Annotated in this window: 42 protein-coding genes, 2 tRNA genes and 1 pseudogene; 19 read left to right on the plus strand and 26 right to left on the minus strand. The window is 37.5% G+C overall.

Annotated features, from left to right (window positions below; genetic code table 11):
• The 9 genes from I6U49_RS14605 to I6U49_RS14645 form a co-directional block, all read right to left on the minus strand.
• On the minus strand, positions 1-1,337 hold a 1,337-nt coding region (locus I6U49_RS14605), incomplete at its 3' end, for a PKD domain-containing protein (protein ID WP_198629388.1).
• On the minus strand, positions 1,327-1,875 hold the full coding sequence (locus I6U49_RS14610) for a hypothetical protein (RefSeq protein WP_198629389.1): 549 nt from the start codon (positions 1,873-1,875) through the stop codon (positions 1,327-1,329). The genes I6U49_RS14605 and I6U49_RS14610, both read right to left, overlap by 11 nt.
• 231 nt (positions 1,876-2,106) lie before the next feature.
• Positions 2,107-3,267 (minus strand): helix-turn-helix transcriptional regulator, encoded by a 1,161-nt coding sequence (locus I6U49_RS14615; RefSeq protein ID WP_198629390.1) that lies wholly within the window; start codon positions 3,265-3,267, stop codon positions 2,107-2,109.
• Between the two features lie 493 nt (positions 3,268-3,760).
• Positions 3,761-3,834 (minus strand) — tRNA-Arg (locus I6U49_RS14620).
• Positions 3,835-3,922: 88 nt separating this feature from the next.
• Positions 3,923-4,192 carry an ATP-dependent Clp protease adaptor ClpS gene (locus I6U49_RS14625; protein WP_193711515.1) on the minus strand — a complete coding sequence of 90 codons (270 nt, stop codon included), beginning with the start codon at positions 4,190-4,192 and terminating at the stop codon, positions 3,923-3,925.
• Positions 4,193-4,239: 47 nt separating this feature from the next.
• Positions 4,240-5,073, minus strand: coding sequence for a 50S ribosomal protein L11 methyltransferase (gene prmA, locus I6U49_RS14630; RefSeq protein WP_198629391.1), 834 nt, complete (start codon positions 5,071-5,073; stop codon positions 4,240-4,242).
• A gap of 2 nt (positions 5,074-5,075) precedes the next feature.
• Positions 5,076-5,828, minus strand: coding sequence for a triose-phosphate isomerase (tpiA, locus tag I6U49_RS14635; RefSeq protein ID WP_198629392.1), 753 nt, complete (start codon positions 5,826-5,828; stop codon positions 5,076-5,078).
• A gap of 137 nt (positions 5,829-5,965) precedes the next feature.
• Positions 5,966-7,060, minus strand: coding sequence for a BT_3928 family protein (locus I6U49_RS14640; RefSeq protein WP_198629393.1), 1,095 nt, complete (start codon positions 7,058-7,060; stop codon positions 5,966-5,968).
• 47 nt (positions 7,061-7,107) lie between these two features.
• Positions 7,108-7,653, minus strand: a complete 546-nt coding sequence (locus tag I6U49_RS14645; RefSeq protein ID WP_198629394.1) for a DUF1599 domain-containing protein — start codon at positions 7,651-7,653, stop codon at positions 7,108-7,110.
• A gap of 117 nt (positions 7,654-7,770) precedes the next feature.
• On the opposite strand from I6U49_RS14645, the gene folP reads away from it, so the two are divergent.
• Together folP and cdaA are read left to right on the plus strand one after the other, a co-directional pair.
• Positions 7,771-8,595, plus strand: coding sequence for a dihydropteroate synthase (gene folP, locus I6U49_RS14650; protein WP_198629395.1), 825 nt, complete (start codon positions 7,771-7,773; stop codon positions 8,593-8,595).
• Positions 8,596-8,632: 37 nt separating this feature from the next.
• Positions 8,633-9,406 carry a diadenylate cyclase CdaA gene (cdaA, locus tag I6U49_RS14655; RefSeq protein ID WP_193711521.1) on the plus strand — a complete coding sequence of 258 codons (774 nt, stop codon included), beginning with the start codon at positions 8,633-8,635 and terminating at the stop codon, positions 9,404-9,406.
• 124 nt (positions 9,407-9,530) lie between these two features.
• On the opposite strand, the gene I6U49_RS14660 is transcribed toward cdaA, so the two are convergent.
• Together I6U49_RS14660 and truA are read right to left on the minus strand one after the other, a co-directional pair.
• A complete protein-coding gene (locus I6U49_RS14660) occupies positions 9,531-11,297 on the minus strand; it encodes an ABC transporter ATP-binding protein (protein WP_198629396.1) in 1,767 nt (588 codons plus the stop codon).
• Entirely contained in the window at positions 11,298-12,041 is a 744-nt protein-coding gene (gene truA / locus I6U49_RS14665; protein WP_198629397.1) for a tRNA pseudouridine(38-40) synthase TruA, read from the minus strand.
• A gap of 211 nt (positions 12,042-12,252) precedes the next feature.
• Here truA and I6U49_RS14670 point away from each other — a divergent pair, with 211 nt between their 5' ends.
• Positions 12,253-12,747: a metallophosphoesterase family protein gene (locus tag I6U49_RS14670; RefSeq protein ID WP_198629398.1), complete on the plus strand. Its 495-nt coding sequence runs from the start codon at positions 12,253-12,255 to the stop codon at positions 12,745-12,747.
• Positions 12,748-13,081: 334 nt separating this feature from the next.
• On the opposite strand, the gene I6U49_RS14675 is transcribed toward I6U49_RS14670, so the two are convergent.
• The gene (locus I6U49_RS14675; RefSeq protein WP_198629399.1) at positions 13,082-13,492 is read right to left on the minus strand and encodes a DUF4293 domain-containing protein; all 411 of its coding nucleotides are present in this window, start codon (positions 13,490-13,492) and stop codon (positions 13,082-13,084) included.
• Between the two features lie 197 nt (positions 13,493-13,689).
• Here I6U49_RS14675 and rho point away from each other — a divergent pair, with 197 nt between their 5' ends.
• The gene (gene rho, locus I6U49_RS14680) at positions 13,690-15,357 is read left to right on the plus strand and encodes a transcription termination factor Rho (RefSeq protein WP_198629400.1); all 1,668 of its coding nucleotides are present in this window, start codon (positions 13,690-13,692) and stop codon (positions 15,355-15,357) included.
• Between the two features lie 69 nt (positions 15,358-15,426).
• Here rho and I6U49_RS17125 read toward each other — a convergent pair whose 3' ends face one another.
• The 4 genes from I6U49_RS17125 to I6U49_RS14700 form a co-directional block, all read right to left on the minus strand.
• The gene (locus tag I6U49_RS17125; protein WP_262894979.1) at positions 15,427-15,561 is read right to left on the minus strand and encodes a hypothetical protein; all 135 of its coding nucleotides are present in this window, start codon (positions 15,559-15,561) and stop codon (positions 15,427-15,429) included.
• A gap of 172 nt (positions 15,562-15,733) precedes the next feature.
• The gene (locus tag I6U49_RS17130) at positions 15,734-15,877 is read right to left on the minus strand and encodes a beta/alpha barrel domain-containing protein (protein WP_198629401.1); all 144 of its coding nucleotides are present in this window, start codon (positions 15,875-15,877) and stop codon (positions 15,734-15,736) included.
• A 5-nt stretch (positions 15,878-15,882) separates the two neighbouring features.
• Positions 15,883-16,338 (minus strand): thiamine phosphate synthase, encoded by a 456-nt coding sequence (locus I6U49_RS14695; protein WP_198629402.1) that lies wholly within the window; start codon positions 16,336-16,338, stop codon positions 15,883-15,885.
• Positions 16,309-16,381, minus strand: a tRNA-Gly gene (locus tag I6U49_RS14700). The genes I6U49_RS14695 and I6U49_RS14700 overlap by 30 nt, the downstream gene beginning before the upstream one ends.
• Positions 16,382-16,590: 209 nt before the next feature.
• On the opposite strand from I6U49_RS14700, the gene I6U49_RS14705 reads away from it, so the two are divergent.
• From I6U49_RS14705 to I6U49_RS14715, 3 genes are read left to right on the plus strand one after another with little or no spacing between them, the layout of a single operon-like run.
• Complete coding sequence (locus tag I6U49_RS14705; protein WP_193711530.1) at positions 16,591-17,142, plus strand: ClpP family protease; 552 nt, start codon at positions 16,591-16,593, stop codon at positions 17,140-17,142.
• 3 nt (positions 17,143-17,145) lie between these two features.
• Positions 17,146-17,427 carry a GNAT family N-acetyltransferase gene (locus I6U49_RS14710; protein WP_193711531.1) on the plus strand — a complete coding sequence of 94 codons (282 nt, stop codon included), beginning with the start codon at positions 17,146-17,148 and terminating at the stop codon, positions 17,425-17,427.
• Positions 17,428-17,454: 27 nt separating this feature from the next.
• Entirely contained in the window at positions 17,455-19,092 is a 1,638-nt protein-coding gene (locus I6U49_RS14715) for a L,D-transpeptidase family protein (protein ID WP_198629403.1), read from the plus strand.
• Here the strand turns inward: I6U49_RS14715 and I6U49_RS14720 are convergent.
• The gene (locus tag I6U49_RS14720; RefSeq protein ID WP_198629404.1) at positions 19,089-19,835 is read right to left on the minus strand and encodes a murein L,D-transpeptidase catalytic domain family protein; all 747 of its coding nucleotides are present in this window, start codon (positions 19,833-19,835) and stop codon (positions 19,089-19,091) included. The genes I6U49_RS14715 and I6U49_RS14720 overlap by 4 nt on opposite strands.
• Positions 19,836-20,208: 373 nt before the next feature.
• Here I6U49_RS14720 and gpmI point away from each other — a divergent pair, with 373 nt between their 5' ends.
• The 6 genes from gpmI to I6U49_RS14750 are packed head-to-tail and all read left to right on the plus strand — an operon-like array spanning position 20,209 to position 24,895.
• Positions 20,209-21,726, plus strand: coding sequence for a 2,3-bisphosphoglycerate-independent phosphoglycerate mutase (gene gpmI, locus I6U49_RS14725; protein WP_198629405.1), 1,518 nt, complete (start codon positions 20,209-20,211; stop codon positions 21,724-21,726).
• A gap of 11 nt (positions 21,727-21,737) precedes the next feature.
• Positions 21,738-22,271, plus strand: a complete 534-nt coding sequence (locus tag I6U49_RS14730; RefSeq protein ID WP_198629406.1) for a thioredoxin family protein — start codon at positions 21,738-21,740, stop codon at positions 22,269-22,271.
• 47 nt (positions 22,272-22,318) lie between these two features.
• Positions 22,319-22,726: a BT0820 family HAD-type phosphatase gene (locus I6U49_RS14735; protein WP_198629407.1), complete on the plus strand. Its 408-nt coding sequence runs from the start codon at positions 22,319-22,321 to the stop codon at positions 22,724-22,726.
• A gap of 9 nt (positions 22,727-22,735) precedes the next feature.
• Complete coding sequence (gene map / locus I6U49_RS14740) at positions 22,736-23,560, plus strand: type I methionyl aminopeptidase (RefSeq protein WP_198629408.1); 825 nt, start codon at positions 22,736-22,738, stop codon at positions 23,558-23,560.
• Entirely contained in the window at positions 23,544-24,107 is a 564-nt protein-coding gene (locus I6U49_RS14745; protein WP_193711537.1) for an HNH endonuclease, read from the plus strand. Before map ends, I6U49_RS14745 begins: the two co-directional genes overlap by 17 nt.
• Positions 24,108-24,127: 20 nt before the next feature.
• Positions 24,128-24,895, plus strand: a complete 768-nt coding sequence (locus I6U49_RS14750) for a class I SAM-dependent methyltransferase (protein WP_198629409.1) — start codon at positions 24,128-24,130, stop codon at positions 24,893-24,895.
• Here I6U49_RS14750 and I6U49_RS14755 read toward each other — a convergent pair.
• From I6U49_RS14755 to I6U49_RS14790, 8 genes are all read right to left on the minus strand, one after another.
• Positions 24,892-25,905, minus strand: a complete 1,014-nt coding sequence (locus I6U49_RS14755) for an FAD:protein FMN transferase (protein WP_198629410.1) — start codon at positions 25,903-25,905, stop codon at positions 24,892-24,894. The genes I6U49_RS14750 and I6U49_RS14755 overlap by 4 nt on opposite strands.
• A 64-nt stretch (positions 25,906-25,969) precedes the next feature.
• A complete protein-coding gene (locus tag I6U49_RS14760) occupies positions 25,970-26,326 on the minus strand; it encodes a Na(+)-translocating NADH-quinone reductase subunit F (RefSeq protein WP_193711540.1) in 357 nt (118 codons plus the stop codon).
• Positions 26,327-26,374: 48 nt separating this feature from the next.
• Positions 26,375-27,661 carry an NADH:ubiquinone reductase (Na(+)-transporting) subunit F gene (gene nqrF / locus I6U49_RS14765; RefSeq protein ID WP_193711541.1) on the minus strand — a complete coding sequence of 429 codons (1,287 nt, stop codon included), beginning with the start codon at positions 27,659-27,661 and terminating at the stop codon, positions 26,375-26,377.
• 16 nt (positions 27,662-27,677) lie between these two features.
• Entirely contained in the window at positions 27,678-28,292 is a 615-nt protein-coding gene (gene nqrE / locus I6U49_RS14770; RefSeq protein WP_193711542.1) for an NADH:ubiquinone reductase (Na(+)-transporting) subunit E, read from the minus strand.
• A 29-nt stretch (positions 28,293-28,321) separates the two neighbouring features.
• Positions 28,322-29,068 carry an NADH:ubiquinone reductase (Na(+)-transporting) subunit D gene (locus I6U49_RS14775; RefSeq protein ID WP_193711543.1) on the minus strand — a complete coding sequence of 249 codons (747 nt, stop codon included), beginning with the start codon at positions 29,066-29,068 and terminating at the stop codon, positions 28,322-28,324.
• A 2-nt stretch (positions 29,069-29,070) separates the two neighbouring features.
• Positions 29,071-29,814, minus strand: a complete 744-nt coding sequence (locus tag I6U49_RS14780) for a Na(+)-translocating NADH-quinone reductase subunit C (RefSeq protein WP_198629411.1) — start codon at positions 29,812-29,814, stop codon at positions 29,071-29,073.
• Between the two features lie 2 nt (positions 29,815-29,816).
• Entirely contained in the window at positions 29,817-30,998 is a 1,182-nt protein-coding gene (locus tag I6U49_RS14785) for an NADH:ubiquinone reductase (Na(+)-transporting) subunit B (RefSeq protein WP_198629412.1), read from the minus strand.
• 14 nt (positions 30,999-31,012) lie between these two features.
• Complete coding sequence (locus I6U49_RS14790; RefSeq protein ID WP_198629413.1) at positions 31,013-32,356, minus strand: Na(+)-translocating NADH-quinone reductase subunit A; 1,344 nt, start codon at positions 32,354-32,356, stop codon at positions 31,013-31,015.
• A 169-nt stretch (positions 32,357-32,525) separates the two neighbouring features.
• On the opposite strand from I6U49_RS14790, the gene I6U49_RS14795 reads away from it, so the two are divergent.
• From I6U49_RS14795 to apaG, 3 genes are read left to right on the plus strand one after another with little or no spacing between them, the layout of a single operon-like run.
• Complete coding sequence (locus I6U49_RS14795; protein ID WP_198629414.1) at positions 32,526-33,779, plus strand: type IX secretion system plug protein; 1,254 nt, start codon at positions 32,526-32,528, stop codon at positions 33,777-33,779.
• A gap of 30 nt (positions 33,780-33,809) precedes the next feature.
• On the plus strand, positions 33,810-34,892 hold the full coding sequence (locus tag I6U49_RS14800; protein ID WP_198629415.1) for a DUF3667 domain-containing protein: 1,083 nt from the start codon (positions 33,810-33,812) through the stop codon (positions 34,890-34,892).
• 2 nt (positions 34,893-34,894) lie between these two features.
• On the plus strand, positions 34,895-35,281 hold the full coding sequence (gene apaG / locus I6U49_RS14805) for a Co2+/Mg2+ efflux protein ApaG (RefSeq protein WP_193711549.1): 387 nt from the start codon (positions 34,895-34,897) through the stop codon (positions 35,279-35,281).
• Here apaG and I6U49_RS14810 read toward each other — a convergent pair.
• The gene (locus I6U49_RS14810; protein WP_198629416.1) at positions 35,278-35,994 is read right to left on the minus strand and encodes an NRDE family protein; all 717 of its coding nucleotides are present in this window, start codon (positions 35,992-35,994) and stop codon (positions 35,278-35,280) included. The genes apaG and I6U49_RS14810 overlap by 4 nt on opposite strands.
• A gap of 139 nt (positions 35,995-36,133) precedes the next feature.
• Here I6U49_RS14810 and pruA point away from each other — a divergent pair, with 139 nt between their 5' ends.
• The 3 genes and pseudogenes from pruA to I6U49_RS14825 all read left to right on the plus strand — a co-directional run.
• A complete protein-coding gene (pruA, locus tag I6U49_RS14815) occupies positions 36,134-37,777 on the plus strand; it encodes an L-glutamate gamma-semialdehyde dehydrogenase (protein ID WP_193711551.1) in 1,644 nt (547 codons plus the stop codon).
• A 320-nt stretch (positions 37,778-38,097) separates the two neighbouring features.
• Entirely contained in the window at positions 38,098-47,826 is a 9,729-nt protein-coding gene (locus I6U49_RS14820) for a T9SS type A sorting domain-containing protein (protein ID WP_198629417.1), read from the plus strand.
• A 150-nt stretch (positions 47,827-47,976) separates the two neighbouring features.
• Positions 47,977-49,364 (plus strand): annotated as a pseudogene (locus I6U49_RS14825) (SprB repeat-containing protein); the annotation flags it as partial.

Below are 49,364 nucleotides of genomic sequence, written 5' to 3' on the forward strand. Positions count from 1 at the left end.
GCTACAGGGGCAACATTATCTTCTACCGTTACCTTTGCCGTGGCTGTGGTTTCATTTTGGTTGTTGTCCACAACGGTCAGGGTCACTGTATTAGGTCCAACATTTTTACAAGTAAATTCGGTGGTATCCAAGCTTAGGCTAGCAATACCACAGGCATCATTAGAGCCATTGTCAATATCTGCAGGAGCGATAGTAGCTGTACCATTGGCATCAAGTCGTACCGTAAAGTCCTTGGCTAATGCTACAGGGGCAACATTATCTATAACTTTTACTAAAATAGGGCAAACAGTTGTCCTGTTTCCTTTTTCATCTTCCAATTCAAACTCTACTGTATGATTTCCTGCACTTAAAGTAGTTCCCGCTGCGGGAATTTGGGTAATACTTACAGTGCTACAATCATCACTTGCAACTATCTGCCCAGATAAATCGGGTAATTGAGTTGTACAGGAACCATTGTCTGTATATAAATCATACGTGGTTGTATTACAGGTTGCTGTGGGTGGTGTATTATCTACATAAACAGTATATTGTTTAGTTTCTGTGCTAGTTGAGCTATCACTAAAAGTTGCTGTTAAAGTCACAGTATAGTTTGTTTCACCTGATATAGAAACAAAAGTATTTGCTGCGTCCTGAGTGTTTGCAGTATTACCATCTCCAAAATCCCAGGACCAATCTGTCACAGTAACAGGACGTACGGCACTAATTGAAACATCATCAAGCCCCCAGTTATCAAACGTAGTACCTGAATTGGAAGGTTGATACCATCTAAAAATAGTATTTTCTGTTTGTGCGGCCGCCGGTATAGCTATTGAATTCCAGTACCAATTGTACCATGCAAAACTTCCCGTGTTAGTAGTATCCCAGTCTCCATAAATATCAGTCCAAGAATTCCCTCCGTCTGTACTGTACTGAAGATAAACTTCCTCATTGGCAGCATCCGGTTGTTCACATCCACTTCCTTCATCATTACCGTATCGAATATAAAACTCAATATCCCCACCTAAACTTACATCTACTGAATTGGTTTGAACAAAACGAATTCCCTGAGCGTTAGTATCGGTAGCCCAAAAATAGGCAGAATTATCAGGAGAATTTTGTCCGGGGCATGTTGAAGCATCTACAGCAAAAGGAGAGGATGACCATCCTGTTGGAAGTACCCCACCATTAAATGTAAAAGATGTAGCTGTAGTTGTACTGCTAGCTGTTCCATAAAAGTCTACGCTCGTATTATCACAATCTCCGCTAGGTTTGGAAGTTGTAAAATCTACTGTTTGAGCATTTAAAGAAAAAGAGAAAAGAGCGAAAGCAAAATTTATAAAGAGTAATTTATATTTCATAGCTTTTAATTTTAGAGATCATAAAAGGGCGTTTTTGAGGTTTCGCATTATTCTTACGGTCATTAACAAATATTCTAAGTCTAGAATCATTCGAATTACAACTTCCATTTATTTCCTCATTAGGCTGTAAAGAAATTTCTTTCAATTTTTCCCGATCGCCTTCGTTTTCTCCTAAAATGTAATTGACTATAATAGCATTATTGGTTTTGTTTTTAATTTTTATTAAATAATAGCTGAAGTATTTATCGTTTTGGACATCATCACATTCTGAATATTTGAATTGAATTTCAATTCGATTATCAGAATAGAATGTTCTCCAATTTTCTAAAGTAGTATTATCAGCATCGTTTTTATTGAAATTAGCAGAAACTTTATTCGCTAAATCCAGGTAAGGATAATCATCATAAATACCAGAATTTCTAAGATAGGATTCGCCCTCAATAAAACTAATATTTAAATGAGGAGACATTTGATTGGTTTTAGCATAACTGAAAATGCCGATAAAAATCATAAAAAAAAGAAGTAAAAGTTTTTTCATACAAGATAGATTGAGTTTGGTTTAAAGTTTCAATGAAATTATTAGGTGGCATTTAAATTGATTAAAGATTGGTTCTACTCAAAAAACATCATCTAAAATTTAAATGCACAAAATTTTATAACAGACAAAAAAAATCAAAAAAAAATATTGAAGCTCTTAAAATCCAACAAAATCCGTATCTAAATTCGATTTGGACACGTAAAAATTAAATAATTAATAGTTCACAAACAGCTATTTAACAGCTAATGCATATTCACTAGGACTTATTTCCACATGGCTTTTAAAAGTTTTACTAAAAGAAGTTCTGCTTACAAAACCACACTCCTGCGCCAAGGCCTCTATGGTATTATTTTCAAGATATCCATCCCTAATGAGTTTTTCAGCATACTCCATTCGCAGACCATTTTTATATTCTGCAAAACTCACTTCATATTGTTGTTTAAGAAAGTAAGAAATATGGTGAGAAGGCATCTGGAGCACTCTTGCGCATTCAGTTAGATTAAAATTCTTCTTCAGGTATAATTTATTTTGTTTTATCTTTTCCAATTTTAAATTCATTTCCTCCTCGTCTAACCCAAATTTAAGACCGTTAATTTTCAAATCTTTATTGCCATTTGAAGTGGTTCTGGCACGTTGAGGGTATCCATATAATATACTGGGAAAGTAAATGGGGATTACCCCAATAAGAAAAAGTGCGATATAAAGAAAGAAAGTTATAATCCCCCCTTTTTCCCCAACAATAATCAAAGAGTCGAAAACTTTTACGAGAGCCATTTTTTCCAATGCATAAAAAATTGCCAGAATAGACATAAGCATTAAAATCCCCCAAAAAACTAAAAGCCATTTATTAAGAATACTCTTCATTTCATCGGCTTCACCATTCGTAATAAAAAATTTAATTTTAGGTAATAAAAACAACAGAACACCCAGTTGCCAACAGTGTCTTATTAATAGATGTTGATCCAGTCTTAAAAACAAATATTGAGCACTAAGTCTTGTTTCGGGAGAGGATATTGTCTCAGAGAGAATACTATTATAAACACTGGCAGGCTGAAGGTATATATAAACCACATCTACCAGGCCCAATAAAAGCGGAATAAACAAAATAAGTTCTGCTTTATGCCAATTGAGTCGATCGGTTAAAACAACCTTAAAATAATAATAGATTGGAATAAAAATAAAATTGTACAAAAGTAATGGCCAAAGAAAAAACCATTGAAAATGTTCTAAGTAACCACCATCATAAATATAGGTATGTAAAGCATATAGAGATAAAAGCAAATAAAAACAACCTAATATTCGGGTTGCTATTGTATTGGTAGTGCCTTTTAATAAAAGTGTACTGGATAGAACAAATCCAAATATTGAAGAAAGAAGTAAAACTATAATCATTGTGTGTATGAATTATCTTTTTACCGGCGAATCAAAATGGAAATACTTATAGAATTTAAAAGAGTACCTCTATTTTAAAAATACCAATAAAACCAATCCAATTTTAAGTTTTTTTTAACAACAAAGATATAAATATAGATTTTTAATGAACAACTAAAAATGATATTTTTCATTTGAATAGTATGATTAAATAAGGATTCTTAATCATTCCTACCCTTTAACACCAGTTTCAGCATTTTAAGTTTATTAGAGTTTTATTAACTTTTTATAATACAACAGAATTATAATTGTTAATATCAAAAACTGATGTATCCCAAGATCGTTCTCAAAAGTTGTGTGCAAATTGAAATAATAGTCTGATTTTTATTTTCTAAACCGAAAGCATCAAGATTTAGGCTAACGCTATCATAAATTGAATAAATAAGAAAACAAAAAACCCCGCTTTTAGCGAGGTTTTTTATAGACTTTTATAGTCAAACTTACTATTTCTTTGTGACCTTGCCAGGATTCAAACCTGGAACCTCCTGAGCCGTAATCAGGTGCGCTATTCAGTTGCGCCACAAGGCCTTTTAAACTTGCTTTTCCTATGTGGATAAGCGGCTGCAAATATATTATTATTTTTACAATCTAAAAACAAAAACCAGATTTTTTTAAATTAAATAATCTCTGCACTTAAACCTTCTTCCAATAATTTAGAACATCTGGGCTTTAAATCATCAAACGAGCCTGTTTTAACCGTACACTTTCCTTTGTAATGCACTAGAATAGCACATTGCTCAGCCTGCACCGGTGTATGCTCACAAGCGTAAATTAAAGTCTCTATTACGTGATCAAAAGTGTTGTAATCATCATTATAAAGTATGATCTCATTTTCCTTCTGCGTGGTAGTCTTCACCTCTTCTAATACTTCCTCTTTCGTGCTCATCTCCATTAAATTTTAAGGCCTCAAATATACAAATTATCTATAAAATATTATTTTACAAACTTAACCGCCACCCAATTACTCCTTTCAAAATGCTCTATATATGTTAGTCCATTCTCCACACAGGCCTCTTTAATTATCGGAATATCCTCTTCATAAAATCCACTTAAAAAAAGCCCCCCTTTTTCTGTAAGGCAATCTATATAAACAGGAATATCCCTAAGTAGAATGTTTCTATTTATATTAGCAAGAATCATATCGTACTTTCTATCCTGCAATAACTCGGCCCCGCCCTCTTCAACATTAATATTGTCACAATCATTTCTATCAACGTTTTCAAGGGTATTTTGATAACACCAATTATCAATATCGATGGCATCTACAAATTTTGCACCTTTTAAACTTGCAAGAATGGCCAACACACCGGTACCACATCCCATATCAAGTACCGTTTTATCATTCCAGTTATTTTTTAAAATATGCTGAATCATCATGTGCGTAGTGGCGTGATGCCCGGTTCCAAAAGACATTTTGGGCTCTATAATAATATCATATTCTACCTCGGGAGCGGGATGAAAAGGAGCTCTAACACTACAGATACCATCTACCATAATAGGATTAAAATTCTTTTCCCACTCTTCATTCCAGTTTACCTGTTCTATTTCTCCCTTTGAATAGGTGATTTCAAATTCTTCCGATTGTAAAATATGAACCCCTGCCAGGAGATCATCTTCGTATTCCTCGGCAGGGATATAAGCAGTTATGCCGTCTTCTTCTTCTACAAAACTCTCAAACCCTAAGTAACCCAGCTCTGCCACAAGAATTTCTGAAGCAGGCTGCAGAGGCGCTATTTTGAACCTGAATTCGAGATAATTAGAAGACATAATTAAAAAGCATTTATAATTTCAACAAAATCTACTGCATTAAGGCTGGCTCCACCAATAAGTCCGCCATCTACATCTTCTTTTGCAAAGATCTCTTTGGCGTTTGCGGGTTTTACACTACCTCCGTATAGAATAGATACATTTTGCGCGATTTCGTCATTAAATTTATCTGAAATATTCTTTCTGATAAAAGCGTGCATTTCCTGTGCTTGTTCTGGAGAAGCGGTTTCTCCGGTTCCAATAGCCCAAACAGGTTCGTAGGCCAAAACTACATTTTCCCAATCTGAATCTGAAATTTGGTATAGGCTTTCCTGAAGCTGTTTTGCTACCAGGTCAAAATGCTTATCACTCTTTCTGTCTGCAAGTTCTTCTCCAAAACAGAAAATAATTTTCATTCCACTTTTTAGGGCTGCATTTACTTTTTCGGCAAGTATCTCATTGGTTTCCCCAAAATGGGCACGACGTTCACTATGGCCTAAAATTACCGTATCTACCCCAATACTTTTTAGCATTTTAGCTGAAACTTCACCTGTGTAGGCCCCATTTTCTGCCTGGTGCATGTTTTGCGCCACAACTTGTACCTGCGTATCTTTTAAGCTCTCAAAAGCTGAATACAAATTTGTAAAAGCTGGTGCTACCATAACTTCGGCCTCAGGCTCTTTTACCAATTGCATTTTTAAATGTGAAAGCAACTCCTGGGTTTCAGCCAAATCGTTGTTCATTTTCCAGTTTCCGGCTACTATCTTTTTTCTCATAATTTTTAGTTAATTTTTATATTTCTGCGGAAAAAATCCGTTCACCTACAAATATATTGATAAGTATAAACATAGCTAAGCACTAGCCGAATGAAGATTGGCTTTTTACAAAAAATGTAAAAAATATCGCGAATAACTTACAATTCTATATCAGCAGCGTCAAACCAATGTTTTTTCTGTGTAATTGTACCACGTTCCAATACCATAATTCCCGGATTAGATCGCACCATGGTTTGCAAAGCCTTTTTATCTACCTGATAAAACTCGAAATCAAGTTTAAATTTATCTATTATTTGTTGCTGATTTTCATTATTTGAAGCTGTTAAGCCAATAATTTGGTAGTCTTTACCTTCTGCCTCTTTAGCCAATTCCTGTATTGCTTTAAAACCTTCTTTCTCTGTATGCTCCAAATCGTAAGCTACTACCATAAAAAGCTTTTCGCTATTAAGTATTTCAGCGGTAATATCTTCGCCATTTGCTTCAATTTCAAAATCCTGAATTGGCGGCACATATCCTTCTTCAATCATAGTAGTTTCTACCCCAATAAATTCACCTTCCTGCGTAGGGTAAGTGCCATCTGTAACAAGTTTTACTTCTTCCCCATTATGCTTAAAAGTCCATTGATATTCATAGACTGCCTTTTGGGCATCTTCGGGAACTTCCATTAGTTCCTGAATATTATTTCCAATTTTATAGGCTCTAAAATCAAAAACCGGTAAATGCATCAATACGTGATAACAAAACCAAAATGAAAGCATAAAAGATAAAAAGATGATCCATCTATGGGAAATGGGATTCAAAACCGGGCTAATTAACTTTCTATTAAAGAAAAGAATAAGGATAAGAACAAGTAAAATTACATCTTTTATAAAAGACTGCCAGGGCGATAAGGGAATGGCATCCCCAAAACATCCGCAATCTGTAACCTTATTAAAATAAGCTGAATAAAACGTAAGGAATGTAAAGAAAACAATCATTAAAAGTAAACTCCACACCGTAAATTTAGGCAGGTAACCAATTAAAAGCATAATTCCCAACACCAGTTCAAATACCACTAAAACTATGGCAATTACTAAAGAAAACGGCACCAAAAAATCAAGCCCTAAAACTTCAGGACTAAAATATTCCTGCAACTTATAAGAAAATCCCAGCGGATCGTTGAGTTTTATAAATCCTGAAAATATAAATAATACACCAACCAATATCCTGGAAATTCCTACTAATAATTTCATGTTGCTTTGTTTAAAATACTATTATTCCCTGCCCAAGTTATAAAAAACTAGGCTTCACTCTCGTTTATAAGGATCATTGCAAAAATGGAGTAATTAATCATATCCTGGTAGTTTGCATCAATCCCTTCACTTACCAGGGTTTTCCCTTTATTATCTTCAATTTGCTTAACCCGTAATAGTTTTTGAATAATAAGATCGGTTAAAGAACTAACCCGCATATCACGCCAGGCTTCTCCGTAATCATGATTTTTATTCATCATCAAAGCCTTGGTTTCAGCAATATTTTCATCATAAAGCTTTGTTGCTGTTTCCACGTCAAGATCGGGCTGGGCAACCACGCCCTTTTTTAATTGAATTAAAGCCATGATGGCGTAATTAATAATGCCTATAAATTCAGATTTTTCGTCCTCATCTACTTTCCTCACCCCATTTTCCTGAAGTTTTCTTATGCGCTGGGCTTTTATAAAAATCTGGTCGGTAAGCGATGGAAGTCTAAGAATTCGCCAGGCACTTCCATAATCTTTCATCTTATTGATAAACAAACTGCGGCAGGTAGCCACCACCGCGTCATACTGTTTTGAGGTATTCTGCATAAAAGAAATCTAATTTGCGTAAATTTCGTGCAAATATTTCAGATACTAAAACCGCAGTTTATAATTTCTAAGCTATTAATTTCGAATTCCTGAAAATCCCAGTAAAACAATTAAAAAATGACCATAAATTGTAAAGGCAGGCTTGTAGACCTAAATCAACCTAAAATAATGGGAGTTATAAATACCACTCCCAATTCTTTTTATGCCGAAAGTCGAAAAACTTCGGAAAAAGATATTCTTAAGCAGGTAGAAAAAATGCTGAAAGATGGAGCAGATTTTATTGACGTTGGTGGCTATAGCACTCCCCCGGGAGCGCCCAAAGTTGAAGAAACCGAAGAGCTAAACCGAGTGCTGCCGGCTATTGAAAACATTTTAAAACATTTCCCCGAAACATTGATTTCTGTAGATACTTTTCGGGCAAATGTGGCCAGGCAAAGTATTGAAGCCGGGGCAGCCATGATTAACGACATTTCTGCCGGCCACCTGGATGATGAAATGATGAAAACAGTAGCCAAATACCAGGTGCCTTATATTATGATGCATATGCGCGGTACCCCACAAACTATGAAAGACCTTAATCAATATGAAGATTTATTACAGGATATACTTTTTTACTTTTCAGAAAGGATACATGCCGCCAGGGCACTGGGAATAAACGACCTAATTATAGACCCGGGCTTTGGTTTTGCCAAAGATATTGGCCAAAATTTTAAGTTGCTTTCAAAAATGGAACTCTTTAAAAATTTAGAATTGCCACTACTCGCGGGGCTATCACGAAAATCTATGATCTATAAAATTTTAAAAATTTCGGCAGCAGAGGCTTTAAACGGCACCACTTTCTTAAACAGTATAGCACTTAGCAAAGGTGCCAATATTCTAAGGGTTCACGATGTAAAAGAAGCAGTGGAATGCGCTAAATTATTTGCAGAGCTTAATAAGTAACAGCATATTTTCTATTTTTACAAAAAACCCCACTAATTTGGATATCATTAATCTTCGTTTTCTCGATATACTGGATATTGTATTTGTAGCCCTTCTATTATATTATTTATATAAACTGGTAAAAGGAACGGTTGCTGTAAATATCTTTATAGGTATCGTGATTATATATCTTATGGGAAGCCTTACCGAAGTGCTTCAAATGGAGATGTTAAGCAGTGTTCTTGGTGAATTTATAGGTGTGGGAATGTTCGCTTTAATTGTGGTATTTCAACAGGAAATAAGAAAATTTCTTTTAATGATAGGTTCCACAAATTTTACACAAAAGGGAAAATTCTTTACTCAACTTAGGTTTTTAAAAGGCGATTTAGAAACCAGCACAAATGTAGATGCTATTATTTCGGCATGTGAAGCCATGGGAAATAGTTATACGGGTGCATTAATCATTATTCAAAAAAGCACGAAACTGGATTTTGTTAAAAACTCTGGTGACGATATGAATATTGAACTAAACCAACCTATTATAGAATCTATTTTCTACAAAAACTCACCTCTTCACGATGGTGCCATGATTATAGAAGACAATAAAATTACCGCTACCCGGGTAATTTTACCTGTTTCTAATGATAGGTCTATCCCGCTTAGATTTGGATTACGTCACCGTGCAGCCGTTGGAATTACCGAAAAGACCGATGCACTAGCTCTTGTTGTAAGTGAAGAAACCGGGCAAATCTCTTACGTAAGAGATGGCGAATTTGTAATGTTTGAAAGTACAGACGAACTGGTAGACCGAATAAAAGAAGATTTGCTATAAGTTTTACCACCAATTTAAGGCAGCGCCCTAAAGTCTATATAATCGCTATTATTGTGATAGGGGTTATCCCAAAAAAGCTCCCCAGGCATTTGCTCGAGAGTTCACCTATGAATACCCCTTTCTTTTAAAGACTTTCTTCAGCCATAAACTGAACTTCATACAGGTTTTTATAATAACCGTCTTTCTTCTTTAGCAACTCGGTATGGGTTCCAATTTCTACAATTTCACCGGCATCCATCACCATAATTTTATCGGCTTTTTTAATAGTGGCCAACCTATGTGCTATCACTATAGAAGTTCTTCCTTTTGTAATTTTATCGGTTGCTTCCTGAATTAGTAGTTCGCTATAAGTGTCTACCGAAGAAGTAGCTTCGTCTAAAATTAAAATACTGGGATTGCTCATATAGGCCCGCAAAAATGAAATAAGCTGCCTTTGCCCTGAAGACAACATGGCTCCCCGTTCTTTAACATTATAATGATAAGCATTGGGCAGTGTCTTAATAAAATCGTGAATCCCTATTTGTTTAGCCGCATTAATTACATCTTCTTCAGTAATATTAGGATCACTGAGGTTAATATTAGCTAAAATTGTATCGGCAAAAAGAAAGACATTTTGCAACACTACCGCTATTTCAGATCGTAAAGATTCTAGTGTGATATCTTTAATATCAATACCATCTACCAAAATTTGCCCACTGTCTATTTCATAAAAACGATTCAGCAAATTAATTACTGTAGACTTTCCTGCCCCGGTAGCCCCCACAATAGCTATAGTTTCGCCGGCATTGGCTTTAAACGATATTCCTTTTAAAACTTCTTCATCGGCAGTATAACTAAATCGTACATTTTTAAATTCCAAATCGCCCTTTAGATCGTTTACTTCAATTTTACCTTCATTGCTTATAGAAGATTCTGTATCTAAAATTCCAAAAACCCTATTGGCAGCAACCATTCCCATTTGTAGAGTATTAAACTTATCGGCAATTTGGCGTAGGGGTCTAAATAACAACTGAGATAACTCCACAAAAGCAATAATTACCCCCAGGGTAATTCCGTCGTCTGCAACTGCCCTTAAACCACCAAACCAAACAATTAAACCAATAGTTACCGATGTAGCCATTTCAGCAATAGGAAAGAAAATAGAGTTGTACCAAACAGTTTTCACCCAGGCATTTCGGTGCTTATCATTAATCTCTTTAAAGTTCTTATATTCAGCTTTTTCACGGGTAAAAAGTTGTACGATTTTCATTCCCGTAATTCGCTCCTGCACAAACGTATTAAGATTGGCAACCTGTGTTCTTACCTCCTCAAAAGCTATTTTCATTTTCTTCTGAAATATACGTGTAGCATACATAATTAAAGGAAGTACCGTTAAAACCAGCAAGGTTAACTGCCAACTCTGGTAAAACATAAAGCCTATTACCACCAACATTTTTAAAATATCGCTAATAATCATAAAAAGGCCCTGGCTAAAAATACTGGCAATAGTCTCTATATCGCTTACTGCACGAGTTACCAAACGCCCAACTGCCGACTTATCAAAATAAGTCATTTTAAAATTGAGCATATGTTTAAAGAGGTTTACCCGAAGGTCCCTCACCACTTCCTGCCCTAACCAGTTGGCGAAATACACAAATAGAAACTGAAAAATAACCTCCAGTACTAAAACCCCGGCCATTAAGCCTACATAAAAAACGAGGTTATCATAATTTTGTGGAGTAATAGCATCATCTACAGTAACCTTTAATAAATAAGGCCTTAAAACCGCAAAGAATGAAAGTAAAATAGCAGCAACCGCTACAAAGTAAAAAGTTACTTTATAAGGGTTGGTATATTTAAGCAAGCGCTTAAACAAATCAAAATCGAATGCGTTACCTGTTTTAGATGCCATTTAATTTATTACTATTTCAGGATAAGTAACCCTGGTAAGGTATAATGCTTTTGCTGGTACCGAAGTGCCTGCCCTACTCCTATCTTCACTTTTTATAACCTGGTGCATATGTTCTACCGGTTGTTTACCAAAACCTATTTCCAGTAGAGTTCCTACAATTGCACGCACCATATTTCTTAGAAATCTGTCGGCTGAAATATAAAAAACCAACACGCCATTCTCAGTTTTCCAAACCGCTTCAGTAATCTTGCAATTATAGGTCTTTACATCGGTTTTAGACTTCGAAAAACACTTAAAGTTAGTATAATCCTTTAAGATTTTGGCTGCACTGTTCATTTTATCAACATCTAGTTCGTTTTTTAAAAAATAGCTTCTATCTTCTAAAAATGGATTTTTATGCTGAACGATATGATATTCATAACTCCTACTTAAAGCATCAAACCGTGCATGCGCATCAGCCTTTACCCTAAAAATATCCTTTAAAGCGATATCTGCCGGAAGCAAAGAATTCATTTTAAAGACAAAAGTTTCTTTTTTGAGTTCTTTATCAACATCAAAATGCGCAAAAATCTGTTTAGCATGTACGCCGGCGTCTGTTCTTCCGGCGCCAACTATAGGCGTTTTCTCCTGAAAAACAATCGAAAGAGCTCGTTCTACCTCTTCCTGAACAGAAATTGCGTTAGGCTGATTTTGCCAGCCGTGATACGCTTTTCCAAAATATGCCAATTCTAAAAAATACCTCAACAGAGTTCTTTATTTTTATATTTGCAAGCTGCAAAGATAAGGCATTTATTAGAAGCTGAAATCCTTTGAAGGCATTGCTTTCAAAATGATTCTAAAAGTAAACTACCTCTGGGCAAGCCTACGAGGTATTCGTTGGAAACAAATTTTTAATTTAAAGGCAAGCCCAGGGATATTATACCCTCTGGCGGTACCAATAAAAACAATCCCCGATTTGAAAAAAATATTATTACTTAGTGATACCCATAGCCATATAGATGAAAGAATTTTACATTATGCAGCAAAAGCCGATGAGATATGGCACGCCGGTGATATTGGTGTTACCCATATAACCGATGAGTTAAAAAAAGTAAAACCCTTAAGGGCAGTTTATGGTAATATTGATGATGCAGAAATAAGAAAGGAATTCCCATTACACCAACGCTTTAATTGTGAAGGCGTAGATGTTTGGATTACCCATATTGGCGGTTACCCGGGCAAATACTCACCTGCCATTAGGGAAGAAATTAAAAGAAATCCGCCTAAACTTTTTATTAGTGGGCATTCCCATATTTTAAAAGTTATGAACGATAAAAGCCTGGGCTTACTTCATATGAATCCGGGAGCTGCAGGAAAGCACGGATTTCATAAGAAACGTACTATGCTTAGATTTAAAATTGATGCAGGGGAAATCAAGGATTTAGAAGTAATAGAATTAAAAAGTAAGTAGGCAGTCTCAGTAGGCAGTAGGCAGTCTCAGTGAGCAGTCTCAATGGGCATTATGCAAATAGAAAGACTGCGTCATTACGATGGAGGCACAGTGTAGAAATCCATTTTTCTTAAGAAGTCGGAAGAGTTGATATGTGATAGAATTTAGGTGAATTAATCAATTAAGATCAGTTTTCTAAGCCTAAAAATCATTGAAATTCTAAATATTCGCGGATTCGTGGCTAACTTTTTACGCTGCTATATTCATTATTTCATACACTCATACTTGCAAAAACTAAAAAACCCGAAGTTTTCACTTCGGGTTTTCACGCACTAATACTACTAAGATGATAGGCTTATCGTAATCGGTCTACAGATTTTACGAGATCTTCGTCCTTTTTAATGGCCTTATTGGCCAAAACAAGAAAAACGATAGAAATGATTGGAAGAAACATCCCAATACCCTTCTCTGAAATATCCATTTCTCCAGGTAAGCTTAGCGACCAATAAACAAACACTCCTAGTAAAAAAAAGTTTAATAAGATATTTAAACGCCCCAACACAAATTGAAGCTTTCTATTTTTGAACATAAAAATACTCACCAAAGATAAGAAAGCTGAAGCTATAAATGCAATAAAAACCATAATATAATCTTGCGCATATTGGGCAACACCCTCAGAATTTTCCCATAGTGAGAAAGCAAAGATTAACCCGCCACTTACAATAACAGCTATGAGCAAATATATAGTTTGAATTCTTTGTAACATACCTTTCAGTGAAATTCGCGAACAAAAATAAAGATTCTTTTTAAAAATGCTATTTAAAATATTAAAATAAAGTTGTATACTTGCAGGAACATTTCGTAACCAATTCAAAACAGGTTACTTAAGTCTCCAAATTTTTTTCGATTCTTCCTCGCGAAGTTCAACAATCAACCCAAACACAAATTTATTTTTAATTATCCATGTTTGAAATTTCAGAATTAAAAGCTAAAAAGCTTCCTGAGTTGCAGGATATCGCTAAATCTTTAAACGTCCCAAAGTTCAGGACTTTAAAAAAATTAGATCTGGTATATCAAATCCTGGACTATCAGGCCGCCAACCCTAAAAAGGCGAAAGAAGCACTTACAGACGACACTAAAAAGGAGGAATCTCCCAAAGGTAAAGCTCCTGATAAATCTTCGGAAAAGCCAAAGGCCAAGAAAACAGGTAAAATAGGAAGCAATAAAAAACCTCCAAGTACTGCCACAGCTGCAGAAAACAAAGACACCCGACCTACAAAAAAAGATTCCCATACTCCCAATAAAAATGATTCTCCCAAAAAAGAAGAGGCATCTTCTAAAGCAAGGGAAAGCAAAAAAACGGAGCAAAAACCAAGGGAAACAAGAGATGACGCTTCTTCTAAAAACCAGAAGGGCAGCCACCGCGACCATAAGAAAGATAGCCGCAATAAAAGTAACAATCGTGAAACAGGTAACCGTGATAGCCGAAACCGCTACCGCGAACCTGATTATGAGTTTGATGCTATTATTGAAAGTGAAGGTGTACTGGATATTATGCAAGACAATTATGGCTTCTTAAGATCTTCAGACTACAATTACCTCACTTCTCCCGACGATATTTATGTTTCCCAATCGCAAATTCGTTTGTTTGGCTTAAAAACAGGAGATACTGTATTAGGGCAAATAAGACCCCCAAAAGAAGGTGAAAAATACTTTCCCTTAATTAAGATCAATAAGATTAATGGATTGGATCCGCAGGTAGTGAGAGACCGTGTTTCTTTTGAACACCTAACCCCACTATTCCCCAAGGAAAAATTCAATATTGCCGAAAAGCAAAGCAGCCTATCTACCCGTATTATGGACCTCTTTTCCCCAATTGGAAAAGGCCAACGTGGAATGATTGTTTCCCAGCCCAAAACCGGTAAAACCATGCTGCTTAAAGATATTGCCAACGCAATTGCAGCAAACCATCCTGAAGTTTATCAAATAGTTTTACTTATTGATGAGCGCCCGGAAGAGGTTACCGATATGCAGCGTAATGTGCGTGGGGAAGTAGTAGCTTCTACTTTCGATAAAGAAGCACACGAGCACGTAAGGGTTGCCAACATTGTTTTAGAAAAAGCAAAACGCCTGGTAGAATGTGGGCACGATGTAGTGATTCTTTTAGATTCTATTACTCGTTTGGCGCGCGCTTATAATACCGTGCAACCGGCAAGTGGTAAAGTATTAAGTGGTGGTGTTGATGCTAACGCACTACACAAACCAAAACGTTTCTTTGGTGCCGCCCGAAATATTGAAAACGGTGGTTCTTTGTCAATAATTGCTACCGCCCTTACCGATACAGGCTCTAAAATGGACGAAGTAATTTTCGAAGAATTTAAAGGAACAGGAAATATGGAACTGCAATTAGACCGAAAAATTGCTAATCGTAGAATTTTCCCTGCCATAGACCTTACTTCTTCAAGTACTCGCCGCGACGACTTATTGCTTGACGACAATACCATACAAAGAATGTGGGTATTGCGTAAATATCTTGCCGATATGAACCCTATTGAAGCGATGGAATTTATTAACGATAGGATTAAGCAAACCCGAAATAATGAAGAGTTTTTAATTTCTATGAATGGATAAAGCCTTTGTATTAAAACTAAAAAAATCTGGAAACTTTTGGTTTCCGGATTTTTTTATGCTCTCAAAAATCTAATTTTTCAAACTTTTAGCGGTAACCTCAGTATCTACCAGCCTAAAATTTCCTATTGTCTTTCCATTTTGTTTACTCCATTTATCTATAAGTGGGACTTCCAATTTAAGTTCGCGGTATTCATCGGGGTTCATTATTGGAATCCCTTTTATTATCGGGCAAATACGCTTGCACTTTTAACAGCTTAAAAAGCCCTCTATAATTTCCCCTTCTACATTTTTAGCGACTTCAGTAAGTTTTAAATCGTTTTTATCAAAAGGACAGCACAATTTATTTATTGTACTCATTTTCATAGTTTATTTTTTTTTATTCTGAATAATAATCTTGCACGGCGGCAGTAAGATTTTTAGCCCCCATAATTCCCGAAATAACCGCTACACTATCAAAATCTAATTTTCTAAGTAATTTGATATTTTCCGGCTTTATACCTCCTGCTAAAAAAATAGGCATTTGGGTTAGCGAACTTGCTTTTGAATCACCTTAAAATCAACTAGCTCACAACTGATACTGGTTGAGGAAGGAAATATGGGACAAAATGAAATATAATCCAGTTGATTGTTAATTGCCCATTCAATTATTTCCAGATCTTTATTACAGGTTAAACCCACCAGCGATTTTTCGGAAATCGACTTTTTTATCATTTTGTAATTAGGTGGAATTTCATCAAAATGCACCCCATCGGCTTTTGTAGCTTTTAAAAGCTCCCACCTGTTATTGAGCAATACCGGGACGCTCTTAGGTTTACAAATGTCACATATTTTATCGATGAATTCCGGTATATTCTCCAGCCCTTTAAAGTTATCCCACAATGCTACAAGCGATGTTTTCGGCGTTTTTTCGCATAAAAAAACCCCAACGTTTTGTTGAGGTTTCTTGCTTTGAGCGGGAGACCGGGTTCGAACCGGCGACATTCAGCTTGGAAGGCTGACGCTCTACCAACTGAGCTACTCCCGCCTTTATGGTGCAAATATAAAGTTTAAACTACTCAAACTCCAAAGGAAAATTAAACTTTTTCGACACTACAGGCCTATTTAATTAATATTCAGTCATAAAATAAGTTTATGCGATAAATTCTTGTTAAATGGAGAATTAAAAAACAAGTGTTCCCACAAATAAATCTTATTTTTAGGCTTCTAACAGAACATATCTAAAATCAATTTCTTATGAGTAATAAACCCGGTAAAACCCAGGACCTAATAGACGCAAAATTTCTTGAAGAACGCAAAATATTTCTTTGGGGTGAAGTAAACGACAAATCGGCCAAACACGTTATAGACAGGCTGCTTTATCTTGATATGCAGGGCAATGATGAAATCCAGTTTTTTATTAATAGCCCCGGTGGGTATGTAACCGATGGGTTTGCCATTTACGACACCATGCAAAGTCTGGAAAGCCCGGTTTCTACTATTTGTACCGGCTTATCTGCTTCTATGGGATCTATTTTACTTTCAGGCGGAACCAAAGGCAGAAGATTTATTCAACCTCACGGGAAAGTAATGATACACCAACCTATGGGTGGTGCGCGAGGTCAGGCTTCAAATATTGAAATTCAGGCCAACGAAATTCTAAAGACCCGCGAATTAAGTGCAAATATTCTGGCTGAAAATTGCGGACAAACGCCCGAAAAGATCCTTAAAGATTTTAACCGGGATTACTGGATGGATGCCCAGGAATCTTTAGACTATGGAATTGTTGACGGTATTTTCAAAAAATAATATATGGATATTCAACATCGCGAAAACGACAGCCGCGGAATGTTCTTTATAAAAGATGAAAAAGGAATTTTCGCCGAGCTAACCTATCAGAAAAAATCGGGAGATATTATTGTTATAGACCACACCGAAGTTAGACCGGAGCTGGAAGGCCAGGGTATTGCCACCAGGCTACTGGAACATAGTGTAGCCTTTGCCCGCGAAAACAATTATAAAATAGAACCGCTTTGCCCGTTCGCCGAAGTACAATTTGACAGAAATAAGTCTTACAGCGATGTAAGGGCCTAACTAAAAACACTAACTTTTTCCTCTTTTATGAAGCTTTCCCATTTATTAATCCTACTTAATTTATTGTTATTATTTTCTTGTAAAGAAGACAGGGAACCGGGAATTGAAACTTCAAAAGAGGAAGAAGCTGTAGTGGTTGAAAAATTAGCTTCGGCCGATTTAATTGCCGAAAGATTTTCTTCCCTGCCCATAGCGGCTGGCACCATAAAATTGCAGTATAAGGATTTATTGGATTCTATTTACTCCAAACGCAACTACAAACCCATTTGGACAGATAGGACACTTAGGGAAGATCTTTACAGAGGCATAGAAAGAGCTACAGAAGACGGCCTGGAACCTGAAGATTATCATTTAGATTATTTAAATAAATCGCTCGCTAATCTCTCGGGAATAGGTGATAAAGAACGTAGTTTAACCGAAATTGTCCTCACTGATGCTTTTTTAAAGCTAACTTCAGATTATAATTCGGGAAAATTAAACCCTAAAGAAATTTATGATATTTGGGGAGTAGAAAACAATAAAGTAGATCTACAGGGCCTTTTAAAATACGGGGTTGACCAAAACAATATTTTGGCAGCTATAGATTCTGTAATACCTAAACACGAAGTTTACAAAGGCTTAAAACGAAGTTTAAAGAAATACCGGGAGCTCGTAAAAACAGAAGAAAATCCGGTATTTATTTCTGAAGAAGGAGCAAGTATTAAACTAAATGAAGAAGATAGTCGAATTCCCGATATTAAAAGACGCTTAAAGCAATTAGGCTATTGGGAGCAGGAAATTGCCGATAGTCTTATTACCTACAACGACTCGCTACAAAATGCTGTAAAGAAATTTCAGGAGAAATATGGCATTGAAACCGATGGTGTTATTGGCGCAGGCACCATTAAAACACTAAATAAAACCTACCAGGATAGACTGGAACAAATTTTAGTAAACCTGGAACGCTGGCGTTGGTATCCCAAAGACCTGGGCAATCAATATATTATTGTTAATATTGCCAACTATCGTTTGCACCTGGTGAAAAACGGAGACACACTGGCTACACATCGTACTATGGTGGGCACCGAGGCCAGGAAAACCCCGGTTTTCTCTGATAGAGTAGAACATATTGTTTACAATCCAACCTGGACGATTCCCCCTACCATAAAAACTAAAGATGTCATTCCCGCAGCAAGCAAAGACCCTGATTATATACTTAGGAAAAACTTTAGCATTTTTAACCGAAGTGGTCAAAAAATGAGCCCGCATGAGATAGATTGGTCTTCTTCTAAAGTAAAAGCCTATACTTTTAGACAGGAAGCAGGGCTTACCAATCCATTGGGTTTAGTAAAAATTATCTACCCCAATGAATATATGATTTATTTACACGACACACCTTCCAAATCGCTTTTCAATAAAAATTTAAGGGCACAAAGTTCGGGTTGTGTTAGGGTACAGGATGTTTTAGAGCTGGCAAAAATGTTATTAAGCGACCAACCAAAATATGACGACAAGAAAATTGAAGAAATTTTAAATTCGGGAAAAACCACTACTATTAAGATTACCCAGCAGGTAAATGTGCACCATCTGTACTGGACCGTCTGGAATGAAAACGGCAGCACCCGTTTTGCAGAAGATGTCTACAAAAGAGATGCTGCCATCTATAAATTACTCACTAAAAACTAGCTATTTAATAGCGTAGATTTCTCAAGGTATTCTTTGTTATTTTTATGAATGTAAACTACCGATTCTTCTTTAATAGTATCTATAACTTCTTTAGCAATAGTGTTGGGAACCGCAGGGCAACCATAACTTCTTCCTAATCTTCCAATTTTGTCAATAAAATTTGGCTCGGCATAATCTGCCCCGTGAATTACAACATAACGCTTACGCGCATTACTATTAAAGCCTTTTTCCATACCATCTATAAAAAGTGAAAGCCCATTTCTACCATAATAAGTTTCGGCAGTAACATAAAAACCAAGTGAACTTTGCAGGGAGTTTACAGTATTTGAAAATTTGGTAGCAAACTCACCACCGGTATTTTTTCCGTGGGAAACATAAGTATTAAACAATACTTTTTTTGTTTCCATATCCATAATCCACATTCTTTTTTTAGTAGAGGAAAGACCAAAATCTATCACGGTAAGTATTTTCTTACCTACTTTTCCTTTTTCTTCTAATTGGTCATAGCCTTTTATTGCCTTTGAAAAAACCGGCATGGCAGGAATACTGATATTATTTGTAGAAAATTCGTTGTAAAGATTAGCGACTTTTGCTTCAAAACTTAAATTTTTACCGTTTTCCGGAATCGAAGCAAGAACCGCTTCAGTTTTTGAAGAAGTAAGTTTAGTTTTTAAATCATCTGTGGTTGTAAAAGCGAAAGAGAAGGTTAAAACGCTAAATACAGTCAGAAGTCTATAAATCATACACGTTGTTTTATAATTAATATTCTCTTAAATTATTCCAAAGGTAATGCCAACTTACAAAATATTCTCTTTAATCTAGAAATTAAGCTTTTAGATCATAAACTTTAACATTTTACAACCTATAGAATTAATTTTCAGCACACTATATTCAAAATCAGCATTTTTTAAAGAACGATAGATAGCATAAAAAAGTATTCCAAAATAAAATATTTAGTGTTAAAATTTTAAAACTTAATGGGAGTGTGGTATTAAAAATTAGATATCAAAAGGCTACCGGGAAGATTCTAAAACAAGATTTAGGAAAACATTATTTGGGATGGGTTTAGCATACCGGCAATTTGTTTTTATCTTTATCCCCAAATTAACTAATATTATGAATAAGAAAGTCCTACTAATGATTTTAGACGGATGGGGAATTACGCAAAACCCAGACGTTTCAGCTATTGCCAAAGCAAATACTCCTTTTATGGATAATATCCTGGAGAATTATCCCCACGCCGAACTACGCACCGACGGCATGCAGGTTGGGTTGCCAGACGGACAAATGGGAAATAGCGAAGTAGGACATATGAACCTTGGTGCCGGCCGTATTGTTTACCAGGATTTGGTAAAAATTAACATGGCCGTAGAAAAAAATACCCTAAAAGATGAACCCGTATTGGAGGAAGCTTTTAATTATGCTATAAAAAATAATAAGCCTATTCATTTTATGGGGCTTTTAAGTGATGGTGGAGTACATTCCCATATAAATCACTTAAAAGGATTATTATCAGCTGCGGAAGAATTTGGTGTTAAAGAAAAATATGTACATGCTTTTACCGATGGCCGTGATGTAGACCCGCATTCAGGAAAAGGTTTTATTGAAGAAATAGAGCAACACCTGGAGAAAACGAATGGAAAATTAGCTTCCGTAATTGGACGTTACTATGCCATGGACCGCGATAAGCGTTGGGAAAGGGTAAAAAAAGCCTACGATCTTATAACCAAAGGAGAAGGCACAAAATCTACTAATGCAACAGATGCCATTGCTAAAAGTTATAAAAATAATGTAAGCGATGAATTTATAGAGCCTATTGTAATGACTAATGATGCCGGTGAACCGGTGGCTACTTTAAAAGAAAAGGAAGTAGTTATTTTCTTTAATTTCAGGACAGACCGTGGCAGGCAGCTTACACAGGCTTTAACACAGGATGACTTCCCTGAATACAATATGAAGAAAATGCCGTTATATTACGTAACAGTTACTAAATACGACGATAGTTTTGAAGGCATAAATGTAGTTTTCAAAAAAGACAATATTAAGTCTACCCTGGGGGAAGTACTGGAATATATGGGTAAAAAGCAAATTAGGATTGCTGAAACCGAGAAGTATCCTCACGTTACATTTTTCTTTAGCGGTGGTCGTGAAAAACCCTTTAAAGGTGAAAAACGCTTAATGTGCAACTCACCTAAAGTAGCCACTTACGATCTTCAGCCGGAAATGAGTGCTTTTGAAATTAGGGATAAAATTATTCCTGAACTCAAACAAGAATCGGCTGATTTTATTTGCCTGAATTTCGCCAACCCAGACATGGTAGGCCACACCGGTGTGTTTGACGCTGCTGTAAAGGCTTGTGAAACTGTAGACTCATGCGCAAAAGACGTTGCCGAAACCGCCCAGGAGAATGGTTATTCTGTTATTATCATTGCAGATCACGGAAACAGTGAGATAATGATTAATGAAGATGGGAGTCCAAATACCGCTCACACCACTAGTCCGGTGCCTTTAATTTTATTAGATAAGGATGTAAAGTCTATTAAGGGTGGCAAGCTTGGAAATATTGCACCAACAGTGCTGAAGCTAATGGGCATAGAGCAGCCTGAAGTGATGACTGAAGATCCACTAATTTAAAAACGAGATGAATGCTTAATAAAATATTGTTAGTGTTTTTTGGAATTTTTCTAGCTACAGGAGAAGTTTCAGAGGAAACAAAGCTACCAGAAAACATAAATTCACAAAAAATGCTTTTAGGTGAATTCACCAAAGCCGATCTGGAAAAACCGCCTTATTCAAGATGGTTTACCCCGGGTTACGAAAATTATGAGCCCAAAAAAGCAAGCTTACAAGCGATAAAGGAAAACATAGCCGATTATGAAATCCTTCTCTTTATGGGCACCTGGTGTGGCGACAGCCGCTATGAAGTACCAAAATTTTTCAAGCTATTGGATCTAGTAGAGTTCGATAAAGAAAAGCTTACAAGTATAGCGGTAAATTATAGAAAAAAGGCACCAGGCGATTTAGACGAAGAATATAATATTCATCGCGTACCCACCATTGTATTTTTAAAAGATGGAAAAGAGGTAAATCGTTTTGTAGAATATTCTATAAAAAGTCTGGAGGAAGATATTGCTGCAATAGTAGAAGATAAAGAATACACAGACCCTTACTCCGAATAATAGGAGTCTAAGAATAGATATTCGGTTAATCTTATTAATTTTGCACCATGCCCCATACGTTAACTATAGCCGTAGATTTTGACGGAACAATTGTAGAAAATAAGTATCCTGAGATAGGAAAACCAAAACTCTTTGCATTTGAAACGCTAAAAAAGCTACAGGAAGATGGCCATAGGCTCATTTTATGGACGTACAGAGCCGAAGATAAACTAGAGGAAGCCGTAAAGTTTTGCAAGAAAAATGGTATAACATTTTATGCAGTAAACAAAAGCTATCCCGAAGAAGTTTTGGACCGGACTATAAGTAGAAAAATCCTGGCCGATATTTTTATAGATGATAGGAATATTGGCGGCATGTGGGGATGGGGTGAAATATATCAAAGATTAAAAGACCGAAGGATTTTTAGCGAACCCAAAAAACAAAAGAAGAAATTCGGATTTTTAGGCCGATTTTAAATAACGAATATGATAATCACCAAAACCCCTGAAGAAATTGAATTAATGCGGGAAAGCGCATTAATTGTGTCAAAAACCCTGGGAATGCTCGCACCCCATATTAAACCCGGCATTAGCACCTTAGAGCTTGATAAGATGGCAGAAGAATTTATTCGTGACCACGGTGCCGAACCGGGCTTTTTAGGAATGTACGATTTCCCAAATTCGCTTTGTATGAGCCCAAATGCCCAGGTAGTACATGGTATACCCAATGACACCCCTTTGCAGGAAGGCGATATTATTTCTATAGATTGTGGTGCTCTAAAAAACGGATTTTACGGTGACCATGCTTATACATTTGAAGTTGGTGAGGTAAAACAAGAAATAAAAGATCTCTTAAAAACTACTAAAGAATCACTTTATGTAGGAATAAGGGAGTTTAAAGCAGGAAACCGGGTAGGAGATGTTGGTTATGCCATTCAAAAGTACACAGAAGACCGTGGCTATGGTGTGGTAAGGGAATTGGTAGGGCACGGCCTTGGAGCTACCATGCATGAGGATCCTGAAATGCCAAATTATGGAAAACGCGGAAGAGGAAAAAAATTTGTAGAAGGAATGGTTGTAGCCATTGAACCTATGATAAACCTCGGAACCAAAAGAATTAAACAATTACCAGATGGCTGGACTATTTTAACAGCCGACAATAAAGCCAGTGCGCATTTTGAACATGATGTGGCGCTAGTAAATGGCAAACCACAATTATTATCTACCTTTGATTATATTTATGAAGCTTTAGGGATTGAAAGTGATGAAGAAGATGAGTTTAAAGCAAAAGCCCATGATAAAGAATTATAGGGGCGAAATATGGAAAAAACTCCATAAAGAAGAATGGCAGGATCGTTTTGTGTACGAAGTATCTAATTATGGAAGAATAATTAGCTATGTGCAATACCCGGAAGGAGAACTAATAAATGGAGGCCGCACCAATGGCTACACCAGCTTTTCTCCCAGACTGCAAAACGGAAAGCACAAAGCCTACTATGTACATCGTATTGTAGCTGAACTTTTTCTTACAAAAAAAGAAGAGCACAAATATGTAATTCATAAAAACTTTAAGAAAGACGACAATCGTGTAGAAAACCTGGCCTGGACCACGCCAGACGAATGGGTAAAACACCAGCATAACAGCCCATTGGTAAAAGAAAATAAACGAAAAAGAAAGTTACGTCAGGTAGTAACCTATTCTAAACTCACCTATGCCCAGGCAGTGGTTCTAAAAAAGAAACTTTTAGATCCTAAAAGAAAAACAAGAATTAAGGTATTGGCTAAGCAGTTTGGAGTTTCAGAAATGCAACTTTATCGTATAAAATCTGGTGAAAACTGGGGTGACATTAAAGTATAAACCGCTTTATAAATCTTTAAATGAGTAAACTTTTTAAAGTAGTTTTAAATACTGTACCCCGCCCTGTCCTAATAAAATTAAGCTATTGGGTAAAACCATTTTTTAAGTATTTGCTTCGCGGAAGCAAATATACCGATCCTATAGACGGCAAAAGCTTTTCTAAATTTTTGCCCTATGGGTATATCAAGCAGCGTGAAAATGTACTTTCCCCCTCTACCCTTTCCCTGGAAAGACACCGCCTACTTTGGCTTTATTTAAAAAATGAAACTGATTTTTTCAGTAAAGACTTTAAAGTCTTACATTTTGCACCCGAGCAGGCGTTTTATAAACGCTTTAGAAAGCTTAAAAACCTGGAATACACAACGACCGACTTAAATTCACCTTTAGCCGATGTAAAGGCAGATATTTGTGATTTGCCTTTTAAAGAGAATGAATTTGATTTTATTCTCTGCAACCATGTTTTAGAACATATTCCAGACGATAACAGGGCCATGCAGGAACTTTACAGGGTCCTAAAACCGGGCGGTACAGCTATACTTCAAATTCCGCAGGATTTAAATCGGAAAAATACTTTTGAAGATAATTCTATTACTGATAGAGAAGAACGGGAACGTATTTTTGGGCAATACGATCACGTAAGAATCTACGGCAGAGACTATTTTGATAAATTAAGAAACATTGGTTTTAAGGTTGAAGAAGTTGACTATACCAAACAATTATCTACTGAAACAATAGATAAATACCGTCTTGCCAAAGGAGAAGTTATTCCGGTTTGTTATAAAAATTAATCTTCTACCAAAGCTTCCTCAAATCCGTTTGAAGTAAAAACCCGAATACTTTTCGCATCATCTACATAAATAAAATACACATCTACATTATCAAGTTCTTCCAGCATTTCTAAAGATTTTTCATAGCCTAATGCCATAAAAGCGGTGGCGTAGCCATCGGCCAGGGTACAGTTTTCAGCAAGTACAGATGCGCTAAGCAAATTGCTTTTTTCAGCTTTGCCGTTTAAGGGATTTATAGTGTGTACATAGCGATTCCCCGTAAGACTGTCTATTCTGAATTTTCTATAATTTCCTGAAGTTGCCATCGCACGGTTTTTAAGCGCAAGAACAGTTTGTAAAGTTCGTTCAGCATCCGTTTGCTCCGGATTATCTATTGCTACCATCCAGGGAGATTCTCGCTCTAGATTTTGCCCTTTGGCAACCAACTCTCCCCCAAGTTCAATAAGATAATTTTCCACGTTATTTGCATCCAAATATTCAGCAATAACATCTATGGTATACCCTTTGGCTATCGCATTAAAATCTATAAAAATTCGTGGATTTTCTTTTTTAATCCTGTTCGTCTCGGTTAAGTTTATCTTTTCAAAACCTACAAATTCCCTTATAGAATCTAAAACGGTCTGGTTTGGCTCATTTAGCGGCTTATCTGGTCCAAATCCATAAGCATTTACCAAACTACCCACCGTTGGATCAAAATAGCCCTTGCTTTCTTTAAAAATCTGTTTAGAATAGTTGAATACATTTTTGAAATGAACGTCAACTTCCACATTTTCACCAGTATCATTAATACGGGAAATATCAGAATCACCCCGGTAGGTGCTCATTGAAACATTTATTACTTCAAAAATAGAATCTAAAGCCTTTTCGATATTAAAATTTTCCGAAGAAAAATATTTTACCTGGTAGCTTGTTCCAAGGGCATTTCCGGTATATGTATTTGCCTGGGGGGCCTTATTTTTACAGGAAATGAGTAGAAAAATAAGAAGTAAGGGAAAAATTACGTTTTTCATTTATAAAAAATTGAAGAAATAGAATGCCACGAATATGTTATATTAAATAGTGCGCATGATACGCTTAAATTTCCTGCCAGCCTTCATAATTAACCACATAAGCTTCGCCATGCATCACAGGTTTTTCATAATCGGCAGAATTGGCAAGTCCCACTCCTGCATAAAATGTTCTGGCTTTAAATTTTATAGCATGGTCTTTAATAGATTGCAGGAATGCCATATCATACTCTTTGGGGTTATGTGGGTATTCTATTGCACGAACAATTACAAAATGAAGTTTTTTGTTTTTTAAAGCGACGAATTGTGGGTCTTTTTGTATTTCACTATTCACCCCAAGAAATTCATAGCCCTGTTCTTCAAGTTCCTTACCCACAATATTCATTGCAAGATTATGTAACTCCTGATCATTTAATTTCGCCATAGTGCAAAAATAAAAAATCCCGCTGTAAAAAGCGGGATTCTGTTTTTATTAACCTCCAAAATCATCAAACCTGATGTTTTCCGGCGGCATTCCGAAATCTTCACCCATTTTCTGAACGGCTTTGTTCATTAACGGCGGTCCACAGAAGTATAATTCAATATCTTCCGGCTCTTCGTGATGACTTAAATAATTATCTATTACAACCTGGTGAATAAAGCCAACGAATCCATCTCCTTCATCGTCCAAACTTTTCTTCACTTTCCAATTGTCTTCCTCCATAGGTTCAGAAAGCGCAAGGTAGAAACGGAAGTTCGGGAAATCTTTTTCCAAAGCTCTAAAGTGCTCTATATAGAATAATTCTCTCTTAGAACGCCCACCATACCAATAAGTAACTTTTCTACCGGTTTTAAGGGTACGGAACAAATGGTAAAGGTGAGAACGCATTGGCGCCATCCCGGCACCACCACCTACATAAAGCATTTCTGCTTCACTATGGTTAATAAAGAATTCTCCATAAGGACCAGAGATAATTACCTTGTCTCCTTTTTTCCTTGAGAAAATATAAGAAGAAGCTATCCCCGGGTTTACATCCATCCAGGTATCTTTTGCTCTATCCCATGGCGGCGTGGCTACACGTACGTTAAGCATAATCTCACGTCCTTCAGCAGGATAAGAGGCCATAGAATAAGCTCTTTCTACTGTTTCAGGGTTTTTCATTACCAGTGGACGAAGTTTAAATTTATCCCACTCTGCCTCAAACATATCTGGTGTATCGTGTTCTTCAGGGTGAGCAGTGATATCCATATCACTAAACTTAACCTCACACTTAGGAATTTCAATTTGAATATAACCACCGGCCTTATAATCCATATCTTCAGGAATTTCAACAACAAACTCCTTAATAAAAGATGCTACATTATAATTTCTAACTACGGTAGCTTCCCATTTTTTAATTCCGAATACTTCTTCCGGAATGGTGATTTTCATATCCTCTTTCACCTTTACCTGGCAACCCAATCGCCATCCCTGTGCGATTTCTTTACGGGTAAAATGTGGCTCTTCGGTAGGAAGGATAGCACCGCCACCTTCTTTTACAATACATTTACACTGTACACAGGTTCCACCACCACCACAGGCTGAAGGTAAAAATAGTTTATTATCTCCTAAAGTTGAAAGCAATGTTCCTCCAGAACCTACTTCCATATCTTTTTCCCCATTTACATTAATGGTAACCGGGCCCGAAGGTGCTAATTTTGCCTTTGCTCCCAGCAACACAGAAACCAAAATGAGTATCAATGCTAAAAATACTACTATACTTGCTATAATAACTGTCATAATCTTTCTTTTGCGATTATAATTTAATTCCCATAAAACTCATAAATCCTAGCGCCATAAGTCCGGTGATTATAAATGTAATCCCCAAACCTTTTAATGGAGCAGGCACATTAGAGTAGGCTATCTTCTCTCGAATAGCTGCAATACCAAGAATTGCCAGGAACCATCCAATTCCACTACCAAACCCATAGGTTACAGCTTCTGTTATAGCTCCAAAATCTTTTTGTTGCATAAAAAGCGATCCTCCAAGAATAGCACAGTTTACAGCAATAAGAGGTAAGAAAATACCTAGAGCACCATATAAAGCAGGAGCGAATTTTTCAACAATCATCTCTACTAATTGTACCATAGAAGCAATTACAGCAATAAACATGATAAAGCTTAAAAAGCTAAGGTCTACATCGGCATATTCTGCACCAAGCCATTGCAAGGCTCCCGGTCTTAACAGGTAGTTATCCAGCAAGTAGTTAATTGGTACCGTAATAGTAAGTACGAAAATTACCGCCGCACCTAATCCAACAGCTGTTTTCACGGTTTTTGACACTGCTAAATAGGAACACATCCCTAAGAAGTAGGCAAAAATCATATTTTCTATGAAAATACTTCTAACAAATAAGTTTACTAATTCCATAATTTAATTTTATTAAAGCTGTTGTGCTTTTAGTTCTCTTCTATTAGTTTACGGTTTCTGGCTCGTTGTACCCAAATTAGCAATCCAACTACAATTAGTGCCATTGGGGAAAGTAACATAAGTCCGTTGTTTTCGTATCCTAAAGCGTATAAGCCTGTTGAATCAGCAAGCGTTGCTGCTTTATGTCCTAAAACCTCATAGCCAAATAACTTACCTGAACCTAAAAGTTCACGGAAAAATGCTACGATTATAAGAATTAAACCATAACCTGCGGCATTCCCTACACCATCAAGGAAAGATTTGTAAACTCCGTTTCCTAAGGCAAAGGCTTCTAAACGTCCCATCACAATACAGTTGGTAATAATAAGTCCAATAAATACCGAAAGCTGTTTACTTACATCATAAGCATAAGCTTTAAGTACCTGGTCTACCAAAACCACCAGTGATGCCACTACCACAAGTTGCACAATAATTCTAATTCTACTTGGAATTAAGTTACGCAGCATAGAAACAATAATGTTACTAAACGCCATTACAAATACCACGGCAATAGACATAACCACAGCGGGTTCTAATTGTACCGTAATTGCCAATGCCGAACAAATACCCAATACCTGTACCGTAATTGGGTTATTATCGTCTAAAGGATCTGACAATAATTTTCTATTACCTTTAGAAAGGAAATGTTCTTTCTCTTCTGAACTAGATAGAAAAAGGATCATATCTTTCTTCTTGGCTTCCTTCGCTTCTGAAATATTTTTTTTCTCTGTAGCCATAATTACTTAGTTGCAACTTTAATTTCTGTTTGCTGTTTGAAGTAAGGCAGATAACGTTGAAGTCTTTCAGAAATCATATCAGATACTCCGTCTCCGGTAATCGTAGCCCCAGAGATAGCATCTACCTTATTATCGTCTTTATCTGAAGGATCTATATCCCCTTTTACAACAGATACACCAATTAAATTACCATTACTATCAAAAATTTTCTCGTTTGTAAAACTCTCTTTAAACCATTCTTTGGTAATTTCTGCACCTAGACCCGGAGTTTCACCAAGGTGATCGAACGTAGCACCTTTAATGGTGTTTACATCGTCTTTTAAAGAAACATATCCAAAGATAGCATTCCAAAGTCCGTTACCCCTTAAAGGAACGATATAATATTTAGATCCTTCGTAATTTGCGATATATAACGGATAGTTTTGTTCCTCTACAGGTCGTTTCAGCTCTTTGGCCAAATCTACCGTAAAAGCATCTACATCTTCTTTTACCTCTCCATTTTGATCCAGGGTTAATGCTTCAGTAATATATTGATTGTAAAGCTCTTCAGCTCCTGCTCTATCGGTTTCAACTCCAATAGTAGCTAGAATACTTTGCATTTTTTCCTGGCGAACGTTCTCTTTTTGAATAGGCTGGAGCGAGGTAGCTGTAAAAGCCAGTACCGAAGCTACAACCAACACCATAATCACTGCAAAAAGAAACGTATAACCGTTACTATTTGTCTTATTTACTGATTTTTCTTCCATAACTAAACTGCTGTTTTTACCTGTGTCTTAGCGGATTCAATTCTCTTTTTTCTACGTTTGATATTCGACTGAATTACGTAGTGATCTATCGTTGGCGCAAATACGTTCATTAACAAGATTCCCAACATTACCCCTTCTGGGTATGCAGGGTTAAACACCCTAATCATAACCGAAAGAAAACCTATTAAAAATCCATAAATCCATTTTCCTTTCATAGTTTGCGCAGCCGACACAGGGTCTGTAGCCATAAACACAATACCAAATGCAAGACCACCAATAATTAAGTGACCGTACCAAGGAAAGTTTGTAAGCTCATTACCTGCAACCCCCATTGAAGGAAGGGCGTTGAATATTAGTCCCATAACCGCTGCACCAATAAACGCACTTAATATAATTCTCCAGCTTCCTACTTTTGTTAATATTAAAAGTAATGCTCCCAAAAGAATAAAAAGTGTTGAAGTCTCAGCCACCGATCCCGGAATAAATCCGTAGAACATATCCATCATGCTATAACTTGCATTTTCCCCGGCAGCTAAACTACCAAGAATTGTTTCTCCCGAAATAGCATCTACGGTACTTGCTTCGCTAACCCAAACCTGATTACCAGACATATAAGTTGGGTAAGCAAAAAAGGCAAAGGCCCTTGCTGTAAGTGCAGGGTTAAGAATATTCATCCCAGTACCTCCAAATGCTTCCTTACCAACAAGAACTGCAAATACTACAGACAATGCCAACATCCAAAGTGGAAAATCTACAGGCATAATCATTGGTATTAGCAATCCTGTTACCAGATAACCTTCGTTTACCTCATGCCCTCTAAAGATTGCAAAAGCAAACTCGATACCTAATCCAACCGCATACGAAACAACGATCATAGGTACGATTTTCAATGCCCCGTGAGCAAATGCATCCCAAAAGGTAAAATCACCACCTAATTGAGTGAAGTGTTGGTGACCTGCATTCCACATCCCAAAAATAAGCGCTGGAATAAGGGCAAGTACCACCGTAATCATAGTACGTTTTAAATCTACTGCGTCACGAATATGAGCTCCTTTTTGCGTAGTATGATTTGGGGTAAATAAGAAAGTATCGATAGCATTTACTGCAGGCGCATACTTCTCATATTTTTTCCCTGGCGCAAAAGGCTCTTTTATTTTATCTAATTTTTGTCTAATCCATTCCATAATTCTACTGCTTTTTAACCTACTTCAGTAATCATTAAATCCAAACCAAGACGAATCACATCCTGAATTTCTATCTTGGACGTATTCACATACTCTACTAAAGCAAAATCTTCCGGAGCTACTTCGTAAATCCCAAGATTTTCCATCTTTTCAATATCACCGGCCATACAGGCTTTAATTAGCTGCATAGGATAAATATCCATAGGCAAAACCTCTTCCATTTCACCGGTTACCACAAGTGCTCTTTCCTCTCCATTCAAATTGGTAGTAGGCTTAAACTTCCTGTTTGGAAACAACCAAGACAAAGAAGTTTTTGAATTTGAGTGTATATTGTTATAGGTAAATGGCAACCAACCAAAGGCCCTATACTTATTTCCTTCCGGAATAAGTGTTACTTCGTTCGAAAAGAAACTTATGTGTTGATTATAGGCTATTTTTAATCCGGTAAGGACATTCCCAGAGATAATACGTACATCTTCATCAACCTTTTGAATAAGGGCCGAAACTTCAGCTCCAATTTTTGTTGAAAAATACTTACGATTAGCAGCTTCACTACCTGTTACGGCAACGGTTCTATCAGCAATATAATTTCCTGTTAGAAAAACATTACCTATTATACTCACATCTTCAGGTTTTACAGTCCAAACCCTATCCCCTTGATTAATTGGGTCTATTTCATGAATTTGAACTCCAACATTTCCTGCAGGATGTGGTCCTTTTACATTATGCAGCTCAACCCCTTCAATATCCTTTAAATATTGAGCAGAACTGGCATCTACTCCCAGATGCACTTTACCCGGCGTTAGCTTTTTAAGCGCATTTATACCTTCCTGAAAAGCAGCTAACCTGTCTTTTAAAATAAAGCCCCAATCTGGAGCTAAAGGGGCAGTGCTTACCGCAGAAATAAAGATAGCTTTTGGCGTATCTTTAGGATCAGCTACGATATCGTAAGGCCGTTGATTAATAAATGCACCACAACCACTTTCTAGAATGCGTTGTTTTACAGCTTCAGCATCAGATGAAGCAGCGTCCATTTTTCCAAAATCTTTGTAAGTGTCTTCCGGATCGGCCTCTATAATAACTTCCATGATTTTACGCTTTTCACCACGCTTAATTTGCTTAAGCACGCCACTTACAGGACTGGTAAAACGTAATTCATCGGTGTATTTTGAGAAGAAAAGTTCATCGCCGGCGAGGACCTTAGCCCCTTCTTTTAAAACCATTTTTGGTACCAAAGCGTGAAAATCTGGCGGTTTAATTGCGTAGGTTTTAGACCTTGGAGCTTTTACAAGCTCTTTTTCCGCTTCCCCTTCTAATCTTAGAGATAATCCTCTTTTAATTCGAATGCCTTTTGACATAGGATGGAGTGTATGTTAAAAATTTTTGTTTTGAGTGGTGCAAATTTAGGAATTTAAACCACACTTTTCCCATGAAACCAAAGATTTTTAAGCATTTAAAACTGTTAAAGTGAAATGTTAAAAATTATAGAATAATATTTGTACTTACATTTGTGCAGATTCTATTTTAATGAAAACTACTCTATCAGTCCTATTCCTACTCATTACACCACTGGCAATAACCGCCCAGGTTGCACAGGAAACGCTTCCTCCAAACTATATTAGAAGTATTCAACTATCAGGACAGGACAAAAACACCTATGGAAACCCTGTCTTAAAATTGGGAGAGTCTTTAATTTTAGAGTTTGATGATATTATTGGTGATGAAGCCGATTATTATTACACCATAGAACATTACAATTACGACTGGTCCCCCACGCAATTAGCAAAAAGCGAATATTTACAGGGTTTTGACGATATAAGAATTTTTAACTATCTAAATTCCTACAACACACTTCAGGCATTTTCCCATTACAAGCTAGAGATCCCTAATGACGATACCGGGGGTTTTAAAGTAAGCGGAAATTACATGATCAAAATCTTTAACAGTGAAAAAGAGTTGGTTTTTTCCAGGAAATTTATGGTTTACGAAAATTTAGCCCAGGCCAAAATCAATCTTAGACGCTCAAGAAACCTGGAGTTTATAAACGAAAAACAAGTAGTAAATTTCACTATTGAATCTCCGGACTTACTGCTTAAAAATCCAGAAAACAATGTAAAAGTCCTTATTACCAAAAACCACAACTTAAAAACAGCAATTAAAGACATTGAGCCCCAATACACCATAGGCAATGATTTGGTATACCGTTACGATGCCAAAACGGCATTTTGGGGCGGCAATGAATATATTCAGTTTGACAATAAAGAACTAAGAGCCTCTACCGCAGATATTAGCCAGATTGCATTAAAAGATTTATATCATCATTATTTATTTACAGATCGTACCAGGTCTAACGAACCTTACACCTACAACCCCGATATTAACGGCCAATTTCTAATAAGAAGCATCCCGGCAGAAAACCCTTCCATTGAAGCCGAGTATGTTTGGGTGCATTTTAAACTTGAAAATTACTCAGAGTTAAACAGAGGTGAGGTTCATATTTATGGAGCTTTTAATAATTTTAATTTAGACAAAAGTACTCGCCTTACTTACAACAAAAATTCTGATCTTTACGAAGGGGCAAGACTTTTTAAACAAGGATTTTACAATTACAAATATGTCTTAAAACGCACTGACGGAACAATTGATGAAGGTTTCTTTAGCGGTAATTTTGATGAAACCGAAAACTCCTATCAGGTTTTGATTTATTATCGAAGCCCGGGCGCCAGATACGACCGATTAATAGGCACAGGAACAGCGAATTCTACCTCAATTACAAATTAAGAGCCTAACCAACTCAACTCCTCATGAAAAATGGCAAGCAATAGATTTGATCTTAAATATAGGGGCACCAAATGTTTAAACTGTGAATTCCCATTAGACAAAAGTGATAGGTACTGCCCAAATTGCGGACAATCAAATAGCACCAAAAAATTAAAATTCGACGATTTTTTTTCTGAATTTTTTTCAGGTCTACTAGCTTACGATTCCCGCTTTCAAAGAACTTTAAGGGTATTACTATTTTCCCCGGGAAAAATCTCAAAAGACTACATTAGAGGAAAGCGAATGTGCTACGCAAACCCTTTCCGATTCTACTTAAGTTCCTCGATTATTTTCTTTTTAATTTGGGGTTTCACTAATTCTTTTGACAACATTCAACCAATTCCTGATGCCGATGAAGTTGCCCGGGAAATTGAAAAAGATAGTATAGATGCAAATATACCCAAACTCGTAGCCACCCCTATGGGCAACCTGAATTTAGACTCAATTACCCAGAAACAAAAACAACGAAATTTAAAATCCTATAAAGAAATTTATGTTCCTTCCGGAGAACTGGACACCCTGAGTTATTTGAAAGCAGGAAATAAAAAATTCAACATCTTTTCGCGGTTTTATAAAGAAAAATCTATAAGAAGTGCAGAAACTGCCATGGACAGCCTTTCTTATCCGCAAACAAATTACAATCATTGGTTATACAAAAAAGCAGTAGACTGGAACACTGTAAAAAACAATCCCGGACTATTCTTTAATTACTTTGTCAACAAATTACCTTTTATCATCTTCTTTTATTTACCGGTATTCGCATTATTCATCTGGCTGTTATATGTAAGAAGGCCTTTTAATTATATGGAGCATTTAATTTTTGCTTTTCATGTACAAACCACCTTTTTTATAGTTTATGCCCTGGCGTTATTATTAGATTATGTTTTCGAGAACTGGGCATTTACTATTGCAAACCTGATTTTCCCCTTCTATTTATACAAGGCGATGCGTAATTTTTATGAACAAAGGCGTGTTAAAACCATTGTAAAGTTCGCACTCCTAAACTTTATATTTTTTATTTTAGCAGGAGTTGCAACAATTATTTCGATACTGGCATCTTTTGCAATTTATTAATTATGGTTCAACAAGTTACAAGAGGAATAAAGATTTCGGTTAAAACCAACTTTGAAGGCACACTATTAAGAAGCCCAGACTCTCGTTTTGCTTTTTCTTATCATATCACCATAGAAAATCAAAGTAACGACTCAGTGCAATTAACTTCTCGCTTTTGGGAAATAAAAGACGCCCTAAATCATACCGAAATTGTAAAAGGCGAAGGAGTTATAGGCCAAAAACCGGTTTTAAAGCCCGGTGAATCACACACCTACCAAAGCGGCTGCCTTCTAAACTCGCCATTTGGTTCTATGAGCGGATATTACAATATGGTAAGCTTCACTTCAACCCAAAAATTTAAAGTAAAAATCCCAACCTTTAAATTAAGCGCTCCTTTTGCTGTAAATTAAAGTCCCTGAAATTCTTTAATTTCAAGCCGATTTTTCTCGAGATCTTCATATTTAAAAGTCAACTTCCCCGGCATAAATTCTATTTGAGAGATACTTTTGGTCTTCACAAACCCCCTATCCATAATTAAACCCACCTCTTTATTATTCTCTCCTGCAGCATGATGAAAGTCCCATATATTTTTAGCTGAAAGATTTTGCCTGTTCTGAAAGTCTTCAAACCAGGTCTTACGAAGATCTTTCATTTCTGAAGTATATAATGGAGATGAAGACCAAATTTGTGGTTTTAAAGGTAATTTCTTAAAATGCTTCTGGCTGGCATCCCACACAAATTCCGCAAAAAATAATTCTGAAGACCAATCTACTATCACTACTGTAAAAGGCTCTATATCTTTTAAATTATAGTCTTGTATTTCACTTTCAATATTACCGGCAACAAGCCAATCTATTAGGACCAACCCCCTACTCTTTCTGTAGTAATTTTGCCGTTTATGCGAAACATAACCTCCATTCATTAGGCATAAAACCCTTCTTCTCTGGCTTATACCAATCCAACTACCACCAGCTACCGCATCTTCAGGAAAAAGCAATTTCTGGTCTACCAGGGTTTTAAATTTCGGCATATACGTTTCTCTTTTACTGGCTTCATCCCTATTAGATGTTAAAACAAAGCCATTTTTATTTCTAAAATGCGGCGTAATACTAATTGTGCACATAAATTTTTCTTAATAAAATTACTGCTTTCACTAAAATAGTTAAGCTTTCTTAAATGCTCATTTAGAGTAATTAAAAATCACCTATTTTTTTTAACTTTAAACACACAAAATTTAAAAATCCAAAAAATACAAAATAACTATGGGAAAAGGTTTTTTTCACGTTCCAAAAGCGATTAACGAACCAGTAAAATCTTATGCTCCGGGCACCCCGGAAAGGGAAGAAGTTTTACTCACTTATAAAGATCTTTGGAACGCTAACACAGAAGTTCCTCTATATATTGGATCTGAGGAAATTAAAACCGGAGATACCAAAACCATTAATCCTCCTCACGATCATCAACACCAGGCAGGTACTTACCATCTAGCCCAAAAGAAGCATGTTGAAAAAGCTATTGAAGAAGCACTGGAAGCCAGAAAGAAATGGGCAAAACTTGAATGGGAGCAACGTGCTGCCGTTTTCTTAAAAGCAGCCGATCTTATCTCGGGACCATATAGGCAAAAAATGAATGCCGCAACTATGATTGGCCAATCAAAAAATATTTACCAGGCCGAGATCGATTCAGCTGCAGAAATTTGCGACTTTTTACGCTTCAATGTAGAGTTTATGAGCGAACTTTATAATGAACAACCAATTTCTTCTGATGGTAACTGGAACCGCGTAGAATATAGACCTCTTGAAGGCTTTGTATATGCTATCACTCCATTTAACTTTACAGCTATCGCCGGAAACCTTCCTTCCAGTGCTGCCCTTATGGGAAATGTAACGGTTTGGAAGCCTAGTGATAGCCAGATGCTTTCTGCACAGATATTGATGGAAGTTTTTAAAGAAGCCGGTGTTCCCGACGGAGTTATCAATATGGTGAACGGAGATCCGGAAATGGTAACCGATACTGTTCTTGCCAGCCCAGATTTTGCCGGAATTCATTTTACCGGAAGCACCGATGTCTTTAAAGGTATTTGGGAAAAAGTTGGAAAAAATATTAGAAACTATAAATCTTATCCAAGAATTGTAGGAGAAACAGGAGGAAAAGATTTTATCCTTGCTCATCCAACTGCTAATCCAAAACAAGTTGCAACCGCTATTTCCCGAGGTGCATTTGAATACCAGGGGCAAAAATGTAGTGCTGCTTCAAGGGTTTACCTTCCTAAAAGCCTTTGGCCAGAGATAAAGGATTTTGTTGTAGAGGATGTAGAATCTTTTAAAATGGGATCCCCAGAGGATATGAGCAACTTTATCAATGCAGTTATACACGAGGCTTCATTTGATAAACTCGCAAGTTATATTGATAAAGCTAAAAAAGACGAAAAAGCCGAGATTGTGGTTGGTGGAAATTACGACAAATCTAAAGGGTATTTTATCGAACCAACTGTAATTCTAACCACAGATCCGCATTATACCACCATGGAAACCGAACTTTTTGGTCCGGTTGTAACCATCTATGTGTATGACGACAAGAACTTTGACGATAAAAAATGGGTAGATATTTGTGAAACTGTAGATAACACAAGTATGTATGCGCTTACAGGAGCAATTATATCAGGAGACCGTTATGCCGCCGCAAAGGCAACCGACCTACTGCAAAATGCTGCCGGTAACTTCTACATTAATGACAAACCCACAGGAGCGGTTGTTGGCCAACAGCCCTTTGGAGGTGCAAGATCCAGCGGAACTAACGACAAGGCAGGCTCTAAAATGAACCTGATGAGATGGATTTCTGTGAGGCTCATTAAAGAAACTTTTGTTCCGGCCACCGATTACAGATATCCTTTTATGGGAGAATAATTTGTAAGAAATATAGTTCACCAATTAAGAGTCGCAGCAAATAATGTTGCGACTCTTTTTTTTAGTTTTTTTCAAACTTTCTAAACTACAAATACCAACTAAAGGACATAAAAAATAATATATACATACAATTAACATAATTTTTAATCATATTGAAATCATTTTAACGAATTAAAGAACCCTTCACCGAATTAAAAGAAAATACTGCAGCAAATATTGTATTTTAAACAAATAATTGTCTTTGCACCAGATAGTTACCCCATTTATCACCTTTTTAAATTACCCCTACGTAATTACTATTGCTCTAAAACATTACTATTATGGGAGGAAAACTACTTTCTTATTTATTGCTAATATTTTCTATTTTTTTCTTTTCGGAAAATGGATTTTCGCAGGCATGCCCTGGTTCGGTTAGTATAAGTGTAGCCGAAGGTAGAACTATTTGCGAAAACACCCAGGTTACTTTTAACTCCTCTGTAACCGGAGGTACCGGATTAATATATCAGTGGCAAATTAACCAAACTAATGTTGGGACTGGCCAGGCAAGCTTTAGCACCTCTACGCTTCAAGATAACGACGAGGTGAGACTTATAGTTACCTCCACCGATGATGCAAATTGCGAAATCATAACGCAGCCTATTGAAATGACAGTGAATAGTACCAGGGAAGGCAGTGTAACTATTAAGGCGGATGCAAATCCCGTTTGCCCTGGTGAAGCTATAAATTTTAGCATCGTGAGTATTACCGAAGCCGGAACCAATCCTGTTTACGATTGGCGGGTAAATAATTCCAGTGCGGGCAATAGCGCAAGTTTTAGCGCAGTATTGAGCGCGGGAGATCAGGTTCAGTTATTTGTCACTTCCAGTAATCCATGTACGGCAGATTTTTTCAGTAATCAAATTACTATTTCCGAAAAACCGTCCTCACCAGATACGCCCGGCACGATAACCGGAGAAAACCTTGTTTGCCCCGGTGTTTCTGAAACTTATAGTATTAATCCTGTAAATAATGCTATTTCCTATCAATGGGAATTACCCGGTGGCTGGAGCGGTTCCAGTTCAAGTACCTCTATTACTCTTACCACAGGAACGAACACCGGAACCATAAAAGTAATTGCAATAGGAGAATGCGGCAATACCGAACAAAGTATTACGGTTAACGTTGAACCGGGTACCCCCGGGCAACCTGCTGCTATTAGCGGCAATAGCACCGTATGCCCCAATACATCGAAAACATACAGTATTGCAGCTGTTAATGATGCAACCGAATATGTATGGAACTTTCCGACCGGCTGGAATATTCCGGAGCAGATAACTACAACGCCAGAAACAAGCATTACCACAGGAAATTCGGGAACTGGCAATATTACGGTAGCTGCCAGGAACTCATGTGGCACCAGTAGTATACAAAATCTGGCAGTATTGGTTAAACCCGACACCCCTGGCCACCCGGGAATTATTAGAGGCAACACTTCAGTTTGTCCCAATACCTCAGAAACTTACAGTATTACCGCTATTAATGATGTAACCGAATATGTATGGAACTTTCCGACCGGCTGGAATATTTCTGAACAAATAACTACTTCACCACAAATTAGCATTACAACAGGAACTACCGGGAATGGAAATATTACAGTAGCCGCCAGAAACTCCTGTGGCACAAGCGGCACACAAAATCTTGCGGTAGAAGTAAAAAATGCTGCTCCAACCAGCGTAGGCCCCATTAACATTACTTATTCAAATTCCAACAATGTAATTTGTCCGGGAGATCAAATAGAACTATCTGTCACACAACTTCCTGAAGCAGAAGCATACACCTGGAGTATTCCCTCGGGATGGAGTTTTATTGGAGACCAAACAGGCAATAGTATAACCGTAAATGCCGGTAATTATGGACAAAACGGTAATGTTAGCGTAATACCGGAAAACTCCTGCGGACAAGGCTCTGCAAGCACACTAAACCTTAATATAGATGAACCGGCTCCCGAAATAGGATCTGCAGTAATAAACGGCCCCGAAGTGGTTTGTTCCAGTAGCACACAATTAGAATACAGCATTCCTATAATAAATCACGCTACCTCTTATGAATGGTCATTACCCTCAGGTTGGAGTGTTACTTCGGGAGCAAACACCAATACTATTCAAGTAAATGCTTCGGAAACTTCAGGAAACATAGAAGTTTTTGCCACTAATAAATGTGGCGAAAGTTCAATTATTTCAAACTATGTACAATCTGTAACTGCTGCACCTGCAAAACCTTTAGCTATAACATCTTCTTTACCAAGTACAGCAATATGCCCACCATTAAACAATGTAGAATTCTCTATTCCTTCGGTGAGCAATGCCAGTGAATATCTTTGGACCTTACCCAATGGTTGGGAAATTATAAACGGAACGGGAACTACAAATATTACTGTAAATATTACCGCGAATGCAAATTATAGTGCAAACGAAAGCGTTTCGGTACAAGCTTTAAATATTTGCGGAGCAAGCGCGAGTGAAACAATTACAGGAATAGCCATCGACGAATATGTAATTACCGATCTTGGCGAAGATATGGTCTTATGCAGTCTAAATAACACAGTCACTATTGATGCCTATGTAGCCTTCGGTTCTAAAAACGCTAAGTTAAAAATAGATAGGATTGAGACTTCTTCAGGGGCGCTAATTACCCCGCCAACGGGAAAAGTAAATAACTTTATAATTGAGTACACTCCTACTGCTGCCGATATAAGCAACGGGCAGGTTAGCATTAGTGTAACTACCGAGAAGCCGGGTGGTGCATGTAATGCAGGTGAAGACGAAATGACTATATTTTTTAGGGAAGACCCCCAGGCTTCTTTTACTACCACAGGTCAGGATATTTGCGAAAACACCAGTACACAAATTAGCCTAACAGGAACACCCGGCACCCGAATTACTTATACCGAAAACGGAACTTCAAAAACTATAGATCTCGACGCAAGCGGAGAAGCCAGTATAATTATGAACAATTTAACTTCTTCTACTACGTTTCAATTAATAAGCGCGCAATACCTGGAAGAACCTTTATGTGAAAAATCACTTTCAGGAACACACGAAATAGTTGTTAACCCGGTTCCCTATGCCGAACTGGTTTACCCTCAAACTTCATTTTGTGAAGACGATACTGAAATTAAACAGGTAAGGCTAGAAAATGGGATTGGAGCAACAGCGAACGGAAGCTTTTCGGCCTCACCATCCGGCTTAAGTATTAATGCAACTACCGGAGCGATAGATCCCGGCAGTAGCAATCCCGGCGATTATGTGGTTACTTATACAATTCCGGCTTCACTTGGTTGTGAAAGCCTTGAGTTATCTACTAGTATAAGCATAACAGCAGTACCAACAGCAAGTTTAAGCTACGAAAACAACGCTTTTTGCACTTCTGATACAGCAAATAAACCGGTAACTTTAAGCGGCACTGGAAATTATGAAAATGGAACTTTTTCAGCAGGAACAGGACTGCAAATAGATGCAGGAACCGGAACGATTACCCCATCTAACAGCGATCCGGGCACTTATACAATTACCTATACCACACCGGCCGGTGGCGGTTGTAATACCTACGAATACTCTACTGAAATAACCATAACAGAAGTACCTAACCCTACAATTACTTATGCGGCAACCGAATTTTGTAATTCACAAACAACTCCTATTGAAGTTGTATTAACCGGAAACAGTAATAGTTTAGGAGGAACCTATACTTCTCAGGCAGGTTTGGACATTAATCCCACTTCGGGAGCCGTTAATCCACAAAACAGTACTCCCGGCACCTACACCATTAGCTATGAGACCAATGCTGTGGATGGCTGCTTACCTGTTTCTACTGAAACCACGCTCACAATTACAGCATTACCCTACACCGAAATAAGCTACAATGGTCCCTTTTGCGCATCGGAAACCGAGATAAAAGAAGTGATTTTCAATAATATGCTTGGAAATTATCAAGGTGGGACTTTCTCTGCAAATTCTACCGGGCTCTCCATAAATTCCCAAACCGGAGCCATTGATCCCAGCCAAAGCCAGCCCGGAGAATATATTGTTGAATACCTTATTGCCGCAAAAGCCGGTTGCGAAGCAGTAAATTTCAATACTACTGTAAATATCACAGAAGTACCTTATGCCAACTTTAATTACGACAATGCTGCGCTTTGTAATTCTGAAACTCAGGATCAAGCGGTAGTTTTTACAGAAACACCAGGTGAATATCAAAATGGAACTTTTTCCGGTACCACTGGCCTGGCTATAGATAGTAATGGAACGATAAATCCTGCAGCCAGCACACCCGGACCTCATACCGTAACCTATACAATTGCGGCTGCAAATTCCTGCGAACAAGTACAGGAAAGCCTTGATATTGTAATAGCTAAAAAACCCGAAATCACATCTCAACCTTTTAACGTTGGCGTGTGTAGCACCCAACCAAGTGAACTTAGCGTAACTGCTACCGGAGACAACCTGCAATATCAATGGTACCAGGACGGTACGCCAGTAAGTGGAGCAACATCAGCCACCTTAAGCTTTAGCAATACCACCTCTGTTCATGCAGGAGAATATTACGTGGTAGTAACAGGAGCTACATCCTGTTCAACTGTAACTTCTAACACAGTTAGCATAAATGTAGATGAAGACATTTTTATTCAGGAACCTGTTTCTGAAGTTCCAATTTGTGGTGATGGTTTTTCAGAAGCTAATATGCAATTTATCGCCAGTGCCAATGGCGCTCCATTAACATTCACCTGGTATAAAGGAAATACACCGGTAAATGAATCGGATCCCAATATTAGTATTACAATCTCAGAACAAAACGGCACCTACACCGGCATACTGGAAATTATCAATGTTACTACCGCATACAATGGCGATTATTTTGTAGAAATTCAGGGTCCTTCAGAATTCACCTGTGCTACCGCAGTTTCTAATCCATTTCAATTACGCCTGAATGAGATCCCTGAACCACCAACAGTTCAGGATTTTGAATATTGTCAATTTGAAGACGCACCCGCACTAACGGTAGTTAATGGCAGCAAGCTTACCTGGTATGCATCAGAAAGTGGGAATGATGCTTTTGCCGCCCCTCCAGTACCTAATACCAATACGCCGGGAGAAACTATTTACTGGGTAACCCAAACCCCCGATGTATGTGAAAGTGAACGGGTAGCAGTTAGTGTAAACATTAAAGAGAAACCTTTAACTCCTGAAACTACGGCACTTTTGGAATATTGTGAAGGCGAAACAGCAAATGCCTTAGAAGCCAGTTCTACCAATGGAGCAATTTTAAATTGGTATGATAAAGATAATAATGCGTTGGCAGCAGCGCCCACTCCTGCGACTACAACCCCTGAAACTTATCTTTACTACGTTTCACAAAGCCTTGATGCCTGTGAGAGTGATAAAGTAGAAATTACGGTTATTATTCACGAGTTACCAGAAGTTAGCATAAGCACTTCAGACACTATAGTCTGTGCAAGCGAGCCTGTAAACTTATCAGCAACTGGAGCTAATACATATATTTGGTTCAATGAAGCTAATGAAGAGATTGGTAATACTGCTTCTATTACCATAAATCCGGAAATTTCAACTAACTATAAGGTAATAGGCACAGGAACCGGAAATTGCGCTACCGAAGCTGAAATTACTATCAATGTAGACCAGCCCTCCAATGCCGGTACAATTTCGGGAGCCACGAGCGTATGTACAGGCAATAATTCAGGCGAAATTTCGGTTACCGGAATAACAGGAGAGGTTGTTCGTTGGGAGTATTCTGAAGATAACGAAGTTACCTGGCAAACAATAGACCAGGAAGCTTCTGAAATATCAACAAGTTATACTTATGAAAATCTTAGTCTCAGCACATCATTTAGAGCGGTGGTGAAGAATGGTGTTTGTGACGAAGACATTTCAGAAAGCGTTAATATTCAGGTAGATGAATATCCTGTTGGAGGTGAATTGAATTTTAGGGGGTATGACCGATTATATACAACCTGTCAAAATCCAGACTTTGTAGAAGACCTTATTCTTTCAGGCCATACAGGCGAAGTTGTAGCCTGGAAATACAGAACCGCACAGGGATCTTTTAAAACCATAGCCGGGGAGACCGGCACAAGCCTACCTGCTGCTATTATAGGAAGTTTATTGAGCAACGAAACCTTAATTTTTCAGGCAGAAATTATAAATGGCGCTTGCAACGACCCGGTAAACAGCCAAACTGCTATTTTAAGTGTTATTTCATCAAATATAGAACCGGCTCCGGTAAGTGTTAGCGAAAACCTTATCTGCTTAGGAGACGAAGTCACCTTAACTGCAGATTCCGGCTATCAATCTGGAGATGGTGTAAATGATAGCGGCAATTTCGATAATGCATCTATAGATCAGCATGGTTGGAGGGTTATAAACACCAATGGAATAGAAGAAAATTTTGAAACCAGTGCCAGTAATGTAAGGCCAAATGTATGGAAAAGAGTTACACCCCGGGAATTTATTACCGCCAACCTAACTTCTCCTTACAATACCTCCTTACAATTATTTGATCACGGACTAACAGACCAAAATAAAGGTTTTGCTATTGTGTCCGGGAATAATAGTTCTACATTGGAAACCAATGTTTTTGCTTTAGATGGGATGGATTCCGGTATTCTAACTTTTGACCAGGCTTATAATCTTACCCCCGGGGCTTCCATTGAAGTATTGATTTCTACCAATGGTGGAGCTGCAGGCAGTTATACACAGTTATACAGCAACAACAACGATCCTTCAAGCGGAAATTATACCGATTTTGCTTCTGGTACTCCTATTAGCCGACCTGAAAACAAAATAGAAATTGATTTAGGTAATTATATTGGTCAAAATAACCTAAGAATTATGTTTAGGTTTACAGGGGCTAGAGATGGAGATGTTTGGGCGGTAGACAATATCATATTGCCGGATGGCCCACAGGATGTAGGTGTTATATGGGAAGACACTACCAATCCTGAAACTCCGGTAGTGATTGGAACAAATTTTTCAGAACAATGGACCCCTACCGAAATTGGATGGAATGTTTCTGTAATAACTACTACATTAGAGTATACAGGGGGTTCGTGCCCAACAGCCAGAAACGATGAAGAAATTAAGGTTTTTGTGTTCGACCAATACACAACCAGCGTTACTGTCGAAACCGGCAATTGCGGGTCATATTCGACACAGTTAACTGCTGCAGTTAGCAGTGTTACCCAGGGTATCATTACATCTTATCCCACTAAAGACGGTTATATTGGTAAATGGAAGGTGGAAGGGCCGGATGAAAATTTCGAATTTTATAATGTTGATCCGAATAACACGAGCAACCCTGTAAACAACCCTAATGCAATTTTCACCTCAAATTCCCAAAGTACTGAAAATTACACCTTCAGCTGGATTTTAGAACCCACCGAAACCGATGAAAATGGAAACTTAATTGAAAACCAAAATTGTTTACCCATTTATGAACCCCTGGAAGTTGGCTTTGAACCTTGCATAGCCCTGGATTTTGACGGACTTGATGATTATGTGGATTTAGGGGAAACCTATACCGGAAATTACAGCCTGGAAGCCTGGATTCGCCCTCAAAGTTTACAGGGTACTATTTTAAGCGGGCCCAATTTTGAAATTAATATGGAAGATCTACCGGCAGGGATTATGCCCAATACGCGATGGTACCATATTGCTGTAGCGAATAACAGGCTTTATATAGATGGAATTGACATCGGTAATTTTAACCCTGGTAGTAGTGGTGCAAGAACATTGATTGGAGCAAGGTGGAATAATGGAGCTGCCGAAAATCACTTTGAAGGTTGGATTGAAGAAGTACGTATTTGGAGCACTAACCTAAGTATAAATCAAATAAGGTTTATGATGAACCAACGCCTCTACAATAATGGCACACAAATGGGCGTGGAAATTCCTATGAATGTTCCCGGCGGATTAAGCTACACCAATCTTGCAGGCTATTATCAGCTTCTCGCCGATCCAGTTTTATTAACCGATGGAACTACGGTTGATCTTGCTAATAATTCCGTGCCCGGCAGGCTGGTTGATATGGAGACTTTACAGGAAAACACCGCTCCTCTACCCTATACTTCAAGGGTTGATGGCCAAACCTGGGGCACAGATAACACCTGGACTCATTTTGATGTTTGGGATGCACCAAACAGTACCGGTATAAATGGAAATTCAATTAACTGGAATATTGTTAGAACCTCACATGATATTGATTCGGGAAATAAAGACATTACTGTATTAGGTTTAAAATCAGAAGTGGGAACCTTAGACATTTTTAATCCCTCAGGCGCACATGATGAAACCAATTCGGGACAATATATAAGAGTTAGTCATTATTTAAAATTAGACGGTATTATAGATCTTACCGGAGAATCCCAATTAATTCAGGATATGGGTAGTATTGTAGATGCAGGTAGTTCTGGTTACCTGGAACGCGATCAACAGGGTACCGCCAACAGCTATAACTACAACTACTGGAGTTTTCCTGTTAGTGCAGGAGCTTCTAATAGCGGCGGCTCCATTAAAGCTATGCTAAAAGATGGCACCGACTCTAATAATGCGCAGGATATATCCTTTGCTTACGATCATACTTATGCCGACAACTATAATTATACTGCCGGTCCAAAACGTATTAGTACCTATTGGCTTTTTAAATTCTTTGGCACCGCCAATGTTTATGCCGAATGGCATTGGATAGGCGAAAATGGCCAGCTTAATGCAGGAGATGGATTTACCATGAAAGGCACTTCAGGGGCAGTATCGCTTTCAACACCCCAAAATTATATCTTTAGGGGACTTCCTAATAATGGGCCTGTAGGCGGTGTAAGTATTGGAGCGAATCAAAATCGCTTAATTGGAAATCCATACCCGTCGGCTCTGGATGCAAAACAATTTATTTTAGATAATTTAGATAAGAATGTAGTGCCAAATGCCACCAATACTAAAAATATTTTCAATGGCGCCCTCTATTTCTGGGACCACTTTGGTGACGAAAACACCCATATTTTAAGAGAATATATTGGGGGTTATGCTACCATTAATCTTTCAGGAGCGGTACAATCGGCTTCTTCAGTAGATGAACGTATTAATAACGATGGTTCGGTAGGAAATAAGAAACCCGGGCAATTTGTTCCGGTTAGCCAGGGATTCTTTATCAATACGGTATTAGATCCAGCAATTGCCAATGGTATAACTATAAGTGGAGGTACTATTAACTATAATAATGGACAAAGAGCTTTTGTTACCGAAATAGATCCGAAAGATTCGCAATTTCTTAAACCTATTTATCCTACTAAAGAGAAAAATAAACTAACCAAAAAAGATACGAGGTACAAAATTAGACTAAACTTCCTTTCGCCTCTTGGCTATCAAAGACAGGTTTTGGTTACCGCCGATGCAAATACCACCAATGGTTTTGACCTGGGTTACGATGCGCTCTTAATAGATGATATTCCAGAAGATATGTACTGGCTTATTCAAGACAATGAATTTGTTATTCAGGCAGTACCTAACTTCAATATTGACCAGGTATTACCATTAGGCCTTAAAATAAAAAAAGAAGGTGAGTTTAGTATTGAAATTGGTGAATTGGAAAATTATCCCGACTCACAATCGGTATTCCTAAAAGATAAGCTAAGCGACAGCATTCACGATCTTAGAACAGGCGCTTACCTGGCAAGTTCAACACCTGGAATATTTAAGGATAGGCTCGAAATAATTTTTAAAGGCAAAGAAGATTCGGAAAACCCAAGTAATCCTTCTATTACAACTAACCTTGATTTTGGTTACAACCATAATACAAGGGAACTCAAAATTTACAATCCCGATCTTATTGATATTTCTGAGGTACTTTTATTCGACCTACGTGGAAAACTTATTCAAGGTTTTAAGAATATACCTAATGAAAAGCAGCACACAATTACTATCAAACCTATGCATTCAAGTATCTACATTGTAAAGCTGGTTACCGAAAATGGAAATAGGAATAAGAAGTTTATCATGGAATAAGAAAGTAATTTCTTACATTGACATTTATCAGGTTAAAAAAAACCTCCTTTTAACTGGTTTTTAGACTCTTAAATAATATTTTTTTGCTTAAATTCTTGTTAAAGTAGATTTTTTATGTGTAATTTTACCTCTTGTAACAATTAGTTGCCTATGGGTAAAATTACTCCCCGGTTTTTTTTAGCAGTTTTAATTTTCGGATTGTTCCTACTTTCCGAAAATACTGCTTTGGCGAATTTTAGTTTTGGGCCGGAAAAACCCTATACCCATAACAATGACCGCACCTACTCCTATTTTATTGGTTTTTTGTTAAATGAAGAATTAAGCGTTACCATAACAGAAACTCCAGCAAGCTGTAACGACACAAACGATGGTGATTTGGAGGCGAATGCTTCCGGTGGTGCTTCTCCCTACAATTATTCCTGGACTGGACCAAATGGCTTTACTGGTTCAACAAATCAAATTAGCAACCTTGCACCAGGCGATTACACACTTACCTTAAGTGATAATAATAATCTTGAAATTACTGAAGTTTTTACGCTAACTTTTAATGATAATAAAAACCCCACAGCAAGCAATCCTGCTCCGGTAAACGTTCAGTGTACAGCCGATATCCCTACTGTCGATATCGCAGTAGTTACCGATGAAACAGATGATTGTACTGCCAATCCAACTGTCGCTTTTGTTTCTGCTGTTAGCGATGGCAATAGCAATCCCGAAATCATCATTAGAACCTATAGCGTAACAGATGATGCCGGGAACTCCATCAATGTAACACAGGAAATTACTGTTAACGATACGACAGACCCAACAGCCAGTAATCCCGCTCCGCTAAATGTACAGTGCGCTGCAGATGTACCCTCAGCAGATACTACAGTGGTTACCGATGAAACAGATAATTGTACTGCCAATCCAACTGTCGCTTTTGTATCTGATGCCAGTGATGGAAATAGCAATCCTGAAATCATCACTAGAACCTATAGCGTAACAGATGATGCCGGGAACTCTATCAATGTAACACAGGAAATTACTGTTAACGATACGACAGACCCAACAGCCAGTAATCCCGCTCCGTTAAATGTCCAATGTATTGCAGATGTACCAACAGAAGATATCACAGTGGTCACCGATGAAACAGATAATTGTACTGCCAATCCAACTGTCGCTTTTGTTTCTGATGTTAGCGATGGCAATAGCAATCCTGAAATCATCACTAGAACCTATAGTGTAACCGATGATGCCGGGAACTCCATCAATGTAACACAGGAAATTACTGTTGATGACACCACAGACCCAACAGCCAGTAATCCCGCTCCGCTAAATGTGCAGTGCACTGCAGATGTACCCGCAGCAGATTCTACAGTGGTCACCGATGAAGCAGATAATTGTACTGCCAATCCAACTGTCGCTTTTGTATCTGATGCCAGTGATGGAAATAGCAACCCCGAAATCATCACTAGAACCTATAGCGTAACAGATGATGCCGGGAACTCCATCAATGTAACACAGGAAATTACTGTTAACGATACGACAGACCCAAC

Origin of the sequence: Salegentibacter maritimus (assembly GCF_016236915.1) — a bacterium.
In the GTDB taxonomy this organism is placed as follows: Bacteria; Bacteroidota; Bacteroidia; order Flavobacteriales; family Flavobacteriaceae; genus Salegentibacter; species Salegentibacter maritimus.

Excerpts from the sequence above, each read along its gene's own strand:
- rho (WP_198629400.1), top strand. The coding sequence starts at position 13,690 with ATGTTTGAAATTTCAGAATTAAAAGCTAAAAAGCTTCCTGAGTTGCAG.
- I6U49_RS14745 (WP_193711537.1), top strand. The coding sequence starts at position 23,544 with ATGATAAAGAATTATAGGGGCGAAATATGGAAAAAACTCCATAAAGAA.
- I6U49_RS14695 (WP_198629402.1), bottom strand. The coding sequence starts at position 16,338 with ATGTCGCCGGTTCGAACCCGGTCTCCCGCTCAAAGCAAGAAACCTCAA.
- tpiA (WP_198629392.1), bottom strand. The coding sequence starts at position 5,828 with ATGAGAAAAAAGATAGTAGCCGGAAACTGGAAAATGAACAACGATTTG.
- I6U49_RS14810 (WP_198629416.1), bottom strand. The coding sequence starts at position 35,994 with ATGTGCACAATTAGTATTACGCCGCATTTTAGAAATAAAAATGGCTTT.
- map (WP_198629408.1), top strand. The coding sequence starts at position 22,736 with ATGATAATCACCAAAACCCCTGAAGAAATTGAATTAATGCGGGAAAGC.
- I6U49_RS14795 (WP_198629414.1), top strand. The coding sequence starts at position 32,526 with ATGAAAACTACTCTATCAGTCCTATTCCTACTCATTACACCACTGGCA.
- I6U49_RS14730 (WP_198629406.1), top strand. The coding sequence starts at position 21,738 with ATGCTTAATAAAATATTGTTAGTGTTTTTTGGAATTTTTCTAGCTACA.
- I6U49_RS14645 (WP_198629394.1), bottom strand. The coding sequence starts at position 7,653 with ATGCAGAATACCTCAAAACAGTATGACGCGGTGGTGGCTACCTGCCGC.
- I6U49_RS14625 (WP_193711515.1), bottom strand. The coding sequence starts at position 4,192 with ATGAGCACGAAAGAGGAAGTATTAGAAGAGGTGAAGACTACCACGCAG.
- folP (WP_198629395.1), top strand. The coding sequence starts at position 7,771 with ATGACCATAAATTGTAAAGGCAGGCTTGTAGACCTAAATCAACCTAAA.
- I6U49_RS14750 (WP_198629409.1), top strand. The coding sequence starts at position 24,128 with ATGAGTAAACTTTTTAAAGTAGTTTTAAATACTGTACCCCGCCCTGTC.
- I6U49_RS14790 (WP_198629413.1), bottom strand. The coding sequence starts at position 32,356 with ATGTCAAAAGGCATTCGAATTAAAAGAGGATTATCTCTAAGATTAGAA.
- I6U49_RS14780 (WP_198629411.1), bottom strand. The coding sequence starts at position 29,814 with ATGGAAGAAAAATCAGTAAATAAGACAAATAGTAACGGTTATACGTTT.
- I6U49_RS14615 (WP_198629390.1), bottom strand. The coding sequence starts at position 3,267 with ATGATTATAGTTTTACTTCTTTCTTCAATATTTGGATTTGTTCTATCC.
- I6U49_RS14720 (WP_198629404.1), bottom strand. The coding sequence starts at position 19,835 with ATGATTTATAGACTTCTGACTGTATTTAGCGTTTTAACCTTCTCTTTC.
- I6U49_RS14760 (WP_193711540.1), bottom strand. The coding sequence starts at position 26,326 with ATGGCGAAATTAAATGATCAGGAGTTACATAATCTTGCAATGAATATT.
- I6U49_RS14785 (WP_198629412.1), bottom strand. The coding sequence starts at position 30,998 with ATGGAATGGATTAGACAAAAATTAGATAAAATAAAAGAGCCTTTTGCG.
- nqrF (WP_193711541.1), bottom strand. The coding sequence starts at position 27,661 with ATGACAGTTATTATAGCAAGTATAGTAGTATTTTTAGCATTGATACTC.
- I6U49_RS14705 (WP_193711530.1), top strand. The coding sequence starts at position 16,591 with ATGAGTAATAAACCCGGTAAAACCCAGGACCTAATAGACGCAAAATTT.
- apaG (WP_193711549.1), top strand. The coding sequence starts at position 34,895 with ATGGTTCAACAAGTTACAAGAGGAATAAAGATTTCGGTTAAAACCAAC.
- I6U49_RS14755 (WP_198629410.1), bottom strand. The coding sequence starts at position 25,905 with ATGAAAAACGTAATTTTTCCCTTACTTCTTATTTTTCTACTCATTTCC.
- I6U49_RS17125 (WP_262894979.1), bottom strand. The coding sequence starts at position 15,561 with ATGAACCCCGATGAATACCGCGAACTTAAATTGGAAGTCCCACTTATA.
- I6U49_RS14710 (WP_193711531.1), top strand. The coding sequence starts at position 17,146 with ATGGATATTCAACATCGCGAAAACGACAGCCGCGGAATGTTCTTTATA.
- I6U49_RS17130 (WP_198629401.1), bottom strand. The coding sequence starts at position 15,877 with ATGCCTATTTTTTTAGCAGGAGGTATAAAGCCGGAAAATATCAAATTA.
- I6U49_RS14775 (WP_193711543.1), bottom strand. The coding sequence starts at position 29,068 with ATGGCTACAGAGAAAAAAAATATTTCAGAAGCGAAGGAAGCCAAGAAG.
- I6U49_RS14675 (WP_198629399.1), bottom strand. The coding sequence starts at position 13,492 with ATGTTACAAAGAATTCAAACTATATATTTGCTCATAGCTGTTATTGTA.
- I6U49_RS14640 (WP_198629393.1), bottom strand. The coding sequence starts at position 7,060 with ATGAAATTATTAGTAGGAATTTCCAGGATATTGGTTGGTGTATTATTT.
- nqrE (WP_193711542.1), bottom strand. The coding sequence starts at position 28,292 with ATGGAATTAGTAAACTTATTTGTTAGAAGTATTTTCATAGAAAATATG.
- I6U49_RS14660 (WP_198629396.1), bottom strand. The coding sequence starts at position 11,297 with ATGGCATCTAAAACAGGTAACGCATTCGATTTTGATTTGTTTAAGCGC.
- prmA (WP_198629391.1), bottom strand. The coding sequence starts at position 5,073 with ATGTCTTCTAATTATCTCGAATTCAGGTTCAAAATAGCGCCTCTGCAG.
- I6U49_RS14735 (WP_198629407.1), top strand. The coding sequence starts at position 22,319 with ATGCCCCATACGTTAACTATAGCCGTAGATTTTGACGGAACAATTGTA.
- pruA (WP_193711551.1), top strand. The coding sequence starts at position 36,134 with ATGGGAAAAGGTTTTTTTCACGTTCCAAAAGCGATTAACGAACCAGTA.
- I6U49_RS14820 (WP_198629417.1), top strand. The coding sequence starts at position 38,098 with ATGGGAGGAAAACTACTTTCTTATTTATTGCTAATATTTTCTATTTTT.
- I6U49_RS14800 (WP_198629415.1), top strand. The coding sequence starts at position 33,810 with ATGGCAAGCAATAGATTTGATCTTAAATATAGGGGCACCAAATGTTTA.
- I6U49_RS14610 (WP_198629389.1), bottom strand. The coding sequence starts at position 1,875 with ATGAAAAAACTTTTACTTCTTTTTTTTATGATTTTTATCGGCATTTTC.
- gpmI (WP_198629405.1), top strand. The coding sequence starts at position 20,209 with ATGAATAAGAAAGTCCTACTAATGATTTTAGACGGATGGGGAATTACG.
- I6U49_RS14715 (WP_198629403.1), top strand. The coding sequence starts at position 17,455 with ATGAAGCTTTCCCATTTATTAATCCTACTTAATTTATTGTTATTATTT.